Origin of the sequence: Micromonospora hortensis (genome assembly GCF_022230935.1) — a bacterium.
GTDB lineage: Bacteria > Actinomycetota > Actinomycetes > Mycobacteriales > Micromonosporaceae > Micromonospora > Micromonospora hortensis.
Window position 1 is genome coordinate 1 of the sequence record NZ_JAKKFE010000071.1, and the last position, 56,070, is coordinate 56,070.

General features: G+C 70.5%; 53 protein-coding genes and 3 pseudogenes (1 of these 56 only partly in view). 34 read left to right on the forward strand and 22 right to left on the reverse strand.

Going from position 1 to position 56,070, the window contains the following annotated elements; genetic code table 11:
- A partial coding sequence (locus tag NIE111_RS30645) for a hypothetical protein (protein ID WP_238687706.1) occupies window positions 1-259 on the reverse strand: 259 nt, incomplete at its 3' end.
- Between the two features lie 57 nt (window positions 260-316).
- On the opposite strand from NIE111_RS30645, the gene NIE111_RS30650 reads away from it, so the two are divergent.
- From NIE111_RS30650 to NIE111_RS30670, 5 genes are all read left to right on the forward strand, one after another.
- On the forward strand, window positions 317-1,753 hold the full coding sequence (locus tag NIE111_RS30650; protein WP_238687707.1) for a TldD/PmbA family protein: 1,437 nt from the start codon (window positions 317-319) through the stop codon (window positions 1,751-1,753).
- Window positions 1,750-3,156 carry a TldD/PmbA family protein gene (locus NIE111_RS30655; protein ID WP_238687708.1) on the forward strand — a complete coding sequence of 469 codons (1,407 nt, stop codon included), beginning with the start codon at window positions 1,750-1,752 and terminating at the stop codon, window positions 3,154-3,156. The genes NIE111_RS30650 and NIE111_RS30655 overlap by 4 nt, the downstream gene beginning before the upstream one ends.
- Before the next feature lie 245 nt (window positions 3,157-3,401).
- Window positions 3,402-4,208 (forward strand): succinate dehydrogenase subunit SdhC, encoded by an 807-nt coding sequence (gene sdhC, locus NIE111_RS30660; RefSeq protein ID WP_088950095.1) that lies wholly within the window; start codon window positions 3,402-3,404, stop codon window positions 4,206-4,208.
- A 12-nt stretch (window positions 4,209-4,220) separates the two neighbouring features.
- Window positions 4,221-6,149: a fumarate reductase/succinate dehydrogenase flavoprotein subunit gene (locus NIE111_RS30665; RefSeq protein ID WP_238687709.1), complete on the forward strand. Its 1,929-nt coding sequence runs from the start codon at window positions 4,221-4,223 to the stop codon at window positions 6,147-6,149.
- Window positions 6,146-7,210, forward strand: a complete 1,065-nt coding sequence (locus NIE111_RS30670) for a succinate dehydrogenase/fumarate reductase iron-sulfur subunit (protein WP_238687710.1) — start codon at window positions 6,146-6,148, stop codon at window positions 7,208-7,210. The genes NIE111_RS30665 and NIE111_RS30670 overlap by 4 nt, the downstream gene beginning before the upstream one ends.
- A 147-nt stretch (window positions 7,211-7,357) precedes the next feature.
- Here NIE111_RS30670 and NIE111_RS30675 read toward each other — a convergent pair whose 3' ends face one another.
- A complete protein-coding gene (locus tag NIE111_RS30675; RefSeq protein WP_238687711.1) occupies window positions 7,358-7,801 on the reverse strand; it encodes a (deoxy)nucleoside triphosphate pyrophosphohydrolase in 444 nt (147 codons plus the stop codon).
- 183 nt (window positions 7,802-7,984) lie between these two features.
- On the opposite strand from NIE111_RS30675, the gene NIE111_RS30680 reads away from it, so the two are divergent.
- Window positions 7,985-8,293 carry a 4a-hydroxytetrahydrobiopterin dehydratase gene (locus NIE111_RS30680; RefSeq protein ID WP_238687712.1) on the forward strand — a complete coding sequence of 103 codons (309 nt, stop codon included), beginning with the start codon at window positions 7,985-7,987 and terminating at the stop codon, window positions 8,291-8,293.
- On the opposite strand, the gene NIE111_RS30685 is transcribed toward NIE111_RS30680, so the two are convergent.
- Complete coding sequence (locus NIE111_RS30685) at window positions 8,280-8,744, reverse strand: VOC family protein (protein WP_238687713.1); 465 nt, start codon at window positions 8,742-8,744, stop codon at window positions 8,280-8,282. The genes NIE111_RS30680 and NIE111_RS30685 overlap by 14 nt on opposite strands.
- A gap of 114 nt (window positions 8,745-8,858) precedes the next feature.
- Between NIE111_RS30685 and NIE111_RS30690 the strand changes: the two genes are divergently transcribed.
- The 5 genes from NIE111_RS30690 (at window position 8,859) to NIE111_RS30710 (ending at window position 12,121) form a co-directional block, all read left to right on the forward strand.
- Window positions 8,859-9,743 carry a LysR family transcriptional regulator gene (locus tag NIE111_RS30690; protein ID WP_238687714.1) on the forward strand — a complete coding sequence of 295 codons (885 nt, stop codon included), beginning with the start codon at window positions 8,859-8,861 and terminating at the stop codon, window positions 9,741-9,743.
- Window positions 9,740-10,495, forward strand: a complete 756-nt coding sequence (locus NIE111_RS30695) for a class I SAM-dependent methyltransferase (protein ID WP_238687715.1) — start codon at window positions 9,740-9,742, stop codon at window positions 10,493-10,495. Before NIE111_RS30690 ends, NIE111_RS30695 begins: the two co-directional genes overlap by 4 nt.
- Window positions 10,496-10,505: 10 nt before the next feature.
- Window positions 10,506-10,868 (forward strand): PH domain-containing protein, encoded by a 363-nt coding sequence (locus tag NIE111_RS30700; RefSeq protein WP_030337500.1) that lies wholly within the window; start codon window positions 10,506-10,508, stop codon window positions 10,866-10,868.
- 223 nt (window positions 10,869-11,091) lie between these two features.
- Window positions 11,092-11,823 (forward strand): class I SAM-dependent methyltransferase, encoded by a 732-nt coding sequence (locus NIE111_RS30705; RefSeq protein WP_238687716.1) that lies wholly within the window; start codon window positions 11,092-11,094, stop codon window positions 11,821-11,823.
- Window positions 11,824-11,920: 97 nt separating this feature from the next.
- Complete coding sequence (locus tag NIE111_RS30710; RefSeq protein ID WP_238687717.1) at window positions 11,921-12,121, forward strand: hypothetical protein; 201 nt, start codon at window positions 11,921-11,923, stop codon at window positions 12,119-12,121.
- Window positions 12,122-12,322: 201 nt separating this feature from the next.
- Here NIE111_RS30710 and NIE111_RS30715 read toward each other — a convergent pair whose 3' ends face one another.
- From NIE111_RS30715 to NIE111_RS30725, 3 genes are read right to left on the reverse strand one after another with little or no spacing between them, the layout of a single operon-like run.
- On the reverse strand, window positions 12,323-12,766 hold the full coding sequence (locus NIE111_RS30715) for an SRPBCC family protein (protein WP_238687718.1): 444 nt from the start codon (window positions 12,764-12,766) through the stop codon (window positions 12,323-12,325).
- 2 nt (window positions 12,767-12,768) lie between these two features.
- Window positions 12,769-13,119 carry an ArsR/SmtB family transcription factor gene (locus NIE111_RS30720; RefSeq protein WP_238687719.1) on the reverse strand — a complete coding sequence of 117 codons (351 nt, stop codon included), beginning with the start codon at window positions 13,117-13,119 and terminating at the stop codon, window positions 12,769-12,771.
- A complete protein-coding gene (locus NIE111_RS30725) occupies window positions 13,116-13,574 on the reverse strand; it encodes an SRPBCC domain-containing protein (protein WP_238687720.1) in 459 nt (152 codons plus the stop codon). The genes NIE111_RS30720 and NIE111_RS30725 overlap by 4 nt, the downstream gene beginning before the upstream one ends.
- A gap of 114 nt (window positions 13,575-13,688) precedes the next feature.
- On the opposite strand from NIE111_RS30725, the gene NIE111_RS30730 reads away from it, so the two are divergent.
- Together NIE111_RS30730 and NIE111_RS30735 are read left to right on the forward strand one after the other, a co-directional pair.
- Window positions 13,689-14,063 (forward strand): VOC family protein, encoded by a 375-nt coding sequence (locus tag NIE111_RS30730; RefSeq protein ID WP_238687721.1) that lies wholly within the window; start codon window positions 13,689-13,691, stop codon window positions 14,061-14,063.
- Between the two features lie 24 nt (window positions 14,064-14,087).
- Window positions 14,088-14,930, forward strand: a complete 843-nt coding sequence (locus tag NIE111_RS30735) for a nucleotidyltransferase domain-containing protein (RefSeq protein ID WP_238687722.1) — start codon at window positions 14,088-14,090, stop codon at window positions 14,928-14,930.
- A 396-nt stretch (window positions 14,931-15,326) separates the two neighbouring features.
- Here the strand turns inward: NIE111_RS30735 and NIE111_RS30740 are convergent, their stop codons facing one another.
- Together NIE111_RS30740 and NIE111_RS30745 are read right to left on the reverse strand one after the other, a co-directional pair.
- The gene (locus tag NIE111_RS30740) at window positions 15,327-16,097 is read right to left on the reverse strand and encodes a class I SAM-dependent methyltransferase (RefSeq protein ID WP_238687723.1); all 771 of its coding nucleotides are present in this window, start codon (window positions 16,095-16,097) and stop codon (window positions 15,327-15,329) included.
- 490 nt (window positions 16,098-16,587) lie between these two features.
- A complete protein-coding gene (locus tag NIE111_RS30745; RefSeq protein WP_238687724.1) occupies window positions 16,588-17,181 on the reverse strand; it encodes an Imm21 family immunity protein in 594 nt (197 codons plus the stop codon).
- A gap of 208 nt (window positions 17,182-17,389) precedes the next feature.
- On the opposite strand from NIE111_RS30745, the pseudogene NIE111_RS30750 reads away from it, so the two are divergent.
- A pseudogene (locus tag NIE111_RS30750) lies at window positions 17,390-17,791 on the forward strand (tyrosine-type recombinase/integrase); the annotation flags it as partial.
- 20 nt (window positions 17,792-17,811) lie between these two features.
- Here the strand turns inward: NIE111_RS30750 and ychF are convergent.
- The gene (gene ychF / locus NIE111_RS30755; RefSeq protein WP_238687726.1) at window positions 17,812-18,897 is read right to left on the reverse strand and encodes a redox-regulated ATPase YchF; all 1,086 of its coding nucleotides are present in this window, start codon (window positions 18,895-18,897) and stop codon (window positions 17,812-17,814) included.
- A gap of 143 nt (window positions 18,898-19,040) precedes the next feature.
- Between ychF and NIE111_RS30760 the strand changes: the two genes are divergently transcribed.
- Complete coding sequence (locus NIE111_RS30760) at window positions 19,041-19,610, forward strand: exonuclease (RefSeq protein WP_238687727.1); 570 nt, start codon at window positions 19,041-19,043, stop codon at window positions 19,608-19,610.
- A gap of 3 nt (window positions 19,611-19,613) precedes the next feature.
- Here NIE111_RS30760 and NIE111_RS30765 read toward each other — a convergent pair whose 3' ends face one another.
- Together NIE111_RS30765 and NIE111_RS30770 are read right to left on the reverse strand one after the other, a co-directional pair.
- Entirely contained in the window at window positions 19,614-20,348 is a 735-nt protein-coding gene (locus NIE111_RS30765; protein WP_238687728.1) for a Type 1 glutamine amidotransferase-like domain-containing protein, read from the reverse strand.
- Between the two features lie 121 nt (window positions 20,349-20,469).
- Complete coding sequence (locus tag NIE111_RS30770; protein ID WP_238687729.1) at window positions 20,470-20,973, reverse strand: hypothetical protein; 504 nt, start codon at window positions 20,971-20,973, stop codon at window positions 20,470-20,472.
- A gap of 139 nt (window positions 20,974-21,112) precedes the next feature.
- Between NIE111_RS30770 and NIE111_RS30775 the strand changes: the two genes are divergently transcribed.
- From NIE111_RS30775 to valS, 9 genes and pseudogenes are all read left to right on the forward strand, one after another.
- Complete coding sequence (locus tag NIE111_RS30775; protein ID WP_238687730.1) at window positions 21,113-21,622, forward strand: SigE family RNA polymerase sigma factor; 510 nt, start codon at window positions 21,113-21,115, stop codon at window positions 21,620-21,622.
- On the forward strand, window positions 21,619-22,104 hold the full coding sequence (locus tag NIE111_RS30780) for a hypothetical protein (RefSeq protein ID WP_238687731.1): 486 nt from the start codon (window positions 21,619-21,621) through the stop codon (window positions 22,102-22,104). Before NIE111_RS30775 ends, NIE111_RS30780 begins: the two co-directional genes overlap by 4 nt.
- Before the next feature lie 197 nt (window positions 22,105-22,301).
- Window positions 22,302-23,726, forward strand: a complete 1,425-nt coding sequence (locus tag NIE111_RS30785; protein ID WP_238687732.1) for an FAD-binding oxidoreductase — start codon at window positions 22,302-22,304, stop codon at window positions 23,724-23,726.
- Window positions 23,727-23,810: 84 nt separating this feature from the next.
- A pseudogene (locus NIE111_RS30790) lies at window positions 23,811-24,833 on the forward strand (bifunctional transcriptional activator/DNA repair enzyme AdaA); the annotation flags it as partial.
- A 162-nt stretch (window positions 24,834-24,995) separates the two neighbouring features.
- Window positions 24,996-25,379 (forward strand): annotated as a pseudogene (locus NIE111_RS32365) (DNA-3-methyladenine glycosylase family protein); the annotation flags it as partial.
- Window positions 25,376-25,885 (forward strand): methylated-DNA--[protein]-cysteine S-methyltransferase, encoded by a 510-nt coding sequence (locus NIE111_RS30795; RefSeq protein WP_238687734.1) that lies wholly within the window; start codon window positions 25,376-25,378, stop codon window positions 25,883-25,885. The pseudogene NIE111_RS32365 and the gene NIE111_RS30795, both read left to right, overlap by 4 nt.
- A 37-nt stretch (window positions 25,886-25,922) precedes the next feature.
- Complete coding sequence (locus NIE111_RS30800; RefSeq protein ID WP_238687735.1) at window positions 25,923-27,779, forward strand: ABC transporter ATP-binding protein; 1,857 nt, start codon at window positions 25,923-25,925, stop codon at window positions 27,777-27,779.
- Window positions 27,776-29,659: an ABC transporter ATP-binding protein gene (locus NIE111_RS30805; RefSeq protein WP_238687736.1), complete on the forward strand. Its 1,884-nt coding sequence runs from the start codon at window positions 27,776-27,778 to the stop codon at window positions 29,657-29,659. Before NIE111_RS30800 ends, NIE111_RS30805 begins: the two co-directional genes overlap by 4 nt.
- A gap of 91 nt (window positions 29,660-29,750) precedes the next feature.
- On the forward strand, window positions 29,751-32,369 hold the full coding sequence (gene valS, locus NIE111_RS30810) for a valine--tRNA ligase (RefSeq protein ID WP_238687737.1): 2,619 nt from the start codon (window positions 29,751-29,753) through the stop codon (window positions 32,367-32,369).
- A gap of 44 nt (window positions 32,370-32,413) precedes the next feature.
- Here valS and NIE111_RS30815 read toward each other — a convergent pair whose 3' ends face one another.
- The 5 genes from NIE111_RS30815 to NIE111_RS30835 form a co-directional block, all read right to left on the reverse strand.
- The gene (locus NIE111_RS30815) at window positions 32,414-33,058 is read right to left on the reverse strand and encodes a hypothetical protein (RefSeq protein WP_238687738.1); all 645 of its coding nucleotides are present in this window, start codon (window positions 33,056-33,058) and stop codon (window positions 32,414-32,416) included.
- A 93-nt stretch (window positions 33,059-33,151) separates the two neighbouring features.
- Window positions 33,152-33,862 (reverse strand): ABC transporter permease subunit, encoded by a 711-nt coding sequence (locus NIE111_RS30820; RefSeq protein ID WP_112583758.1) that lies wholly within the window; start codon window positions 33,860-33,862, stop codon window positions 33,152-33,154.
- A 1-nt stretch (window position 33,863) separates the two neighbouring features.
- Entirely contained in the window at window positions 33,864-34,775 is a 912-nt protein-coding gene (locus tag NIE111_RS30825) for an ABC transporter ATP-binding protein (protein WP_238687739.1), read from the reverse strand.
- Entirely contained in the window at window positions 34,775-35,680 is a 906-nt protein-coding gene (locus tag NIE111_RS30830; RefSeq protein WP_238687740.1) for an ABC transporter permease, read from the reverse strand. Before NIE111_RS30830 ends, NIE111_RS30825 begins: the two co-directional genes overlap by 1 nt.
- Entirely contained in the window at window positions 35,673-36,587 is a 915-nt protein-coding gene (locus tag NIE111_RS30835; RefSeq protein WP_091406315.1) for an ABC transporter ATP-binding protein, read from the reverse strand. Before NIE111_RS30835 ends, NIE111_RS30830 begins: the two co-directional genes overlap by 8 nt.
- A 239-nt stretch (window positions 36,588-36,826) precedes the next feature.
- Between NIE111_RS30835 and NIE111_RS30840 the strand changes: the two genes are divergently transcribed.
- The 4 genes from NIE111_RS30840 to galT all read left to right on the forward strand — a co-directional run bounded on the left by NIE111_RS30840 (window position 36,827) and on the right by galT (window position 41,969).
- Window positions 36,827-38,341 carry a glycosyltransferase family 2 protein gene (locus NIE111_RS30840; RefSeq protein ID WP_238687741.1) on the forward strand — a complete coding sequence of 505 codons (1,515 nt, stop codon included), beginning with the start codon at window positions 36,827-36,829 and terminating at the stop codon, window positions 38,339-38,341.
- 88 nt (window positions 38,342-38,429) lie between these two features.
- On the forward strand, window positions 38,430-39,959 hold the full coding sequence (gene cysC / locus NIE111_RS30845; protein ID WP_238687742.1) for an adenylyl-sulfate kinase: 1,530 nt from the start codon (window positions 38,430-38,432) through the stop codon (window positions 39,957-39,959).
- A 112-nt stretch (window positions 39,960-40,071) separates the two neighbouring features.
- Window positions 40,072-40,896 (forward strand): DeoR/GlpR family DNA-binding transcription regulator, encoded by an 825-nt coding sequence (locus NIE111_RS30850; protein WP_238687743.1) that lies wholly within the window; start codon window positions 40,072-40,074, stop codon window positions 40,894-40,896.
- On the forward strand, window positions 40,893-41,969 hold the full coding sequence (gene galT, locus NIE111_RS30855; RefSeq protein ID WP_238687744.1) for a galactose-1-phosphate uridylyltransferase: 1,077 nt from the start codon (window positions 40,893-40,895) through the stop codon (window positions 41,967-41,969). The genes NIE111_RS30850 and galT overlap by 4 nt, the downstream gene beginning before the upstream one ends.
- Before the next feature lie 823 nt (window positions 41,970-42,792).
- Here the strand turns inward: galT and NIE111_RS30860 are convergent.
- Complete coding sequence (locus NIE111_RS30860; protein ID WP_124773753.1) at window positions 42,793-44,010, reverse strand: NADP-dependent isocitrate dehydrogenase; 1,218 nt, start codon at window positions 44,008-44,010, stop codon at window positions 42,793-42,795.
- A 137-nt stretch (window positions 44,011-44,147) separates the two neighbouring features.
- Between NIE111_RS30860 and NIE111_RS30865 the strand changes: the two genes are divergently transcribed.
- A complete protein-coding gene (locus NIE111_RS30865; RefSeq protein WP_238687745.1) occupies window positions 44,148-44,999 on the forward strand; it encodes an MBL fold metallo-hydrolase in 852 nt (283 codons plus the stop codon).
- Between the two features lie 316 nt (window positions 45,000-45,315).
- Here NIE111_RS30865 and NIE111_RS30870 read toward each other — a convergent pair whose 3' ends face one another.
- Entirely contained in the window at window positions 45,316-46,266 is a 951-nt protein-coding gene (locus tag NIE111_RS30870; protein WP_112583765.1) for a malate dehydrogenase, read from the reverse strand.
- Window positions 46,267-46,405: 139 nt separating this feature from the next.
- Complete coding sequence (locus tag NIE111_RS30875; protein ID WP_238687746.1) at window positions 46,406-47,266, reverse strand: bifunctional methylenetetrahydrofolate dehydrogenase/methenyltetrahydrofolate cyclohydrolase; 861 nt, start codon at window positions 47,264-47,266, stop codon at window positions 46,406-46,408.
- A 482-nt stretch (window positions 47,267-47,748) separates the two neighbouring features.
- On the opposite strand from NIE111_RS30875, the gene NIE111_RS30880 reads away from it, so the two are divergent.
- From NIE111_RS30880 to NIE111_RS30900, 5 genes are all read left to right on the forward strand, one after another.
- Entirely contained in the window at window positions 47,749-49,350 is a 1,602-nt protein-coding gene (locus NIE111_RS30880) for a peptide ABC transporter substrate-binding protein (RefSeq protein WP_238687747.1), read from the forward strand.
- Window positions 49,351-49,547: 197 nt separating this feature from the next.
- Window positions 49,548-50,486, forward strand: a complete 939-nt coding sequence (locus NIE111_RS30885) for an ABC transporter permease (RefSeq protein WP_238687748.1) — start codon at window positions 49,548-49,550, stop codon at window positions 50,484-50,486.
- A gap of 72 nt (window positions 50,487-50,558) precedes the next feature.
- Window positions 50,559-51,515 carry an ABC transporter permease gene (locus NIE111_RS30890; RefSeq protein WP_124778295.1) on the forward strand — a complete coding sequence of 319 codons (957 nt, stop codon included), beginning with the start codon at window positions 50,559-50,561 and terminating at the stop codon, window positions 51,513-51,515.
- Between the two features lie 70 nt (window positions 51,516-51,585).
- On the forward strand, window positions 51,586-52,617 hold the full coding sequence (locus NIE111_RS30895) for an ABC transporter ATP-binding protein (RefSeq protein WP_112583768.1): 1,032 nt from the start codon (window positions 51,586-51,588) through the stop codon (window positions 52,615-52,617).
- Window positions 52,598-53,635: an ABC transporter ATP-binding protein gene (locus NIE111_RS30900; protein ID WP_238687749.1), complete on the forward strand. Its 1,038-nt coding sequence runs from the start codon at window positions 52,598-52,600 to the stop codon at window positions 53,633-53,635. The genes NIE111_RS30895 and NIE111_RS30900 overlap by 20 nt, the downstream gene beginning before the upstream one ends.
- Window positions 53,636-53,733: 98 nt before the next feature.
- Here the strand turns inward: NIE111_RS30900 and purH are convergent, their stop codons facing one another.
- The 3 genes in view from purH to NIE111_RS30915 are tightly spaced (each overlapping or abutting the next) and all read right to left on the reverse strand, a layout consistent with a single transcriptional unit that may run on beyond the window.
- Window positions 53,734-55,305 carry a bifunctional phosphoribosylaminoimidazolecarboxamide formyltransferase/IMP cyclohydrolase gene (gene purH, locus NIE111_RS30905; protein ID WP_238687750.1) on the reverse strand — a complete coding sequence of 524 codons (1,572 nt, stop codon included), beginning with the start codon at window positions 55,303-55,305 and terminating at the stop codon, window positions 53,734-53,736.
- Complete coding sequence (gene purN / locus NIE111_RS30910) at window positions 55,302-55,922, reverse strand: phosphoribosylglycinamide formyltransferase (RefSeq protein WP_091406347.1); 621 nt, start codon at window positions 55,920-55,922, stop codon at window positions 55,302-55,304. Before purN ends, purH begins: the two co-directional genes overlap by 4 nt.
- Window positions 55,919-56,070 carry the 3' portion of a hypothetical protein gene (locus NIE111_RS30915; RefSeq protein WP_238687751.1) on the reverse strand. It continues 130 nt past the right edge of the window, so 152 of the gene's 282 nt are visible here — the last part of the coding sequence; its start codon lies beyond the right edge, outside the window — the gene reads right to left on this strand; it ends in the stop codon at window positions 55,919-55,921. The genes purN and NIE111_RS30915 overlap by 4 nt, the downstream gene beginning before the upstream one ends.

The following is a 56,070-nucleotide window of genomic DNA, read 5'->3' on the forward strand; positions in this document are numbered from 1 at the left end:
CCAAGATCTCCGCAACTTCCCCGATGTTGCTGCCGCCGACACGCGAGGAGACAGCAACATCTCCGATATTGCGCGGATCTTGACGACGAACACCGCCCCCGAGAGTAGGAGTGGGGTTTGGTGCGCCCGCCGCCACCAAGGTCACGCTCGAACCAGGATCTAGCGGCATCGCCGACGCGCCGATACAACTACAACCAGGATGTTGCGCGATCTTGCGGTTCCGAAACGGCGGGGCGACGGATCCGGTGCGGGCCACCATTCGGCCGGAGGATCTCGTCCCCTGACGGGTGTCGGTCGGCTGGCCTAGGGTCGGTCCATGACCGAGTTCGACGCGGCCACCGCCGCCGTCCAGGCCGCCCTCGACGCGGGCGCCCGGTACGCCGACGCCCGGGTGATGCACCGCCGCTACGAGTCGATGACCGCGCGCAACGGTGACGTGGAGGAGCTGACCCAGGACGAGAGCATCGGGCTCGGGGTCCGAGCGTTGGTCGGGGCGAGTTGGGGCTTCCATGCCGTACCCGATCTGTCGGACGCCGCCGCCCGCGACGCCGGCCGGCGCGCGACGCGGACCGCCATGGCGAGCGCGCGGGTGCCGGGCCCCTCGGTCGACCTGGTGCCAGTCCAGGCGGTCACCGCGAGTTGGACCTCCGGCTGCCAGATCGATCCACTCGGGGTGCCCCTGTCGGACAAGGGCGATCTGCTTGTCGACGCGACCCGGACAATGGCCGAGCACGGCGCTGACCTGGCCGAGGGCCTGTACCAGATCTGGGACACCGCGAAGTGGTTCGTCTCCAGCGAGGGCCACCGGATCGACCAGCGCATCCGCGAGTGCGGCGGCGGCATCTCGGCCACCTCGATCGGCGACGGCGAGACGCAGCGTCGCTCCTGGCCGAGCTACCGCGGCCAGTACGGCACCACGGGGTGGGAGCTGGTCGAGTCGCTGGATCTGGCCGCGCACGCCGCGCAGATCGCCGAGGAGTCCCGGGCGCTGCTCACCGCGCCGGTCTGCCCGGCCGGCGAGACGGATCTGATCCTCGGCGGCGAGCAGTTGGCCCTGCAGATCCACGAGTCGGTCGGGCACGCCATCGAACTGGACCGGATCCTCGGCTGGGAGGCGGCGTTCGCCGGCACGTCCTGGCTGGACCTGGCCCAACTCGGCTCGCTGCGGTACGGCTCGGAGCTGATGAACATCACCATCGACCCGACGATCCCGGGGGCGCTGGGCAGCTTCGGTTTCGACGACGAGGGCTCCCCGGCGGTCAAGCGGGACGCGGTCCGCGACGGTCGGTGGGTGGGTGTGCTCGCCGGCCGGGATTCCGCCGCCATGGCCAGCCTCGACTACGGCGGCAGCGTACGAGCCGACGGGTGGGCCCGCCTGCCGATGGTGCGGATGACGAACGTCGGCCTGGAACCCGGCCCACACACGCTGGAGGAGATCATCGCGGCCACCGACGACGGCGTGTTGATGGACCTCAACCGGTCCTGGTCGATCGACGACAAGCGGCTCAACTTCCAGTTCGGCTGCGAGGTCGGCTGGGAGATCAAGAAGGGGCGGCGGGGGCGGATGCTGCGCAACCCCACGTACACCGGGATCGGCCCGCTGTTCTGGCGTTCGATGGACATGCTCTCCAGCGAGACGGTCTCCTGGGGGACGCCCAACTGCGGCAAGGGCCAACCCGGCCAGGTCGGGCACACCGGCCACCCGGCCGCGCCGGCCCGTTTCCGCAACGTCCGTGTGGGGGTCTCGGCATGAGTGGCCAGACCGAATTGGAGCTGGCGGGGCAGGTCGTGGAGCTGGTTCGGCGTCTTGGCGGGCCGGCCGCGCAGGCCGAGGCGGTGGTGACGCGGGCGGACCTGGCGCTGACCCGGTTCGCCAACTCGGGCATCCACCAGAACGTCTCCGAGTCGACCGTCGGGGTCCGGCTGCGGGTGCACGTCGACGGACGGACGGCTGCCGGTGGCGGCAGCGTGGTCACCGCCGACGGGTTGTCCGCCCTGGTGGAGCGCACCCTGGCCGCGGCGCGGCTCTGCCCGCCCGACGCGGGTTGGCCGGGGCTGACCCCGCCCATGCCCACGCCGGCCGCCCCGCCCGTCGACGAGGCCACCGCGCACGCCGAGCCGGATCAGCGGGCCGATCGGGTGGGGGCGTTCGTGGCCGCCGCCGGGGGCCTGAGCACCGCCGGTTACTGCCGCACCGCGCACCGCTCGTCGGCGTTTGCCAACTCGGCCGGGCACTCGGCGTACGGGCGCTCGGTGGAGGCGGCGATGGACGGCATCGCCCGCCGCGATGGCGCGGACGGGGTGGCCCGGCGCAGCGCCGACCGGCTGTCCGACCTCGACGGCGCCGAGTTGGGCGCGCAGGCGGCCGCCAAGGCGCAGGCGGCGGCCGAGCCGGTCGAGCTGCCGCCGGGGCACTACGAGGTGGTGTTCGAGCCGGCCGCCGTGGCGGACCTCCTGCAGAACCTGTCCTTCTACGGCTTCAACGGCAAGCGGTACGCCGAGCGGCAGTCGTTCGCCGAGCCGGGCGCCGCCCAGTTCGACCGGGCGGTGACAGTGGTGGACGACCCGCTGGGCGGGTCCGGGTTGCCCTTCGACGCGGAGGGCACCGGCCGACGGGCGCTGACGCTGGTCGAGGCGGGCACCACCCGCGCGGTGGCGCACGATCGCCGCACCGCCGCCGAGGCGGGCGGGGAGTCCACCGGGCACGCGGTCGCGGGCGGTGCCACCTGGGGCCCGATGCCGCGCAACCTGCGGCTCACCGGCGCGGTGGCGGGTCCGGCCAGTGCGGTGGGCCGGAGCACCACCGGCGCGGCGGCCGGGGCTGTCGTCGACGCTGACACCGCCGCGTTGGTGGCCGGCGTACGCCGAGGGCTGCTGGTCACCGACCTCTGGTACACCCGGGTGCTCGACCCGAAGAGCCTCGTCGTCACCGGGTTGACCCGCAACGGCGTCTGGCTGATCGAGGACGGCACTGTCGTCCGGGCGGTCCGTGACCTGCGGTTCACCGAGTCGTACCCGCGGGCGCTCGGGCCGGGGGCGGTGCTCGGGCTGGGGGCGCGAGCGGTGCGCCAACCGGACCGGGTGGACGGTGCCTGGTGGGCGGCGCCGTCGCTGCGGCTGGCGTCCTGGCACTTCACCGGAGGAGCCTCCGGCTGATGTTCTCGACCGGGGGCGCCAAACCGGCGCGTCGAGGGCTTTTCCGCAGGCCAGACACACGGACCACTCCCTTGCGCGGACGGCTCGCGGAGATCGGCGTAACGTGTGTCACTTAGCTGCGTCGGTCGATCCGGCGTGGTCGTTGGTGTGCGCATGACGTGGCAGCGGGTGCGGGTTCGCCGGTCCGCGTGCCGACCGGAGAGAGACCAGCCCGCCCGTACGGGCCCGTCGAGGAGACGACTCGAATGACTTCAACGGCAACGAGGCCGAGGGGGGCGCGGGCGCGCGCCGCCATCGCGGCGAAGACGTTGCGTACCGACCGATGGTGGTTCGCCCCGCTGATCACCGTGATCGGGCTCAGCGCCTGGGTCGCGTACGCGACCGTCCGGGTGTTCATGCACGACTTCTACTGGGTCGCGGATTACCACTACCTGACCCCGTTCTACTCGCCCTGCGTCACGGAGCGGTGCATCGAGGGCGCTTCGCACTTCGGCCGGTTCCTGCCCGGCTGGTGGATCATCCCGGACGCCGCGCTGACCCTGCCGTTCCTGCTGCTGTTCCGGCTCACCTGCTACTACTACCGCAAGGCGTACTACCGGTCGTTCTGGCTGTCGCCGCCGGCCTGCGCCGTCCCGGACGGGCACAAGGAGTACGGCGGTGAGACCCGTTTCCCGTTGCTCGGGCAGAACCTGCACCGCTACTTCTTCTACGCCGCCGCGATCATCTCGCTGATCAACACCTGGGACGCGATCCTCGCCTTCCACTCGCCGAAGGGCTTCGGCTTCGGGCTGGGCAACATCATCCTGCTGCTCAACGTGGTGATGCTCTGGGCGTACACGATTTCCTGCCACTCCTGCCGGCACATCATCGGCGGCCGGCTCAAGCACTTCTCCAAGCACCCGGTGCGGTACAAGGCCTGGACGTTCGTCTCGGCGTTGAACGTCCGGCACATGCAGCTCGCCTGGATCACCCTCGGCACCCTGGCGCTGGCCGATTTCTACATCATGGCGCTCGCGGCCGGCTGGTTCTCCGACCTGCGGTTCATCAACTAAAGGGCCCCTGACATGACCACAACCACTCGCATCGAACGACACCACTACGACGTCGTCGTCATCGGGGCCGGCGGCGCCGGTCTGCGCGCGGCGATCGAGGCCCGGCTGGCCGGCAAGAAGACCGCGATCATCTCCAAGTCGCTGTTCGGCAAGGCGCACACGGTGATGGCCGAGGGCGGCGCGGCCGCCGCGATGGGCAATGTGAACAGCCGGGACAACTGGCAGGTGCACTTCCGCGACACCATGCGCGGCGGCAAGTTCCTCAACAACTTCCGGATGGCCGAGCTGCACGCGAAGGAGTCGCCGCAGCGGATCTGGGAGCTGGAGACGTACGGTGCGCTCTTCGACCGCACCAAGGACGGCAAGATCTCGCAGCGCAACTTCGGTGGCCACGAGTACCCGCGCCTGGCGCACGTGGGCGACCGGACCGGCCTGGAGCTGATCCGCACCCTCCAGCAGAAGATCGTCTCGCTTCAGCAGGAGGACCAGCGGGAGTTCGGCTCGTACGACGCCCGGATCAGGGTGTTCTCCGAGACGACCATCACCGAGCTGCTGCTCGACGGTGACCGGGTGGCCGGCGCGTTCGGCTACTACCGCGAGTCGGGCGAGTTCATCCTCTTCGAGGCGCCGGCGGTCGTGTTGGCCACCGGCGGCGTCGGACGCTCCTACAAGGTCACCTCGAACTCCTGGGAGTACACCGGGGACGGGCACGCGTTGGCGCTGCGCGCCGGGGCGACGCTGATCAACATGGAGTTCCTCCAGTTCCACCCGACCGGCATGGTCTGGCCGCCCTCGGTGAAGGGCATCCTGGTCACCGAGTCGGTGCGTGGTGACGGCGGCGTCCTGAAGAACTCCGACGGCAAGCGGTTCATGTTCGACTACGTCCCCGACGTCTTCCGCAAGCAGTACGCGGAGACCGAGGAGGAGGCGGACCGCTGGTACACCGACCCGGACAACAACCGACGCCCGCCGGAGCTGCTGCCCCGCGACGAGGTGGCTCGCGCCATCAACAGCGAGGTCAAGGCCGGCCGGGGTTCCCCCGCCGGTGGCGTCTTCCTGGACATCGCGAGCCGACGTTCGGCCGACGAGATCCGCCGCCGGCTGCCGTCGATGTACCACCAGTTCAAGGAGCTGGCCGACGTCGACATCACGGCCGAGCCGATGGAGGTCGGGCCGACCTGCCACTACGTGATGGGCGGCGTCGAGGTCGACCCGGATTCGGGTGCCGCCTTCGGCCACGTACGCGGGCTGTTCGCCGCCGGTGAGGTCTCCGGTGGCATGCACGGCTCCAACCGACTCGGTGGTAACTCCCTGTCCGACCTGCTGGTCTTCGGCAAGCGGGCGGGCGGGCACGCGGCCAGCTACGCCGACGGGCTGACCGCCCGGCCGAAGGTGGCGGTGAACGAGGTCGAGGCGGCCGTGGAGACCGCCCTCGCGCCGCTGCAACGGGACACCGGCGAGAACCCGTACACCCTTCAGCAGGACCTCCAGGCGGTCATGGGTGACCTGGTGGGCATCATCCGACGGGAGGGTGAGCTGGCCGACGCGCTGGTCCGGCTCGCCGAGCTGCGTGAGCGGGTGGCCAAGGTGAGCGCGGCCGGCGGCCGACGCTACAACCCGGGCTGGCACCTCGCGCTGGACCTGCGCAACATGCTGGTGGTCTCGGAGTGCACGGCGAAGGCGGCGCTGGAGCGGCAGGAGTCGCGCGGCGGGCACACCCGGGAGGACTACCCGGCGATGGAGCCGAAGTGGCGGCAGGTCAACCTGGTCTGCGCGCTGGACGGCGACACAGTGCAGCTGACCCGCAAGCCGCTGCCGAAGATGCGGCCGGAGCTGATCGGCCTCTTCGACCGGGCCGAGCTGGCCAAGTACCTCACCGACGAGGAGATCGCCGACTTCGACGCCCTCGTTGCCGACGCTGGAGAGGCGGACAACCGATGAGCGGGAAGCGTCAGTTCCGGATCTGGCGGGGCGACGAGAGCGGCGGTGACCTCCAGGACTACATGGTGGAGGTGAACGAGGGCGAGGTCGTCCTCGACGTCATCCACCGCCTGCAGGCCACCGACGCGCCCGACCTGGCCTGCCGGTGGAACTGCAAGGCCGGCAAGTGCGGCTCCTGCTCCATGGAGATCAACGGCAAGCCGCGGCTGGGTTGCATGACGCGGATGTCGACCTTCGGCGACGACGAGACCGTCACTGTCACCCCGCTGCGCACCTTCCCGATCATCCGGGACCTGGTCACCGACGTCTCGTTCAACTACGAGAAGGCTCGGGAGACCCCGGCGTTCGCTCCTCCGGCGGACGTGGCCCCGGGTGACTACCGGATGCAGCAGGTCGACGTGGAGCGCTCGCAGGAGTTCCGCAAGTGCATCGAGTGCTTCCTGTGCCAGACGGTCTGCCACGTGATCCGCGATCACGAGGAGAACAAGCAGGCGTTCTCCGGCCCGCGGTACTTCATCCGGGCGGCCGAGCTGGACATGCACCCGCTGGACGCCCGGACCGACCGCAAGGAGTACGCGCAGGCCGAACAGGGCCTCGGCTTCTGCAACATCACCAAGTGCTGTACCGAGGTCTGCCCCGAGCACATCAAGATCACTGACAACGGGATCATCCCCATGAAGGAACGGGTCGTCGACCGCAGGTACGATCCCCTTGTGTGGCTTGGTAGCAAGATCTTCCGTCGGGGCGAGACGCCCCAGACCAGCGTGACCACCGCCCGTCAGGGCTCGGCGACGCCGGGCTCCGCCCGGGGTGGGGTGCACTCGCACGCGGGTGGCTCCCACGATTCGCGGGCTGAGGCGCAGGCGCAGAGCGGCGTCAACTGGCACCGGGAGGTGCCCCACCCGACCGCTCCGGCGGTCGACGACCGGGGCAAGCTGCCGCTGACCGAACTCACCTTCGACCGGGCCGCCGCGCCGTCGCCGTTCGGCGACGACGTGACCTTCCCGCTGCCTCCGGAGCACCTCAACTTCGCCCACCCGGAGCAGGACAACAAGCACTAACCACCTGAACAGAGACGGGGGCCGTGGCGATAGCCACGGCCCCCGCCCCACGTCCGCCCCCGGCCCCCGGCCCCGACCCCCGGTCGCCCCCGTCGATCATGAAGTTATTGCCACGACACGCCGGCGGCGGTGGCAATAACTTCATGATCAACGTGAGGTGAGCAGGAGGGGGCGGAGGGCGGCCACGATGGGGGCGTCGGCGGGGAGCCAGGTGACCGAGTCCAACTCGTCGGCGGTGAGCCAGCGGAGCGCCTCGTGCTCGAGCGCCTGTGGCTGGTCGCCGCCGAGCAGGCGGGCCGCGTACACCTTGAGCACCGAGCGGCCGTGCGCCATCCGTACGTTGCGGCCGACCCGGTCACCGATCTCGACGCGTACGGCCAACTCCTCGGCGCACTCCCGGATCAACGCGTCCGTCTCGGCCTCCCCCGGCTCGACCTTTCCGCCCGGAAACTCCCACATGCCCGCTACCTCGGGTGGTGCGGAACGCGCACAGGCGAGCACTCGCCCATCCCGGATGATCGCCGCACCGACGATCACCTTCAGGTCCCGTCGTTCGGCCTGCCCGCCATCATTCGCCCGTTCGGTCCGCACGGGCGTCCAGGGTGCCAGATCAATCGGCGGTTTGGGTACCGTAGCCGTCCGCTAGGCCAATAAGACACGGAAGTGTGGGCGTGGACACCCCCTCCGAGCAGCGAGAGACTAGGAGCCACCGACAAGACACGGGATGGCGACGATTTGGCCACAAGCCGGCAACGGCGCTTGGGGGGTGCGGTGATGCGCGTGCTGTTCAGCAGCAGGGCCAAGCACGACTACCTTTCCGACGCGTTGACCTTGCTATCTGGTTGGACGCGCGAGGGCGAGCAGATCCGACGAACGCTCGTGATCGACGATACCCAACACGCCGCACTAACTGAACGGGTCAAGGTCGTCGCGGATGCGCTGCATCTGCGGCCCGAGATCAGCCGCCGGGCCGACAGCACCCAGATCCGGGTCGGGCACGGCAGCGGCGACCCGCTGACCGAGGGCGAGGTGTTGTTGGCCGCCCGCATCGAGGACGCCTACCGGGCGGTCACCGAGGCCTGACGACCGTCTCCGAATCCGATCCGGCGTCCTGCGGGTACCAGCGCAGCTCCACCGAGTTGCCGTCCGGGTCCCGCACGTAGATCGAGGTCGCCGAACCGCGCGCGCCGAACCGGCTGACCGGCCCGGTCAGCACCGTGAAGACCCCCGAATCGATCACCTGCGCCCAGTCCAGTGGTGCCACCACCAGGCAGAAGTGGTCCACGTTCGCGCCCTGCGGCTCACCGTGGACGAGGTCGATGATGCTGTCGGGGCTGATCCGCACCGACGGGAACGGGACGGTGCCCGCACGCCACTCGTCGACCCGCACCGGCGCCAGCCCGAGCCGGCCGCAGTAGAAGTCCAGGGACCGTTCCACGTCGGCGACGGTCAGCACCAGGTGGTCGAAACCGGTTACCCGCACCGCGCTCACGCCTCCTCCAGGCAGGTCGCTCAGGTAGTCGTCAACGCCCATGTCGGAGCCTTTCGCTTGGTTTTCGCTGGCCCGTTCACGATCCCCGGACGAGGGGCGTGGACCAAGACCCGATGCCGCTACGATCGTTGCCCACAGGTCAACGATGGGAACGATGTGCTGGAGCGGTACGAGGTCGAGACGTTCCTGACCCTCGCGGACGAACTGCACTTCGGCCGGACCGCCGAGCGGTTGACAGTCAGCACCGGCCGGGTCAGCCACATCGTGAAAAAGCTGGAGCGCCGGATCGGCGCACCGCTGTTCGCCCGCACCAGTCGGGTCGTCCGGCTCACCCCGATCGGCCGGCAACTCGCCGACGAGCTGGCCCCGCTGGTCGCCGAGATGGACGAGGCCGTCCGCCGCGCGACCGACGCCGCCCGGGGCGTGACCGGGACGCTACGGGTGGCGTTCCTCGGCGAGTGGACCGCGCCGGTACTGCTCCGGGCGGTGGCCCTGTTCGGTGAACGGCACCCTGACTGTCGGGTGGAGGTGCACGAGGCGCAGTTGTCCACCACCCGATCGGGGTTGCTCGACGGCTCGACAGACGTGTTGATCGCTTCGTACCCGTTCGACGGGATGGCCACCGGCACGGCGCTGCTCTCCGAGGACCGGGCGCTGGCGGTAGCGGCGGGTCACCCCCTTACCCGGGAGCGGTCGGTGTCGTTGGAGGTGCTCGCCGACCACCCGGTGGTGCAGTACCCGACGGTGACCTCGGTGGAGTTCAAGCGGGACCGCACCCCGGAGCGCACCCCGTCCGGCCGGGCGGTGCCGAAGGGGCCCGCCGGGAACACCTTCTCCGAGATGCTGTCCCTCGTCGCCCTGGGCCGGGGCGTCCTGCCGGTGGGCGAGCACACGCGGCATTACTACCCGCGCCCCGACGTGGCGTACGTGCCCATCCACGACGCGCCACCGATCGAACGAGGGCCGGTCTGGCTGCCCAGCAACACCACCACCCGGGTACGCGAGTTCGTCAGTGCCGCCACCGACGCGAACCCCCGATGAGGCACGCCGAGTTCCGCCACCACCGGCTGGTCCAGGTGTACGACGCGGAGTGCCGGTGGGGGCCGGACGACGACTTCTTCCAGGCGGTGGTCGACGAAACCCCGGCTGCCCGGGTGCTGGACCTCGGCTGCGGCACCGGCCGGCTGACAGTTGCCCTCGCCGCCGCTGGTCACACCGTCACGGGAGTGGACCCGGCCGACGCGTCACTGGCCGCCGCCCGTGCCAAGCCCTGTGGTGAGCGGGTGACCTGGCTCGCTGGCACCTCGGCGCTGCTGCCGGATCGGGCGTTCGACGTGGCGGTGCTGACCAGCCACGTCGCGCAGTTCTTCGTGGACGATGCGGAGTGGGCGCGTACCCTCGCCGACCTGGCCCGGGCACTCGTGCCCGGCGGTCGGCTGGTGTTCGACGCGCGCGACCCGGCGGACCGCCGCTGGGAGCTGTGGAACCCGGTGGATTCGCACCGGCTGGTCATGCTGCCCGACGGCGGCGAGGTCCGCGCGTGGACCGAGGTCACCGGGGTACGCGACGGAGTGGTCGACTTCACCCACCACTACCACTTCGACGACGGGGAAGAACTCCTCAGTGCGGCGAGCCTGCGTTTCCGCACCGAGGTCGAGCTGCGCACCTCTCTGACCAGGGCGGGCTTCCTTGTGGACCGCGTTCACGGGGGCTGGCGCGGCGAGCCCGTCGGCCACGGCGACGGCGAGTTCGTGGTCATCGCCCGGGTGGGCACGTTGGCACCGGTTTTCTAGCCTGGAGCACATGGCGAACATCGCGTACGACCGCAAAGAGCAGGTCCAGCAGATTGAGAGTGGCCTCCTCGAAGGCGAGCAGATCATCGCCGTCTACGACGCCGTCGGCACCGGCACCGGGTTCATCGGGCTGACCGACCGTCGCGTGATCATTCAGGACCGGTCGTTCGTCGGCAAGCGGTTCGCGATCACCAGCATCCCGTACTCGAAGATCACCAGCGTGAGTGTGGTCAGCAACAAGTCGTGGGGTGGTTCGTTCTTCTCCACCGGCGCCATCGCCATCCACGTCGGCACGCACACCTACGAGGTGGAGTTCCGTGGCGCGCAGAAGAGCCACCACGTGCACAACGTGATCCTGCACCACATCTCCTGAGCGCACGTGCCGTCGTGGGCCCGGCTGGCGTAATTGCCTTGCCGGGCCCACGGCGTCTCTGGTGTCCTGGGTCGACAGCCAGGCGGAGGGAGCAGCCATCATGCCCAACACGACGAAGTCCCCCGAACCAACAGTCATCCGACCCGAGGAATCGAGACTTCGTGAGCAGGTTTGTTCCCTTGGCGCTGCTGGGCGCCACTGATCCCAACCCCGGAGGCCGCTGATGTCGGTCTTCGACGATCCCGGCCTCTTCGGCCGGCTCTGGGCCGCCGACTACGACGCCCCAGGTAACCCCGACCCCGCGCCGGCGGTGGACTTCCTTGCCGACCTGGCCGACGGGGGTCCCGTTCTCGAACTGGCGATCGGCACCGGCCGGGTCGCGTTGCCGCTGGCCGAACGCGGCCTCGCCGTGCACGGCGTCGAGGCGTCCGAGGAGATGCTCGCGCAGCTGCTGGCGAAACCCGGCGGCGACCGGATCCCGGTGGTCGTCGCCGACATGGCGGACGTGCCGGTGGCCGGTGAGTTCCGGCTCGCGTACCTGGTCTTCAACACCCTGTTCAACCTGGTGGACGCCGAGCGGCAGGCGGACTGCTTCCGCAACGTCGCACGGGTGCTGTCGCCCGGCGGCGCGTTCGTCATCGAGACGTTCGTGCCCGACCCGCGCAGCTTCGACTCGGACGAGCAGGTGCAGGTGCGTGAGGTCACCGAGGACTCCGCGACGATCCGCCTGCACCGGTACGACAGGCCGGCGCAGCGGTTCGTCCGGCAGACGATCACGTTCGACGCGGACGGTGTGCACCTGAAGCCGTTCGCCATGCGGTACGCCTGGCCGCACCAGATCGACGAGATGGCGCAGCAGGCCGGGCTCCGGCTCACCGAGCGGTACGCCGACTGGCACCGGCGACCGTTCCAGGCCGACAGCCCGTCGCACATCTCCGTCTACCGGGCGGAGTAGCGGTTTGATCGGCTCGGGTTCCGGAAAGTCGGGGTGTCATCGCCCCGACGTCATGGAACCCGAGTCGATCTCCCGCCGCCGGAAGTGAGATGCCGCCATGAGCAAACGAGCCGTCCAGGTAGTCCTGGCCCTGTCGGTCGTCCTGATGGTCACCGGAATCATCCTCAGGGTGACCGGGGACGGCGGGGCCGACACTGCCGGCACGGTGGCGGTGTCACTGGCCTCGGTGGGTTCGATAGTGGCGAGCATCGGCTCGTCCTTCGGCGCCGCCCGCGGAAACGACGGCCCGCAACGGTGACCCGGCTTTTCACCCTCGGTTGATTCTGCTGGTAGCAGTAGGTGTTGATAAGCGGGTCTCGCGCCGGGTGAGCTGACAGCGGCGCACGCCCGACGCTGCTGCTCTGTGCGGTGGCGATAGCCGCTCTCGGCCTGGCCGCCGGGGGGATCGCGATCTCGCGGCGAGGCGCGCGATCCCCCGGAAGCCCAACCGGCACCGAGGTCAGTGCCCGTCGCTGATCTGGACGTCGTTCGGCGCCGGCCGGCCGCGCCCCGTCTCGACCAACTCCTTGAGACTCATCAGGAAGACCGCCCACTTGGTGCTGCACTCGTGCATGAGTTCGGTCGGCTCGCGCCAACCCGCGTGCGTGAAGTCGACGATCGTGAACCGGCCTCGCTGGCCGAGCCGCCAGTCGATCTCGGTGCCGATCCACTCCTCGGGCCCACCGACGACCCGCCACCGCACCCGGCCATCCGGGTCCAGCTCAAGGATCTCCAGGTCGAACCCGCCCTCGTCACCGAAGTGGACGGCCAACTGCCCGCCGACCTCACTCTTGCCGGTCGTGTCGACCGACCACCAGCCGGCGACGCCCTCGGGGGTTGCCACCGCCCGGTAGACGTCGGCAAGCGGAGCGACGACGCCGACCTGGTGCAGGATGTCCACCATCTTCAGCCTCCCTGGTTGTTGGTGCGGTGGCGTTCGATCGTCTCGGCGATGCGCTTGATCCGGCGCAGGCGGGCGTCCCAGGTGGAGCCGACCGCCGACAACTGGGCGACGGCGCGGGCGAGTTGTGCCTCGTCCACCTGGTAGTGACGCTCGCGACCGGCCGGCTCGGCGTTGATCAGCCCCACCCGGTCGAGGACCGCCAGGTGCTTCGAGACGGCCTGACGGGTGACGGGTAGCCGCCTGCTCAACGAGGTGGCCGTCCCCGGCCCGTCAGCGAGAAGAAGATCGATCATCGTACGCCGGATCGGGTCGCCGATCGCCGACCACAGCTCGTCGTCGACCGCCGTGCTCATGGGGTCGCGACCAGCCGCGCGACGTACTCGCCCAGTCGGGGCATGTAGTGGTCCCAACCGTTCTCGTGGTCGCGGTACTGCTCTTCCAGGACAGCGACCTCCCAACCCAGCTCGCGGAACCCGGTCTCGGTCATCCGGATCAGCGTCCCGGCGCCGCTGGGCACCAGGTCGAAGGTGACGAACAGCGCCTGCCCGCTCCGGTCCGGCTCGGTGAAGCACCACCGGAAGGAGAACCGCTTCGGCGGGTCGACCTCGACGACGGCGAGCGCGACGGTCTTCCTCTCGCCGGTGTCGGCGTCGCGCCAGACCAGCTCGCCGGGCGCACCGGCGACGGACTCGAACCGCGCGTCGTCGGGCCACCACTCCCGCATGTGCTGGGGCTGGCTGACCACCTCGAAGACGACCTCGGGGGACGCGTTGACGTGGATGTCGCGTTCGATCGTTCCCTGTTCCATGCCCACAACCTTTCGCAACCTTTGGTTGCACTCAACCTACGACAGCCCGCGGCAATCGCGCAACCTTTCGTTGCGTGTCGTGGTTTCGTCGTACCCGGGGTGGAGGATCGCCGCATGTCTGAGCCATCGACCCACCGACACCACGCCATCGACTACGTCGAGCTCACGGTGACCGACCTCGCCGTGGCCAAGCGGTTCTACGCCGACGCCTTCGGCTGGCAGTTCAACGACTACGGGCCGGAGTACGCCGGCATCCGCAGCCCACACGGCGACGCCGCGCCCGAGGTCGGCGGTCTACGTGTGGACAGGGACGTTCGGGCGGGCGGCCCGCTCGTGCTGCTCTACTCCAGCGACCTGGACCGATCCGTGCAGGCCGTCAAGGAGGCCGGCGGCCAGGTGGTGAACGGACCGTACGAGTTCCCCGGTGGCCGGCGGTTCCACTTCACCGACCCCAGCGGCAACGAGTTGGGCGCCTGGGCCGAGCAGTAGGACGCCGAGGTCGCCCGGGCGGGGGTGATCGTCGTCGCCAGCTCCCGGCAGAGTGTCCCCATAGCCGGGAGAGGGCTGGACGCCGAGGGCTGGATTGCGCGCGAGGGTGCGCTGAGTCGGATCCCGGCCGCGTTCGCCGGTGTTGTCGACGCGGCACGCGCTCGGATCGCCGAGTCGTTCGACGGTGCTCTGCTGCACAGCGCCTACATCTACGGCAGCATCCCGCGTGGCACCGCTGTCCTCGGCGTCTCCGATCTCGACCTGCTGCTCGCCCTGCGCACCGAGCCAACCGAGGCCGACCGGGCGGCAGCCACCCGGATCGAGCAAGACCTCGACCGGTCCTTTCCGCAGATCGACGGCGTGGGCGTCCTGCTGTTCAGTGCGCGTACGCTGCTCAGCGAGCTTGAGCAGCACGACCTCGGCTTCTTCGTCGCCTGCCTGTGCACTCCCCTGCTGGGTGACGACCTCGCCGACCAACTCCCCCGCTACAGGGCCACTCCCCTGCTCGCCCGCGAGACGAACGGTGATCTGTCCCTAGCGCTTGCGGGGTGGCGCCGCCAGGCGGCCGAAGCGACCACCGAGCAGCAACGGAAGGCCCTCAGTCGGGTCGTCGCTCGTCGCGTCGTCAGGACCGGCTTCACGCTGATCATGCCTCGGTGGGGAGGCTGGACGAGCGACCTCACCGAATCCGCCGACGCGTTTGGGCTTTACTACCCGGAACGTGCCGAGCAGATGCGCAGAGCTGCCGTCATCGGTCGCACACCCTCGCCGGACCCGGGCGTGCTGCGCGAACTCATCGACGACCTTGGGTCCTGGCTCTCCGCGGAGTACGTAACCGTCCATGGCGAGAAGACCGTCCGTCCCTGACCTGTCGGAGGTCCTCGCCACTCACCACGAGACAGCCGAACATGTCAGTGAGGACGGCCCGCTGGTGGTCGGTCAGCGGGTTCGCGAAGACCACGACGCCGACCCCGCGCTGCCAGCAGGCCTCGGCGACTTCGCGTGCCCTACCGGGGCTGAGCAACGTTCGCCGCGAGAACGGGTCGCCCATCTTGTCCGCGCCGCCGGAAGAGACACCCCGCCGCTGCACGTGCCGGCTCACGACCTGGCCACCGTGGGCTTCCACCACGCTGGCCAGCAGATTGAGCTTGCTGTCGAACTCCCTGTCCTTCGCCGAGAACAGGCCCACGAGCGCCACCTCGGCACCTGCCAACAAAGCTTTCAATGCCCCGCCCCGATGTCGGTTCACCGGGTCGCCGGCCGTCAGCGTCGCCGGGCGCGCAGCACGCCGGTCAGCATCGGCAGGGTGAACTCGCCGTGTGCCGTTTCGGGTCGGCTCCCGAGGAAAGAGCGGATCCGACCGAGGGCATCCTCTCGCTCCTCTTCCGGCATGACCAGCATCCCGGCCCGCGTCGCGAGCGTCGCGACGAGCGAGTCGGCGGTACGCCGCTGACCGTGCGGGAACTCGACCTGCTCCGCCGACCCGAACCGGGCGACCAGGCCGGTCCTCGGAACGAGCATGTCCGCCGTCGCCGCTCGCCAACTGCTCAGCGTGTCACGCGGGCCGATGGCCGCACTCCCGCTGACCCGTTCGAGCCCGGCAACCCAGTCGATCCGGTCGTCCATGATGTTCCACAGACCGGCCAGGACACCGCCGGGCGCGAGGACTCTGGCGATCTCCGCCCCGGCGACGGCCCTGTCGAACCAGTGCAGGGCGTTGCCGGCGAGCACGGCGTCGACGGACCCGTTCGGCAACGGGATGGCTTCGGCGCTACCCGGCAGGGCACGGACGGCCGGCACCGCACGGCGCAGCTCGGCGAGCATCGCCGGGTCGGGTTCGACCGCCACGACGTCCGCGCCCACCGCCACGAGCGTCGCGGACAGCTTGCCGGTGCCAGCGCCCAGGTCGAGCACGCGTAGGCCTGGGGCGGGCTCCAACGCCCACCGCACCGCTGCCTGCGCGTAATCCGGGCGGTGCTCGGCGTACGCGGTCGCCGCCGCGCCAAACGACGACCGGAGCAGCTGTTCCGTCATCCGGTCAACCTACCGCCGCTCGTCGATATCGACTGCCACCATGGCCACCGTGCAGAACTTGCGGAGCTGGTGGCGTGCCCGCTACCCCGTCTACGCACTCGGCCTCCTCGTCGGAATGGTCATGATGTGGCTGCCCTTCAAGACCTTTGAGGACAACGACGCCTGGACGGGTCCATGGCGTGCCAGCCCAGGCAGTCGTCGATGAACTCGTGCACAAGCGGCGGAACACGATGCACCTGCGCGTGGCTGGCCCCGACCGGCTAAGGGAGGGGTCAGACGCGCTCCCAGGCGGCGGCGCGTGCGGCCCGTCTCGGGCCGCCTTGAAGACGTACAGGAACTTTGCACAACATCGCCGGCAGTCCGGCTGTCGTGTCCCGGGAGATGCTTGACACTCGCGTCCCGCCTGATGCCTGACATGGTCTCAAGACGCGTCGCGGAGGCCTTCACGGTCCCTGACAAGGCGCGCATCGCGGCGGATCAGCTCAATCGATCAGCTCTGCGGTAAGGGCAAGAGTTGAACCAGGCCTACCGCGGTTTCCTCATTCGCCCAGGTGTGAACGGCGCGGACGGCCCACCGGCCAGCCGGTGTCGGAATAGGGGCTTGCTCGGGCACCGTCTCTTCACCGGGGTACGCAACCGTCAGCTCGGTTCCAGGGGTGACGGAATCTATAAGCACCGCCGGTCCGTCCGTCTCCCAGATGCCACATTGCGCCCACTCGACGGCAGGGTCGTCGAGGATGGACTTCGCGACGTTGATCAGCTCAGCCTCGGAGTCGGCCCCGAGCCAACGGACGAACGTCCGCCACTCCGGCAGATAGCAGGTTCTGGCGGGTTCGTCCGCCAAGACAAGTCCCTGCTGGCCGCTGTTACCGATAGCGATCACACCTGCCAGGCCAGCAACCTCGCAGGCGCGGTCGTAGTCATCCAGGGCGTCCCCGGTACCCGCGATCGTCCCGGCGGCCGTGCAGCCACCCCACTCGTTCAACACCGCAACCGGTACCGCGAGCAAAGGACCACCCATCGACTCGACCCACGCGGGGGAGGACTCTACCGAAGGCGATGAGGTGGACCAGGCGGCTTCCATACCGCACAGTCTCCCGCCCGACCAGCGGCGATGCCGCATCAGTCTCCGCAGAGACGGACGTACGACCACGACCGGCTACCGACGCACCGTCACCGACTGCAACCAGAACGACTGAGCAACCAAGGCCGGCTGTCGTGCATGTGTTGGGACGGATTCGTCAAGCATATGGTGGGACTAGACACGCCGCACTGAGCCGAAGACCCGCCGCTCGCGCCGAACCATCCCGCTCCCCCAGGTCGTGGCGACCGCCATCCGCGAGCACACGGCGCAGTTTCCGCCGGCTGCCGGCGGCACCATCTTCACCACCCGCTTCGCCGGCCCATACCGGCGCGACTACTACGGCTCCCTGATTTTCTCGGCCGTCGAGCGGGCCGGGCTACCGAAGGGCACCACGAGTCACTACCTACGGCACCACTACGCCTCTGTACTGCTGATGCAGGGCGTGTCGGTCATCGTGGTCGCCGAGCGGCTGGGGCACGAGAATGCGACCTTGGTCCTGTCGGCATACGGCCACCTGATGCCGGACTCGGAAGAACGCACCCGCCGCGCCGTCGATGACGCGTGGGGTTGTGCCCCCGGTGTGCCCCAGAGCGAGGGTCCAACCGCCTGACCTGCGGGAACAGGCCCGATTCAGACGTTGAAGCGGAACTCCACCACGTCGCCGTCCTGCATGACGTACTCCTTGCCCTCGATGCGGACCTTGCCCGCCGCCTTGGCCGACGCCATCGAACCGTGCTCGACCAGGTCGTGGTACGAAACCACCTCGGCCTTGATGAAGCCGCGCTGGAAGTCGCTGTGGATGACACCCGCGGCCTCCGGCGCGGTGGCGCCGACCGGGACGGTCCAGGCGCGCGCTTCCTTGGGGCCGGCCGTGAGGTACGTCTGGAGGCCGAGGGTGCGGAAACCGACCCGGACGAGTTGGTTGAGGCCGGGCTCGTTCTGCCCGATCGACTCCAGCAGCTCGCGGGCCTCGTCCTCGGGCAGGTCCACCAGCTCGGATTCGATCTTGGCGTCCATGAAGATCGCCTCTGCGGGGGCGACCAGGGCGCGCAGTTCGTCGAGGAACGTCTCGTTGGCCAGCTCGGCCTCGTCGACGTTGAAGACGTACAGGAAGGGCTTGGTGGTGAGCAGGTGCAGCTCGCGCAGGTGCTCCAGCTCGATCTTGGCGGCGGCGGCCCCGGAGTAGAGGGTGGTGCCGCCGTCGAGCACCTCGATCGCGGCCTTCGCGGCGGCGACAGCGGCGGCCCGGTCCTTGCGGAGCTTGGCCTCCTTCTCCAACCGGGGCAGCGCCTTGTCCAGGGTCTGCAGGTCGGCGAGGATCAGCTCGGTGTTGATCGTCTCGATGTCGTCGGCCGGGGAGATCTTGCCGTCGACGTGCACCACGTTCGGGTCGGAGAAGGCCCTGACCACCTGGCAGATCGCCGAGGCGTCCCGGATGTTGGCCAGGAAGGCGTTGCCCCGGCCCTGCCCCTTCGACGCGCCGCGGACCAGGCCGGCGATGTCGACGAACGACACCGGCGCCGGCAGCACCTTCTGCGAGGAGAAGATCTCGGCCAGCTTGCCCAGCCGCTCGTCGGGCAGCCCGACCACGCCGACGTTGGGCTCGATGGTGGCGAACGGGTAGTTCGCCGCCAGCACGTCGTTCTTGGTCAACGCGTTGAAAAGCGTGCTCTTGCCGACGTTGGGCAGGCCGACGATGCCGATGGTGAGACTCACGACGGGCCAGCTTACGCCGGTCCCGGCCGGGCCGGTCCACGCGGCTCCGATTCGGCGCCTCGCCGCTTGTCGATCGTCGCTCCCACCGGGTCCTGTCAGGCGTTGCTAATCTCCCGGTTCGATGTTCCGCTGCTGGAGGTGAGATGACCTCGACGTTGCCCGAGCTGTACATCGCCGTCGACGTGGAGGCGGACGGGCCGATCCCCGGGCCGTACAGCATGATCTCGCTGGGCATGGCCGTGGCCGGCCGCCCGGACCTCACCTTCTACACCGAGTTGCGTCCCATCTCCGACGAGTTCGTCCCCGCGGCGCTGGCCGTCTCCGGCCTGGACCGGGACCGGCTGCTGCGGGAGGCGCCCACCGCGCAGGAGGCGATGTCCGCCGCGGCGGCCTGGGTCGACGGGCTCCGCCGGGTCGGCCGTCCGGTCTTCCTGGCCGCCCCGGCCGTCTGGGACGGCATGTTCGTGCACTGGTACTTCGTCCGCTTCGTCGGGCGCAGCCCGTTCGGTGCGACCGGCTCCGGTGTCGATCTCCGCAGCTACTGGATGGGGTTGACCGGCAGCGAGTGGGCCGGAACCCGCCAGGGCTCGATCAAGAACGAGGTGGGCCTGCACGACATGCCGCACACGCACCACGCCGGGGAGGACGCCGCCGAGCTGGCCCAGGTCTTCGACGCGGTGCTGCGCCGCCGACAGCCGGTCGAGGAGGCGTGACGCTCAGCCGAGCCGGCGGGGGGCGATGACCGCCTCGCGGACGCTGCCGTCCGCGCCGCGGCTGACCTCGTACGCCGAGACGCCGTCGCGGTCCGCGATTGCCTCGACGAGCTGGGTGCCCCGGTAGACCAGGCCGACGCCGTCGTCGGTGCAGTGGCTGGTGGGGAGCGTGCCGTCACCGACCAGCTCGTGCATGAGCGGGCGGCGCTGGCCCTCGCTGTCGTAGTGCACCCCGTTGCCGTACGGCAGCCAGGCCAGGCCCTCGGTGAAGCCGCGCAGCCGGGGGCCGAAGCTGTCGGTGGCACCGCCGACATGCCAGCAGATCGAGCCGGCGGAGACGCCGGCCAGCACCACGCCGGCCTGCCAGCACTCGTGCAGGATCTCGTCGAGCCCGTGCACCCGCCACACCGCGACCAGGTTGGCCACGCTGCCACCGTCGACCCAGATGACGTCCTGGGCGAGCAGGTGGGCGCGGACGTCCTCGACGTTCGGCATCGGGAACAGGGCGAGGTGTGACAGCCGGAAGCGGGTGTCGGCGAACGCGCCGTAGACGGCGGTCAACGAGGTGGGCTGGTCGCCGACGGCCTGCCCGAGATAGCAGACCCGCGGCTGCGGACCGGCCTCGGCCAACTCGGCCGCCAGCTCGAAGACCGGGCTGGGACGCAGGTCGTAGGGCCCGCGGTTGCCCCGAAAGAAGCCCATGCTGGTGGCGATGATGGTCGGTGCGCTGGCGGGCATCGGAGCGTCCTTCCGTCGACTGCGGTGCGGCGTCCATCCTGCCGCAGCCGGTCTTCCGCCCGCTCGGTGCGGGGCCCGACCGCCACTCGCTGGTGGCGGTCGGGCCCGGCCAACATCATGATCAACTCGACGGGTCGGGCCGCCGCTGGCGGGGCACCTCTACCTCGGGCCAATGGCCCAGGGCCCGACGGTCGGCCGGGGGCAGTTGCCCGGCGGCGGCGCGGGGCAGGGTGAACCGGTCGGCGGCGGCCGGCCCGACCGAGACCGACTCGCGCAGCATCCAACGCACCTCGTCGGCCGTCCAGCCCAGCCCCGGCCGCGCGGCGATCTCACGGATCAGCCGCCGGCCAACACTCGTGTCGTCGTCGTAGAAGCGCATGCACCAGTGGTGCGTCCACATCCCGAGCGCCCGCAGGCCCGCGTCGTCCAGGGAGCCGGCCAACCGGCCGCAGGCCGTGTCGGGAAAGCTCTGCTCGGGGTCGCCCGCCCGGTCCCGTTCGATGGCGCCCACGGCCGCCGGCGCGACGGCCCGCATCCGGCGGTAGAAGGACTGCGCCACCGCGCGGGGCAGCGGCGGGAACGCACCCGGTGTCGACGCCGCCGCCCAACCCGCCACGCTCGTCATCCGCCGCACCCCTTCTTCAGTTGGTGGCCGGACGCTACCCGGCACGACCGACACTTTCGGGCCGAAAAACCCCACCGATCGTGGATAGCGACGATGACCTGGGACGTCTGTATCTGTGACAACGAAACGGGGGTGGTGGGTGGACGAGGACGAGCGCGCACGGCTGGCCGAGTTCGTCGGCAGCCGGACTCCGGCGCTGATGCGGGTCGCGTACCTGCTGACCGGGGATCGCAACGCCGCCGAGGACCTGTTCCAGTCGGCGTTGGCGCGGACCATCCCGAAGTGGGGAACCATTCGGCACGCCGATCCCGAGGGCTATCTGCGGGTGGTGATGTACCGCGAGCAGATCAGCTGGTGGCGGCGACTCCGCCGGTGGCGGGAGACACCGCTCAATCCGGGCGACGAACCGGTCGGCGGCGACCCGAGCGGCGGCACCGACGTGCGGTTGGCGATGCGGGCCGCGCTGCGTCACCTGCCACCGACACAGCGGGCGGTGGTGGTCCTCCGCTACTACGAGGACCTGCCCGAAGCCCGGGTGGCCGAGTTGCTGGGCTGCTCGGTGGGGACCGTACGCAGCCGTACCCATCGAGCGGTGAAGCGACTGCGTGACCTGCTGCCGGACGTCGACAGGCTGGAGGTACGGCGATGACCGAACCCTTCGAGCACCTCATCCGCTCCACCCTCACCGACCTGGCCGAGGAGGCACCGATCGTGCATGACCAGTTGAGCCGAGCGGAACGGCTGGTGCGCAACAGACGTCGCGCCACTGTGACGGTGGGGGCGGTGAGCACCCTGGCGGCGATCCTGATCGCCACCCCGATCGCCCTGGCCGCGACCGGCTCGGACGAGCCTCCCCCTGCCGTGCCCAGCCCGGCTGGCCCGGCGGCCGTACCCAGCCCGTCCCCGCCCAGCATGGTGCCGACGGTCGTACCGAGCCCCGGGGGCGCGCCCGGGGACCCGTCGATCACGCCGGGTCCGCCCGGCGTACCGGGCCAACCGACTGTCAAGCCGAGCCCGTCGGGCCCGCCCGGTGTTCCGGACCGGCCGACTGTCACGCCAACCCCGTCGACTCCGCCCGCCCCGGGCGGTGTGCCGGGCCGGCCGACTGTCGTGCCGAGCCCGGCGCGTTGAGCGGAACCGCCCCGGCCTGACCGGTCAACCCAGGAGATTCCGGTCACCTTCGCGCGGCGCTCCCCGTACCGGCGAGCGTCGCGCGTCGCAGCGGCCGGCGGGCACCGGTCCGCCGAATTTGTCGAGGCCGACATGCCCGCTCATTCTTGGGCCATGACCGATCCCGGACACCCGAGGTGCGAGCTGCGGGGCCAACGATGAGCACCGCCATGGCCCGGGTGCCCGACTCCCTGCGGGGGCAGATCGTCACCCCCGGCGACCGCCGGTACGCGCAGCTGCGCTCGACGTACACCAGGTCGGCGTCTCCGGCAGCGGTCCTGCTGCCGAAGACCACCGCGCAGGTGGTCGACGCGCTGCGCTACGCGCGGGAGCAGCGGCTGCCCATCGCGGTCCGCAGCGGCGGGCACGGGCTGTCCGGAACCTCGTCCAACAACGGTGGGGTGGTCATCGACCTCTCCATGCTCAACCGGGTTCAGGTGATCGACGAGCGGGCCGGGCTGGTCCGGGTCGAGGCCGGTGCGCGCTGGGCGAACGTGGCGAAGGCGCTGGCCCCGTACGGGCTGGTGATCAGCTCGGGTGACTACGGCGGTGTCGGCGTCGGCGGCCTGGCCACCGGCGGTGGTGTCGGCTGGCTGGTCCGCGCCCACGGCCTCACCATCGACCGGGTCCGCGCCGTCGAGGTGGTGCTGGCGGACGGGACGCTGGTACGCGCGGACGCCGACCACGAGCCGGAGCTGTTCTGGCTGGTCCGCGGGGCCGGGGCCGGCACGGGCATCGTGGTGGCATTCGAGATCGAGGCGGCCGAGCAGCGCAACGTGGGTGTCGCGCAGCTGGTCGTCGAGGCGCATCCGGACGGCCGCACCGTCCGGGAGTGGACGAGCTACCTCGCGCAGGCGCCACGGGAGTTGTCAGCGGCCGCCGTGGTGTACGCGGAGGGTCGATCGGTCCTCATGTCCATCACCGCGGTGGTCGCCGCCGAGAGCCTGCGTCGGGCCCGACCGGCGGTGGAACCGCTGCTCGCCATCGGCAAGGTGCTCGAACACCGGACCGACCTGCTGCCCTACCCGACGCTGGTGCCGACAGCGCACCTCAACCCCAACGTCGGGCAGCAGCGTGGCACGACCACGAACGGTCTGTTCACCGCGCTGGACGACGCCGGGGCGCGGGCCGTGACGCGAGCGGTGACCGGGCCGGGGCGGGCGGTGATCCAGCTCCGCTCGTTGGGTGGGGCGGTCAACGACGTCGCCTCCGACGCGACCGCGTACCCGCATCGTCACCAGGACACGCTGATCGTGGCCTCGGTGTTTCCGCCGCAGGCCGACGCCGCCTTGAACGCCGCCTGGCGGGCCGCCGGGGCACGCGCCGACGGCGCGTACGTCAACTTCGAGAGCCGGCCGGACCCGGCCGCGTTCGCCCGGATCTACCCGGGCGAGACCGGAGCGCGGGTCCGGCGGCTGTGGAAGCGGTACGACCCGGACGGGGTGTTCCGATCGGCCCTGCTGACCGGCCAGGCCAACCGCGCCGGTCAGGGCAACCGGTCCAACGGCGCCGGCCAGGTCGACCGAACCGGTCAGGGCTCCCGCGCCGGCCGGTCCGGTCAGCCGCACCGACGCCGCCGCTGACGCCGGAGCCGATCCCGCGCCCACGCACACCCAGGTCCGATTCCCGCCAGCCGACGACCGGTCGAGCGGGGCATCATCGGTGACATGGAGATGGACTTCGAGCGGTGTTACCGGGCCGTGGACAGCCGTGACCAGCGGTTCGACGGCTGGTTCTACACCGGTGTGACGTCCACCGGGATCTACTGCCGGCCGTCCTGCCCGGCGATCACACCGAAGCGGCAGAACGTCCGGTTCTTTCCGTCCGCCGCCGCCGCACAGGGCGCCGGGCTGCGTGCCTGCCGCCGCTGCCGGCCGGACGCCGCGCCCGGCTCACCGCTCTGGGACGTCCGCGCGGACGTGGTCGGTCGGGCGATGCGGCTCATCGCCGACGGGGTGGTCGACCGGGACGGCGTACCGGGGTTGGCCTCCCGGCTGGGCTACACCGAGCGGCACCTGCACCGGATGCTGAGCGCCGAGATGGGTGCCGGGCCGCTCGCGCTGGCCCGGGCCCAACGCGCCCAGACCGCCCGGATTCTGATCGAGACGACCGACCTGGCGATGGCCGAGATCGCGTTCGCCGCCGGCTTCGGCAGCGTGCGGCAGTTCAACGACACGCTTCGCGAGGTGTACGCGAGCGCCCCGTCCGACCTGCGCACGGCCCGTGGTCGCCAGCAGGCGCCGACCGGGGCGGGGACCATCGCGCTCCGGCTGGCGTACCGCCCGCCGCTGCACGCCCGGGCGCTGCTGGACTTCCTCGCGGTGCGGGCGTTGCCCGGCGTGGAGGCGGTCCGCGACGGGACGTACCACAGGGGTCTGCGGTTGCCGCACGGCACCGGCCAGGTGGCCCTGACCCCGGTGGACGGGCACGTGGCGGCGACGTTGCGCCTCGCCGACCTGCGCGACCTGGCACCGGCGGTGGCCCGCTGCCGCCGGTTGCTCGACCTGGACGCGGACCCGGCGGCCATCGACGCCACGTTGGCCACCGATCCGGCGCTGGCCCCGGCAGTCGCCGCCGAACCCGGCATCCGCGTCCCCCGCGCCGTCGACGGCTTCGAGCAGGCCGTCCGCGCCATCATCGGCCAACAGGTCTCGGTCACGTCCGCAAGAACAACCCTCACCCGCCTCCTCACCACCCACGCCCACGCCCACACCCACGCCCACGCCCACGCCCACGCCCACGCCCACGCCCACGCCCATGCCCATGTTGATCATGAAGTTGTTGCCACTGACGACGGCGTGTCGGGACAACAACTTCATGATCAACGGGGTGGGGCGCCGGGTGGGGCGCCGGGTGGGCTGCGGGGGTTCTTGAGCGCGGAGGAGCTCTTGGGGCTGCCGGACTCGGGGTTCGGGATGCCGGTGGGGCGGCGGGAGGCTCTGCGGGGGTTGGCTCGCGCCGTTGTGGACGGGTCTGTCGACCTCGCCGCTGGAGTGGATCGGGAGGAAGCCGTTCGGCGGCTGCTCGCGCTGCCCGGCATCGGCCCGTGGACCGCCAACTACCTGGCCATGCGCGCCTTCGGCGACCCCGACATCCTGCTCAGCTCCGACCTCGCGGTCCGGCGCGGCGCCGCCGCGCTCGGCCTGCCCGACACCCCACCAACCCTCGACAGGTACGCCGAGCGCTGGCGGCCCTGGCGGTCCTACGCCACGATCAGACTCTGGAGAGCGGCATGAACATCGACAGCACCGTACTGAGCACACCGGCCGGCCCACTGAGCATCCTCGCCGGCCCCGACGGTGACGTACGGGCGGCCGGCTTCACACCGGACCCGGCGGCGCTGCTGCCCCTGGTCCACCCGGCCCTGCGGGCACCGCTACGGGAGCGGGCAGACCTCGGCCCGGTCAGCGCGGCGGTCCACTCCTACCTGGACGGTGACCTCGCCGCCATCGACACCGTGCCGGTCCGTCAACGCACCGGTGGAGAGTTCATGGCGCACGCCTGGCAGGTGCTGCGCGAGGTGCCGCCGGGCACCCCGGTCACCTACACGGGGTACGCCGCGCTGGCCGGTCGACCACCGGCGGTCCGAGCCGCAGCGGCAGCCTGCGCCCGGAACGCGGCGGCTCTCTTCGTGCCCTGCCACCGGGTTCTTCGCACCGACGGCACGCTCGGTGGCTACCGCTGGGGGCTGGACGTGAAGAAGTGGCTTCTCGGTCATGAGCGACGCTTGACAACAAGCTGACAGGAGCATCGACACTCATTGACGCTACCGTCTGGTAGTGCCTGTGGAGAGCGACGGCGACCCGGCCGCCCGGGCCGCCGCGGGCACCCACCCCGTGCACAACCTCTGGCGGCTGCGCCCCTACCTGCGCCCGTACGCCGCCGAGTTCGCCTGGCTGCTCGTCGCGGGCCTCGCCGGCACCGCGGCCGGGATCGCCGTGCCACTGGTCGTGCAGCGGGTAGTGGACGGGCCGGTGGCCCGACACGAACCGGCCGGGCTACTCCAGCTCGGTGGCTTGGCGCTGCTGCTCGGCGTGGTCGAGGCGGTGCTCATCTTCATCCGCCGGTGGGTGCAGTCGTCCTCGGCGGTGGGCATGGAGGCGGCACTGCGCGCCGACGTCTACGCCCACCTGCAACGGCTGCCGACCGGCTTCCACGACCGCTGGCAGTCCGGTCAGTTGCTCTCCCGGATCACCAGCGACCTGTCGGTGATCCGCCGGTTCCTCTCCTTCGGCGTGTTCTTCCTGGTGCTCAACCTGACCACGTACGTGGTCGTGGTGGCGCTGCTGATCAACCTGCATCCGGCGCTCGGGGTGCTGGTCGCGGCCAGCGCGGTGCCGCTGCTGCTGATCAGCCGCCGCTTCGGCAGGCACTACCACGCCGCGTCCCGCCGGATGCAGGATCAGCAGGGCGACGTGGCGACGCTGGTCGAGGAGACCGCGCAGGGCCTGCGCACCATGAAGGCGTACGGGCGGGGGCCCGAACTGGCCGCTCGCTTCGCCGGTGCGGCCCGGCGCCTGCACGACACCGGCGTCGGCAAGGGGCGGCTGCTGGCGAACACCTCGGCGCTGCTCGACCTGGTGCCCAACGTGACACTGGGCGTGGTGCTCGCGGCAGGGGCGGCCGCCGCCGCGCAGGGCACGCTCACCATCGGTGAACTGGTCGCGTTCGTCAGCCTCCAACTGATGCTCATCTGGCCGGTGCAGTCGCTGGGTTGGATCATCGCCAACGGTCAGGAGGCGGCCACCGCCGCCGACCGGATCCAGGAAGTGCTGGACACTCCACCTCAGATCGTCGACTCTCCCGACGCGGTCGCGCTGTCACGCGGCGCGGTGCACGGTCGGCTGCGCTTCGAGCGGGTCGCGTTCAGCTACCCGGGTGCCACCAGTGGGGTCCTGCGCGAGATCGATCTGACCATCGAGCCGGGCGAGACGTTGGCCCTGGTCGGCGCCACCGGCTCCGGCAAGAGCACGTTGCTCTCCCTGGTGCCCCGGCTGCACGACGTGACCACCGGCCGGATCACGCTGGACGGGCACGACCTGCGCGAGCTGCGGCTGGCCTCGCTGCGCCGGTTGGTCGGGGTGGCGTTCGAGGAGCCGACGCTCTTCTCCATGTCGGTACGGGAGAACCTCACACTGGGTCGCCCGGACGCCGGCGACGACGAGATCCGCGCGGCCCTCGCGCTGGCCCAGGCCGACTTCGCGTACGACCTGCCCTGGGGGTTGGCGACCCGGGTGGGCGAGCAGGGGTTGTCCCTCTCCGGCGGGCAACGGCAACGGCTCGCGTTGGCGCGGGCCGTGCTCGGCAGACCGGCGGTGCTGGTGCTGGACGACCCGCTCTCCGCTCTCGACGTGCACACCGAGGCCCTTGTCGAAGCGGCGCTACGGCGGGTCCTGCGCGACAGCACCGCACTGCTGGTGGTGCACCGGCCGTCGACGATCGCGTTGGCCGACCGGGTCGCCCTGCTGGAGGACGGCCGGATCACCGCGACCGGCCGGCACTCCGACCTGCTGGCCACCGTTCCGGCGTACCGGGCGCTGCTCGCCGCCGAGCCGCCCGCCGGGCATCCACCCCCGGCTGGAGCCAGCGGCCCGAGTTCGTCCCCTTCGGACGGGTGGGGGCTGGTGCGCTCGTGAGGGTGCCGGAGCAGGCCGACCCACCTCCCCCCGAGGAGGAGCCCGAGCTCACCCGCTGGCGCGGGACCGCCACCGACCCGGAGGCCGACCGCAGTCGAGCCGAGGACACCAGCCCGGAGGCGGTGGCCCGGCTACGCCGGCTCAGCCGCACCCTGCTGGGCGACCTGCTCCGCCCGCATCGGAGGCGTCTCACCGCGGCGGTCGCCCTGCTGCTGGCCCAGAACGCCGCCGCGATGGCCGGCCCGTACCTGGTCATGATCGGTATCGACCGGGCCATCCCGCCGTTGCGTGCCGGCGACGCCGGCCCGCTGGTCACCGTCGCCGGGGCGTTCGCGGTGGCCGCCGTGACCGAGTACGCGGCCCGCCGCGGCTTCCTCACCCTCTCCGCCCGGATCGGCCAGGCCGTCCTGCTCGACCTGCGGCAGCGGGTGTTCGGGCACTTCCTGCGGCTGTCGGTGGGCTTCCACGAGCGGTACACGTCCGGCCGGATGGTCTCCCGGCTCACCAGTGACCTGGACTCGATCGCCGAGCTGGTCGACGGTGGGATCGACAGCCTGGTGCTGGCCGGTCTATCCATCCTGTCGGTGGCTGCCATCCTGCTCTGGCTGGACCTGCCGCTGGCGGCAGTGACGCTGTTCGCCTTCCCCTTCCTGTTCTGGCTCTCCCGCTGGTTCGCCCGGTCGTCGGCCAGCGCGTACCGACGGACCCGGGACGCCGTCGCGCTGGTCATCGTGCACTTCGTCGAGTCGATGCGGGGCATCCGTGCGGTGCAGGCGTTCCGCCGGGAGCCTCGCAACCAACGGATCTTCGTGGCGCTCGGCGACGACTACCGGCGGAGCAGCCTGCACGCGTTCCGGCTGATCGCCACGTACTCGCCCGCGATCAAGCTGATCGGCAACGTCACAGTGGCGGTGGTGCTCTGCTACGGCGGTTGGCGGGTGCTCGGCGGGCAGACCGAGATCGGTGTGCTCGCCGCGTTCCTGCTCTACCTGCGCCGATTCTTCGAGCCGATGCAGGAGCTGAGCCAGTTCTACAACTCGTTGCAGTCGGCCACCGCCGCACTGGAGAAGCTGGCCGGGGTGCTCGACGAACGACCGGGCGTCGCCGAACCGGCCCGGCCCACACCGCTGCCGACCGGTCCCGGCCGTGGTGAGTTGATCTTCCGCGCGGTCGGCTTCGGCTACCGGGCCGACACCCCGATTCTCTGCCGGCTGGAGTTGACAGTGCCGGCCGGGCAGACGGTGGCGTTGATCGGCCCCACCGGGGCGGGCAAGTCGACGATCGCGAAGCTGGTCGCCCGGTTCCACGACCCCGACACCGGCACGGTCCGGCTGGACGGGGTCGACCTGCGCGACGTGCGCGACGCCGACCTGCGCCGCGCGGTGGTGCTGGTGACGCAGGAGAACCACCTGTTCACTGGGACCGTCGCGGAGAACATCAGGTTCGGTTGCCCGGGGGCCGACGACGCCGCCGTCCAGGCCGCCGCGCGGGCGATCGGCGCGCACGACTTCATCGCGGCGCTACCCGAGGGGTACGCCACCCAGGTGCACCGGCGCGGCGGCCGGCTCTCCGCCGGGCAACGGCAGCTGGTCGCGTTCGCCCGCGCGTTCCTGGCCGACCCGACAGTGCTCATCCTGGACGAGGCGACGTCGTCGCTGGACGTGCCGACGGAACGTCTGGTGCAGCGGGCACTCGGCACCATCCTGCGCGACCGCACCGCGCTGGTGATCGCCCATCGGCTTTCCACTGTGGAAACCGCCGACCGGGTGCTCGTCCTCGACGGCGGAAAAGTCGTCGAGGACGGCCCACCCGCCGTGCTCGCCGAGGCAGATGGCCGGTACGCCGCCCTGCACCGCCAGTGGCGTGACTCGCTGATCTAGTCGGGCCACCCCGTCCCGGCCACGACCGCCGGCCGGTGTGTTCGGCAGCAACTACGTCGCCCCGCACCCGGTAGGTGCCTACGATCGCATGATGACCGATACGGCGAGGACGGCCCGCGCCAGCGTTCCCGAGCGTCCGACCCTGGACGGGCTCGAGGAGAGCTGGGCACGCCGCTGGCAGGAGGACGGCACGTACACGTTCGACCGCTCGAAGCAGCGGAGCGACGTGTTCTCGATCGACACCCCGCCGCCGACCGTATCGGGCGAGTTGCACATGGGGCACGTCTTCTCGTACACGCACACCGACACCACTGCGCGGTACCAGCGGATGCGCGGCAGGGCCGTCTTCTACCCGATGGGCTGGGACGACAACGGCCTGCCCACCGAGCGTCGGGCGCAGAACGTGTACGGGGTGCGCTGCGATCCGGCGCTGCCGTACGACCCGGTGTGGCGGCCACCGGCGGCTCCGGTCGACGACGCCGCCCGCCGCGACCCCACCCCGATCTCCCGGCGCAACTTCATCGAGCTGTGCGAACGGTTGACTGTCACCGACGAGCAGGCCTTCGAGGCGCTGTGGCGACGGCTCGGACTGTCGGTGGACTGGTCCCTGACGTACACGACCATCGGCCGGATCGCCCGGACCACCAGCCAACGGGCGTTCGTCCGCAACCTGCGCCGCGGCGAGGCGTACCAGTCGGAGGCCCCGACCCTCTGGGACGTCGGCTTCGCCACCGCCGTCGCCCAGGCGGAGTTGGAGGACCGGGAGCGCCCCGGCGCCTACCACCGGCTGCGATTCACAGCGGCCGACGGTCGGGAGGTGCTCATCGACACCACCCGGCCCGAGCTGCTACCGGCTTGTGTGGCGCTGGTCTGTCACCCCGACGACGAGCGGTACGCCGACCTGGTGGGCGGCACCGTGCGCAGCCCGCTGTTCGACGTCGAGGTGCCGGTGTACGCCCATCCCCTCGCCGAACCCGGCAAGGGCACCGGTGTCGCGATGGTCTGCACCTTCGGTGACCTGACCGACGTGACCTGGTGGCGTGAGCTGGGGCTGGACACCCGGGTGGTGATCGGCCGGGACGGTCGGTTGCTCCCCGAGCCACCGCACGGGGTGCCGGCGCAGCCGTACGCGGCGCTGGCCGGGCAGAGCGTCAACGGCGCCCGCCGGGAGATCGTCGGGATGTTGGCCGACGCCGGTGACCTGATCGGCGAGCCGCGCCCGATCACCCACCCGGTCAAGTTCTACGAACGCGGCGACCGGCCACTGGAGATCGTCTCGACGCGACAGTGGTATCTGCGCAACGGCGGCCGGGACGAGGCGCTGCGAACCACGCTGCTGGGCAGGGGCGAGCAGTTGCACTGGGTGCCGGCGCACATGAAACACCGCTACGACAACTGGGTGGGCGGCCTCAACGGGGACTGGCTGGTCAGCCGTCAACGCTTCTTCGGCGTGCCGGTGCCGGTGTGGTACCGGCTCGACGACACTGGCGAGCCGGACTGGTCCCACCCTCTCACGCCGGACGAGTCCGCGCTGCCGGTCGACCCATCCAGCGATCCGGCGCCCGGTTACGACGAGTCGCAACGCGGCCGACCGGGCGGTTTCATCGGCGATCCGGACGTGCTGGACACCTGGGCCACGTCCTCGGTGACCCCGCAGATCGTCGGTGGCTGGGAGACCGACCCGGACCTGTTCGCCCGGGTCTTCCCGATGGACCTCCGCCCGCAGGGGCAGGAGATCATCCGGACCTGGCTCTTCGACAGCGTCGTCCGGTCGCACTTCGAGCACGGGGTGCTGCCCTGGCGGGACACAGTGCTCTCGGGCTGGATCCTCGACCCGGACCACAAGAAGATGGCCAAGTCCAAGGGGAACGTGGTCACCCCACTGGCCCTGTTGGAGCAGCACGGCTCGGACGCGGTGCGCTACTGGGCGGCCAGCGGCAAGCCCGGCATGGACCTGGCCTTCGACCCGGCGCAGATCAAGGTCGGCCGGCGGCTGGCCACCAAACTGCTCAACGCGTCCAAGTTCGCGCTCGGGCTGGGCGCGGCGGACGCGTTGCGCGCCCCGTACGACAACTCCAGTTCGGCGCGTCTGACGCCGCGCCGCGACCTGGAGCTGTCGGCCACCACCCCACTGGACCGGGCCATGCTCGCCGAGCTGGCCACCGTGGTCACCGCCGCGGGCACCGCCTTCGACTCGTACGACCACACGGCGGCCCTGCAGGTCACCGAGGCGTTCTTCTGGCGGTTCTGCGACGACTACATCGAGCTGGTCAAGGAGCGGGCCTACGGCACCGGCGCGGCGGCGGACTCCGCACGGGCGGCGCTGGCCTCGGCGCTGTCGGTGCAGCTGCGGTTGTTCGCCCCGGTGCTGCCGTACGTGACCGAGGAGATCTGGTCGTGGTGGCGGTACGGCTCGGTGCACCAGGCGCCGTGGCCCACCACCCACGAGGTGGCCCGGACCATCGATGGCTCGGGTGAGCCGGCGCTGCTGCGGCTCGCCGGTGACGCGTTGAGCCAGGTGCGACGGGCCAAGTCGGAGCGGAAGTTGTCGATGAAGGCGGAGGTGCCGTTGGCGGAGGCACTCGGCCCGGCGGCGCTGCTGGAGCAGCTCACGCTGGTCGCCGACGACCTACGGGCGGCGGGCCGGATCGGCAAACTCGACCTGCTCCCGGACCGTACCCCGGAGTTGGTCATCGCCTGCGCCTTCTGACCGGGGTCCGCCGCCGCCCGCTCGGGCGGCGGCGGACCGGCCGGTCACCAGCCGCGCAGGAAACGCAGCCCGAGCAGGAACGCGATCACGGCGGGCCCCACCAACAGGGTGATCGCCTGGAGCCGGTACGGCATCCGGTGCCGGGTCAGCTCGCCCGCGTTACCGAGCACGATGGCCCCCGCCAGCATCAGGAACGCGCCCCACCAACCCGTCTCCAGGTGGATCAGCTCCACCCGGATCAGTTGCAGGGTCAGGCCGAGCAGCGCCCCGGTCAACGCGAGCAGCGCCACCGCCCGGTGCAGGCCCCGGGCCAGCGGGTGGGCGGCGCGCCAGCCGTACGTGCCGAACACCGCCAGGCAGGGCAGCACCACCATGAGCGGCCAACCCCGCCCCATCACGCCGAACATCAGCAGTGCGCCCACAGCGAAGACCATCGTGCCGACACAGGCCAGCATGTACCCGGCGAAGGCCCGGCCGCCGCCGCGAGCGAGCAACGGCCCACCGCTGGCCGCGATCAACGCGGCCGGGATCAGGATGAACACCGCCCACCAGTGGAACTGACCGCTACCCTGAGCCGCCGTGGCGACGGTGGCACAGGCCAGCCCGGCGACGGCCAGACTGGTCAGCCACGGCCGGCTGCTCCGGGAGTATGGCTCAGCCAACGACGTCCGCTCCGCTTCGACGCTCACGCCCACCAGCCTGGCCCGAGGTGGCCCGACCGGTCCATCCGGCCAGCCCTACCGCCGCGCGGGGGCTGGCCGGAACAGCGTCCCGCACGGCTGTCAGCTCGTCTCGCCAGCCACGCTGAACGAACGCAGGCGGTCGATGGCGAGCACTGTGAAGCCGACGCTGACCAGCGCGGTCATCACCGACGCCACCGGCACCGACACGCTGGTCTCCAGCAGCCCCGTGGGGGCGATCCGGTCGGCGAGGGCGATCACGTACTGCTGGATGGAGAGCACCTTGGTGCCGCTGACGAAGTTGCCCAACAGCCCCTCCCAGATCAGCACGTAGACCAGCCCGAGCAGCACCGGCCGCCTGGTGACCAGGCTGAGCGCGAGGAACAACGCCGAGTACGCCAGCGCGCCGAGCGCCGCCGCGACCGCCAGCGCCAGTCCGAGGCGTACCGAATCGGCGAGCACGCCCGCGACGTAGAGCGGCACCGCCACGGTGACCGCGGTGACCCCGGCGGCCACCGCGAGCTTCGGCAGCACGATCTGCCAGCGCGGCAGCGGCTTGGTCAGGATGTGCACCACGGTGCCGTCGTCGATCTCGGCGCCCAACACGCCGGTGCCGATGATCAGCGCGACCACCGGCAGCACCACGGCCAGCCCGAGGCCGACAAGCACCGGCGGGCCCCACTGGCCCGGGTCCACCCCGAGCGACCGGCAGAGCACGGCCAGCCCGAGCAGCACCAACGGCAGCGGTAGCAGCAGCAGGAACCGACGTCGGCCGAACAACCCGCGCGCGGTGATCCAGGTAACTGTCGACATGTCAGGCCTCCACCAGGTAGGAGAAGACGCTCTCCAGGGACTCGTCGGACGGCACCAGCTGGCGTACCCGAATGCCTTTGTTCAGCGCGATCCGGGGTAGCGCCCGGGTGAACGCGCCGTAGTCACCGGCCCGCACGGTCAGGCCGGTCGGGTCCAGTTCGACCCCACTGACCGACGCCTCGGCGATCAGCGCGACGGCCAGCGCCCGGTCGTCGGTGGAGCGCACCGCGAACACGTGCGGGCGGTTGGTCATCAACCGGCGGATGGTCCGGAAGTCGCCAGAGGCTGCCAAGCGGCCGGCCACCATCACCTGCACCGTCCCGGAGACCTGTTCGACCTCCTCCAGGATGTGCGAGCTGAACAGGATCGTCCGGCCGGCATCACCCAGAGTGTGCAACAGCTGCATCATGTGCAGCCGCTGACGCGGATCCATGCCGTTGAACGGCTCGTCGAGCAGCAACACCTGCGGGTCGTGCACCAGCGCGGCGGCCACCCGGGCGCGCTGGCGCATGCCCTTGGAGTACGTGCCGATCCGGCGGTCCTGCGCCGACTCCAACTCCACCAGATCGATCGCCCGCCGGGCCGCCGCCGCCGGATCGGGCAGCCGGTGCAGCTTCGCGCTGGCCAGCACGAACTCGTACGCGGTGAGGAAACCCTGCACCGCCTCCCGCTCGCTGACCAGCCCCAGCCGCCGGTAGACGTCGGGGTTGCGCCAGGTCGGCTCCTCGTCGAGGGTGACGGTGCCGCGCGACGGAGCGAGGAACCCGGCCATCATGTGCAGCAGCGTGGTCTTGCCGGCGCCGTTCGGGCCGAGCAGCCCGGTCACACCCGGGCCGAGGGCCATGCTGATGTCGTTGACAGCGACCACGTTGCCGTACCACCGGGACACCCCGGTCAGGCTCAGCGTGCTCATCAGGAGGCGACCTTCCGGTAGCGGGCCAGCAGGAGGGCGGTCGCGCCGGCGACCAGCAGCACCGCGGCCAGGGCGTAGACCGGGCCGAACCCGCCGATCATCATCTCGCCCGGATCGCCCTCGACCAACAGGTCGCCCAGCGACCAGATGCCCACCCCCTGCACAAGCGTGGATGGTGAGGCGAGCCCGGCCAGCTCGTTGGCGGCGCGCGACGGCAGGATGCTCAGCACGCCCACGATCGGGGTGGTCATCAGGAAGACAGCGACCACGCCGCCGGCGGCGAAGGCGCGCTTACCGGTCAGCGACGCGACCAGCAGGCCGATCGAGGCGAAGACCACAGCCCACAGCCCGGCGTAGAGCAGCCCGGGCAGCAGGTCGAGCAGCTCGTTCCAGACCCCGCGCATGCCCTGCTTGGTGGTGAACGCGGCACCCAGGAACATCAGCAGCTGCGGCCCGCCGAGCAGCAGCCAGAGCGCGGTGACCAGCGCCAGCAGCTTGGCCAACGCGTAGTCGGTGCGCGGCAGCGGCCGGGAGAAGTACAGCGGCAGCACACCGCTGCGCAGATCCCGGGAGACCAGCTCCGGGGCGACGACCGCGACGAAGAAGATGACCAGCCAGCTCATCGCGTCGGCGAACTGGGCGTACGTGGCGACCGGCTCGCCGATCTGGCTGCGTACCGCGGCCAGGGCCACCGCGACCAGGGTGACGATGCCGACCACCAGCCACGGGAAGATCTTGGCCTTGGCGCTGCGCCCGAAACCGAACGCGGTGCGCAGACCGTGCAGGTAGAGCGCGCCGAAGACCTGTCGGCGGCCGAGCCTCGGGCCCTCGTAGCGTTGGTAGCCGATGTCGTGGATGACGCCCGTCGGCGTGGGGCGCACTGCGGCGGTGGACGGCTCAGGCATGAGTGAGCTCCCTCGTGGCGAAGAGTTCGGCCACCCGGTGCCGGCGCTGGTCCAGTCGGTGCAGTGGCAGGTCCAGTTCGGCGACCGCACCGAGGATCAGGTCGTAGGTGCCGTCGTCGGCGAGCGGCACGAGGAGTAGCCGCCCGTCCCGGGCGACAGGCAGTTTCAGTTCGGCGAGTCGGGCGGCGAGTTCCTCGGTGCCCTCGCTGACCTCCACGGCGAGCACGTCAGTGGCCGAGGTCATCGCGGAGATGTTGTCGGCGCGCAGCAACCGGCCGCCGTCGATGGCGATCAGCGTGTCGCAGATCCGCTCCACCTCGCCGAGCAGGTGCGAACAGACCAGCACGGAGATGCCGAACTCGGTGCCGATCCGGTGTACCAGGGCCAGCATGGCGTCGCGTCCGGCCGGGTCCAGGCCGTTGGTCGGCTCGTCCAGCAACAGCAGGTCGGGGTCGTGCACCAGCGCCTGGGCCAGCTTGACGCGCTGCTTCATGCCGGTCGAGTAGCCACCGACCGGGCGATAGCGCTCCTCGTAGAGCCCCACGTGCCGCAGCGCCTCCGAGGCCCGCTCACGAGCCGCGGTGCGGGGAAGGCCGCTCATGCGACCAAGGTGGGTGACCAGCTCGGCGGCGGACAGGTCCGGTGGGAGGCAGTCGTGTTCCGGCATGTAGCCGACACGGTTGCGGACAGCCGCCGGGTCTGCGGTCGGGTCGATGCCGAGCACCGAGACCTGACCGCTGGTTGGTGCGATCAGGCCGAGCAGAATCTTGATCAACGTGGATTTGCCGGCGCCGTTCGCGCCCACCAGGCCGATGATCCCGGGCTCGACGGCGACGGTGAGGTCGGCCAACGCGGTGACCCGACCTCCGTACGTCTTGGTGAGCGACTGGGTCGCGATCAGTGTCACGGGCCCAGCGTAGGGAGTCGATGCCCAGCAGGGACACCGGCACGCCCCCGGCACTCCCCTGATCCTTTCCCGGCCGGACCCCTAAGGTCCCCGGCGGAGGCTCCCGCGACGTTTGCGCCGGTCCCGCGTTCGGCCCGACCCCGCCTTGGAAAAGACCCGTCCAAGGTGACACCATTCACCTCCCGTTCACCAGGCAGCGACAGGCCCGGTGATCGACCGACGACGCGGGAGGGATCCTGATGGCCGAGGTGGGCGTCCCCAAGGTGAGCGTCGTGGTGCCGGCGTACAACTCCGGCCGACACATCGAGAAGCTCGCTGCCTCGCTGCTGCGCCAGTCACTGCCCGCCGACGAGTTCGAAGCCATCTTCGTCGACGACGGCTCGACCGACGACACCGCGAAGCGCCTGGACCGGCTGGCCGCCGAGCACCCACACATCAGGGTGCTGCACATCGAGAACTCCGGCTGGCCGTCGCGTCCGCGCAACCTCGGCATCGACCACGCCCGCGGCGAGTACGTCTTCTTCGCCGACGACGACGACTGGTTCGCCGACGAGGCACTGGAGCGGCTCTACGCCTGCGCGACGGCGAACGACGCCGACATCGTGGTGGGGAAGATGGCCGGGTACGGACGCCCCGTGCCGCGGGAACTGTTCCGCAAGAACCGCTTCAACGCCACCCTGGCGAACGCGCCACTGATCGACAGCCTGACCTGTCACAAGCTGTTCCGGCGCGCGTTCCTCAACGAGCACGGTCTGCGGTTTCCGGAGGGCGGCAAGCGTCGGCTGGAGGACCACGCGATGGTCGCGCGGGCCTACTTCCTGTCCCGACACACATCGGTGCTGTCCGACTACATCTGCTACCACCACGTCCAGAGGACCGACGCGCGCAACGTCACCGCGAGCCCGCTGGAGCCGTCGAGCTACTACCGCGCCGTGCGGGACGCGTTGGACATCGTCGACGCGCACACCGAGCCCGGTCCGCTGCGGGACCGCTTGCACCGACGCTGGCTGCGCAACGAGATGCTCAGCCGACTGCGCGGCAAGCGGCTGCTGGAGGCCCCCGAGGCGTGGCTGGAGGAGGTCGCGCTGGAAATCCAGAAGATCATTCAGGACCGCTTCGCCCCTGGCGTCGCCGCCGGGTTGCCGCCCCTGCTACGGGCCGTGGCATACCTGGCGGAGCGGGGCCGCGTCGCGGACCTGCGCAAGCTGGCCCACTGGGAGGCGGGCATCGCCGCGCACGGCACGATCGACGAACTCCAGCACGCGGACCACGCCGTCACGGTGACCCTCGCCGCCGAGCTGCGCTCGGAGAACCAGCCGGTCGGCTTCCGCGCCGACGATGGTCGCGACGTGCTGGTGCTCCCGATGGACGAGATCGCCGCCGAGGTGCTTGACGCCACCGCGCAGGTGCGCAAGGCCCGCCTGGACCTGGTGGCCCGCCACAGGGAGACCGGCGCCGAGATCTTTCTTCCGAACACCTTCCAGACCGAGCGGATCACCGGTGGGACCGGAGCGGACACCGTCCACCTGGTGCACCGGGCCACCGCCACTATCGACTTCGCCGCCCTCAACGGCGGCCGGACCAGGGGCAGCTGGCAGCTCAAGGCCCGGATCAGCAACGTGGGCTGGACCGAGGACGCACGACTGCCGCTGGTGTTCATCTGCCGGGCCGACGGCTCGCGACCCCGGATCCGCGACGAGCGGAAGGTGTGGAACCGGGTGCGGTCGGCGGTAGGCCGACGGATCAAGCGCTGATCCGCCCGCTGGGGTCTTGGAGTGGCGCCCTCGACCGATCGGCGGTCGGCTGCGAAACTGTGTGCCGGTCAGCGAGTGGGGGGTGTGGATGAGCAACGGCTGGGTGCTGCCCGACGAGGTGCTACGGGACGCACCGGCGTACACGCCACGTCCCGGTGAGCTCGCGGATCTGGAGCTGCTGCTGACCGGCGCGTACGCCCCTCTGACCGGTTTCATGACCCGCGCCGACCTGGTGTCGGTCAGCCGACGCGCTCGGCTGGCCGACGGCACACCGTGGCAGGTCGCTGTCGTTCTCCAGGTGCCGGCCGCCCTGGCGCAGAGCTTCGATCCGCGCGACCCGGCCCGCCGGGCGCTCGTGCTGACCGACGGGGAGGGCGCCCCGGCGGCCGCCCTGGACGTGGCCGACGTCTGGCCGGTCCGCGAGGGTGTGGCGGGAGTGGGCGGCCAGGTTCGACGGCTGGGCGACGGTGGGCACGGTCCGTTCCAGCGACTGCGGCGTAACCCGGAGGAGGTCCGTGCGCTGCTGCCCCCGGGCCGGGTGCTCGGGGTGATCGCCGATCGGCCGCTGCATCGTCCACAGCTCGCCCAGATCGCTCACGCCGCCCGCACCCTCGCCGCCCATCTACTCGTGATGATCCCGGTCGGCGAGGGCGGCGCAGACGGGCTCCCGCCGGAGGCGCTGGTCCGTACGATCTTCGCCGCGCGGGACCGGATGCCACCCGCCACCCTGGTCGCGGTGCCGCTGTCGCACCGACGCGAGGAGATCAGCGACGCGTTGCTGCGCGCCCGGGTCTCGGCCGCGTACGGGGTCACCCACCTGCTCTCCACCGGGGAGATGCTCTCCGGCGCCGGGCTGCGTGTGCTGGTGCCGCGCGAACTCGCCTACGACAACCGGGACGGGCAGTGGCGTTGGCGGGAGGACATCCCGCCGCGCAACCGCCGGCTCGCGCTGACCCAGCCGGAGATCGACGATCTGCTCGACCGGGGCTTCCCGCTGCCGGAGTGGCACACCCCGCCCGCTGTGGCGCGGGAGTTGGCCCGGGCCCGGCCGCCGCGTCGGCAGCGAGGGCTGGTGGTCTTCCTGACCGGCCTCTCCGGCTCCGGCAAGTCGACGATCGCCCGAGGGCTGGCGGACGCGTTGCGGGAGAGTGGCGACCGCACGGTGACCCTGCTCGACGGGGACGTGGTGCGTCGGGAACTCTCCGCCGGGCTGGGCTTCAGCAAGACCGACAGGGATCTCAACGTCCGGCGGATCGGCTGGGTGGCCGCCGAGATCGCCCGGCACCGTGGGATGGGCATCTGCTGTCCGATCGCCCCGTACGCGGCGGCCCGGGCCACCGCCCGGGAGATGGCCCTCGCCGCCGGATCGGGTTTCGTGCTGGTGCACGTGGCCACCCCGCTGGAGGTGTGCGAGCAGCGGGATCGCAAGGGCCTGTACGCGCGGGCGCGCGCCGGCCTGCTCACCGGAATGACCGGCATCGACGACCCGTACGAGGAGCCGACCGACGCCGATCTGGTGCTCGACACCACCGACCTGAGTGTGGCGGACGCGGTGCAGGCAGTGCTGCACCATCTGACCGAGACCGGCTGGGTGGAGCTGAAGATCGCCACCGCCTGAGACGTCGCCGTACCCGTTCCTTCCACCGCTGAGCGGCACGCGCTAGTGTTCATCTTTGTTGGAACACGTTTGACCGCGTGAGGGTACGTGGACGTCCGGGGAGGCACGGCGGATGCTCGCTCAGCAGCGGCAGGCGGCCATCCTGGAGCGGGTCCGCTCGGCCGGCGGCGTCCGGGTCAGCGAGTTGGCAGGCGAGTTCGGCGTTTCCGACATGACCATCCGGCGTGACCTCGATGCGCTGCACGAGCGCGGCCTGCTGGCCAAGGTGCACGGCGGCGCGACCACGACCGGGCCAAGCTCGACCGACGAGCCAGGCTTCCGCGCCAAGTCGGTCCGCCAACTGCCGGAGAAGGCCGCCATCGCCGACCGGGCGGCCCAGCTGGTCCGGCCGGGAGCGGCGGTCGCTCTCTCCGCCGGCACCACCACCGCCGAGCTGGCCCGCCGGCTGGTGGACGTGCCCGAGCTGACAGTCGTCACCAACTCGCTGCCGGTGGCCGAGATCATGCACGCCGGCGGCCGCCCGGACCAGACGGTGGTGCTCACCGGCGGCGTACGCACACCGTCGGACGCGCTGGTCGGCCCGCTCGCGGTCGGGGCCGTCCGGTCACTGCACCTGGATCTGCTCTTCCTGGGCGTACACGGCATCACCGAACGGGCCGGCTTCACCACCCCGAACCTGATGGAGGCGGAGACCGATCGCGCCCTCGTGGCGGCGGCGGACCAGCTGGTGGTCCTCGCCGACCACACCAAGTGGGGCACTGTCGGCATCTCCTCGATCGTCGGGTTGACGGCGGCCCACGTACTGGTCAGCGACGACCGGTTGCCTCCACCCGCACGACGGGTACTCGGCGAACACGTGGGCGAACTGATCATGGTCAAGGCGACAGGGGCGGGCCGCGCGACGCGCACGCCGACAACCGAGGGGACGGCGCCGTGAAGCGCACCGCGATCGACCTGGCCGACGGCCGGGAGCTGATCTACTTCGACGAGCGCGACGACGCGGTTCGCGACCAGCCGGACCGTCGGGACCTGCCACCCCCTCCTCCCGCGTCGCAGCTGCGCTACGACCCGTTGACCGACGAGTGGGTGGCGGTCGCCGTGCACCGGCAGACCCGCACCTTCCTCCCGCCAGCGAACGAGTGCCCTCTCGACCCGTCGGTGGGCGACCGGCTGACCGAGATTCCCGCACCCGACTACGACGTGGTGGTCTTCGAGAACCGGTTCCCGTCGCTGAGCGGTCGGGTGGCCGAGGAGCCCGGGGAGATCACCCCGTTCACACCGGTCCGGCCGGGCCTCGGCCGCTGCGAGGTGGTCTGCTTCACGTCGGACCACAACGCCTCCTTCGCCAGCCTGTCCCCGCGCCGGGTCCGCACCGTGCTGGATGCCCTCGCCGACCGCACCGAGGTGCTCGGCGCACTGCCCGGCGTCGAGCAGATCTTCTGCTTCGAGAACCGGGGCGTGGAAATCGGTGTCACGCTGCACCATCCGCACGGCCAGATCTACGCGTACCCCTTCGTGACGCCGCGCACCCGCGCGCTGCTGGCCGCGGCACGCCGGCACGCCGAGCGGACCGGCGGGGGCAACCTGTACGCGGACGTGCTGGCCGCCGAGCGCGCCACCGGCGACCGGGTGGTCACGGAGAACGAGCACTGGACGGCGTTCGTCCCGGCGGCCGCCCGCTGGCCGTTCGAGGTGCACGTCGCGCCGCACCGCGTGGTGCCGGACATCCCGGCGCTCAGCGACAGCGAGCGGGACGCCTTCGGGCCGCTCTACCTGGATCTCCTGCGCCGCTTCGACGGCCTGTTCGACATGCCGATGCCGTACATCTCGGCCTGGCACCAGGCTCCCGTGCGGATCGACCGCGAGCTGGGCCACCTGCACCTACAGCTGTTCAGCATCCGGCGGGCCGCTGACAAGCTGAAGTACCTGGCGGGCTCCGAGTCCGGGATGGGCGTCTTCATCAACGACATCGCCCCGGAACGCGCCGCCGACCTGCTGCGCGCCGCCTGAACGCCCCCGGCCGCCAACCTCGGCCCGCTCCGGGCTCCGGGCTCCGGGCTTGCGGGCGTTCGGGCTCGCGGGCGTTCGGGCTCGCGGGCGTTCGGGCTCGCGGGCGTTCGGGCTCGCGGGCGTTCGGGCTTGCGGGCGTTCCGCACGGCCGTGAGCGCGGCCCGACCTCCCACCCCAAACGGCAGGAAGCGTGATGTCTGAGAGTCATCGTGATGACTCACAGACATCACGCTCTCTGGAGTGTCCGCCGGCCGGCACCGTCGTGCTCTGCCACCAAACCTGGCCTCGGGGAACGGTCTCGGCGGTCGAGGCCAATCCCCGCTCGGCCGCCGCGGGGGACACGGGCCATGGCGGCGTCGCGCAGGGCTAAGACGGCATCAGCCCTGCTGTGCGCGTGCCCTGAGCTTGGCGTGGCACGGCTCGCGCGTGGCCTGAGCTTGGCCCGGCCTGAGCTCGACCCGGCCTGAGCTCGACCCGGCCTGAGCTCGGCCCGGCCTGAGCTTGGCGTGGCAAGGCTCGGACGTGGCCAGAGCTTGGCGCGGCCTGAGCTTGGTGGGAAACAGGGCGCGGGGGGCCCGGGACAGGGCCCCCCGCAGGGAAGGGACGGCTGGCTGTGCACGGCACAGCCGGGAAGGCTGGCTGATCGGCGCACGGGTGCCGCGGGTCGACCGTGGTCAACCTTCCTGGACGCGACTGGCATCTCGTCCATCCTGGTCAACGAGGCGCGCCGGTAGCAGTGACGCCGATCGGCGCGGCGGCGCCGGACACGCCGAAGCCCGCCGGCAGGAATGCCGGCGGGCTCCGATGACGCGGTACGCCTGAATCAGGCGGCGATCTTGCGGGCCAGGTTCTCGTCGAGCGCGTTCATGAACTCGTCGGTGGTCAGCCACGGGGCGTCGCGCGAGATGAGCAGCGCGAGGTCCTTGGTCATCTGGCCACCCTCGACGGTGTCGACGATGACCTGCTCCAGGGTGTTGGCGAACTCGGTGACCGCCGGGGTGCCGTCCAGCTTGCCCCGGTGGGCCAGGCCCCGGGTCCAGGCGTAGATCGACGCGATCGGGTTGGTCGAGGTCTTCTCGCCCTTCTGGTACTGCCGGTAGTGCCGGGTGACGGTGCCATGCGCGGCCTCGGCCTCGACGGTCCGGCCGTCCGGGGAGAGCAGGACGGAGGTCATCAGACCCAGCGAGCCGAAGCCCTGCGCCACGGTGTCGGACTGCACGTCACCGTCGTAGTTCTTGCAGGCCCAGACGTAGCCGCCCTCCCACTTGAGCGCGGCGGCGACCATGTCGTCGATGAGCCGGTGCTCGTAGGTGATGCCAGCAGCGGCGAACTCGGCCTTGAACTCGGTCTCGAACACCTCGGCGAAGATGTCCTTGAACCGGCCGTCGTACGCCTTGAGGATGGTGTTCTTGGTGGACAGGTAGACCGGGTAGTTGCGGTCCAGTCCGTACCGGAACGACGCCCGGGCGAAGTCCCGGATCGACTCGTCGTAGTTGTACATGCCCATGGCGATGCCGCCGCCGGGGAAGTTGGCGACCTCCATCTCCATCGGCGCGCCGCCGTCGGCCGGGGTGTAGGTGATGGTCACCGTGCCCGGGCCGGGGACGACGAAGTCGGTGGCCTTGTACTGGTCACCGTGGGCGTGCCGGCCGATGATGATCGGCTTGGTCCAGCCGGGGACCAGCCGCGGCACGTTGGACATGATGATCGGCTCGCGGAAGACGACACCGCCGAGGATGTTGCGGATGGTGCCGTTGGGCGACCGCCACATCTTCTTCAGGCCGAACTCCTCGACCCGGGCCTCGTCCGGGGTGATGGTCGCGCACTTGACGCCGACGCCGTGCTCCTTGATGGCATTGGCGGCGTCGATCGTGACCTGGTCGTCGGTCTCGTCACGGTGCTGGATCGACAGGTCGTAGTAGTGCAGGTCGACGTCGAGGTAGGGCAGGATCAGCTGCTCCCGGATCTGCTTCCAGATGATCCGGGTCATCTCGTCGCCGTCGAGTTCTACGACCGGGTTGTTTACCTTGATCTTCGCCATCGGCCGGCGCTCCTCTCGGGGGACACGTGCTCAAGCAGTACGAGCGTACTGCAATTGGGCCGGCAGCCCCCAGCCGGCCTCGACCGGCCGGCGGAACCGGGCTGCGCGGAACAGGAATGCCCTGGAATCATCGTCCGATGCCACTGAACCGCACCCTCGGGTCTATCACGGTCACCGCACTCACCGACGGTGAGGGTGCCTTCTTCCAGCCCCGGGCGGACGCGTTTGCGCAGGCCACAGCGGCGCACTGGGCGGAGGCCGACCGGCGCGACCCCGGCTCCGTGACCGCCGACGGGCAGTGGTGGCTGCCGTTCCGCAGCTTCGCGATCCGCGCCGGCGACGGGCCGGTCACGCTGGTCGACGCCGGAATCGGCCCAGTCGACGCACCCGCCGCGAGCTGGGCGCCCGTGCCAGGGCGGATGCCCGCCGAGTTGACCGCCGCGGGCATCGACCCCGCCGATGTCGACACCGTCGTCCTGACCCACCTGCACAGCGACCACATCGGCTGGGCGGTCACTGGCACGCCGGGGCGGCCGTACTTCCCGAACGCGAGCTACCTGGTGCAACGCGCCGAAATCGACGCGGCGGAGACGCTCAACCCCGGGCTGCCGGCCGGGCTCGTCGCACCCCTGCGCGCCGCCGGCCAGCTCCGGGTGGTCGACGGCGAGACCGCCCTCACCCCAGCGGTACGTCTGCTGCCCACCCCGGGCCACACCCCCGGTCACCAGTCGGTGCTCCTGACGTCGGCCGACGAGCGGATGCTGCTCACCGGGGACCTGCTGGTGCACATGGTGCAACTCGTCGACGCCGACCTGGCGTACGCCCACGAGGAAGACCCGGACCTCGCCCGCGCCTCCCGACTGAACGCCCTGCGCGCCCACTCCCCCACCGTCCTGGCCACCCCCCACCTCGGCACCCCCTTCACGCCCCACCCCAGCCCGGTTGATCACCAGTCGGCCAGTCAAGATCCCGCTCGATCCTGGATGTAGGGGCAACCCCAGCCCAGAAGACCACTACAACCAGGATCGAGCGCGATCTCGACCGAAGATCCGCGCCACATCAGCAAAAGCGCTGCCTCCGGAGCCCCTCACCTGGTTGATCAAGAGGTTTGCGTCACCACAATCGCGATTCCTGACGTAAACCTCTTGATCAACCAGGGCGGGGGCGGGCCGGGTGGGTGGGGGTGGGTGGGTGGGGCCGGGTGGGGTGGTCAGGCCCGGCCGGGTGGGGCGGGGTGGGGCTGGACGGCGAAGGGCGCCCCGGCGAAGCCGGCGCGCCCTTCGGTGGTGCTGTGGTTCGGGGGAACTACATGCTGGAGATGTCGCCCTGCTTGGCGCGGACGGCTTCGGCGGCCTCCAGGAGGCTGGCCCGCTCGTCGGCGTCCAGGTCGGTCTCGACGACCCGCTTGACGCCCTCGGCGCCGATCTCGGCCTCGACCCCCAGGTAGACACCGGAGATGCCGTACTCGCCGTCGACCCACGCGCAGACCGGCATGACCTCGCCGGAGTCCTCAGCGACGGCCTTCGCCATCCGGGCCGCGGCGGCGGACGGGGCGTAGTAGGCCGACCCGGTCTTGAGCAGCGCGACCACCTCGGCGCCACCGTTGCGGGTCTTGACGACCAGCTCCTCGATCTGCTCGGCCGGCATGGCGTCGCGCAGCGGCTTGCCGTTGACGGTGCTCTTCGACGGCACCGGCACCATGGTGTCGCCGTGCGAGCCCAGGGTCAGCGTGCGTACCGAGGCCACCGGCACGTTCAGCGCCTCGGCGACGAAGTTGCTGAACCGGGCGGTGTCGAGCATGCCGGCCTGGCCGAGCACCCGGTTCTTCGGGAACTGGGTGGCGAGCTGGGCCAGCGCGGTCATCTCGTCCAGCGGGTTGGAGACCACGATGACGACGGCGTTCGGGGCGTACTTGGCGACGTTCTCGGCGACCTGGCGGACGATCTTGGCGTTGGTCTCCAGAAGGTCCATCCGGCTCATGCCGGGCTTGCGCGGCAGACCAGCGGTGATCACGACGACGTCGGAGCCCTCGATGCTCTCGTAGCCCTCACCGTTGGGGCCGGTGGTCACGCCGACCACCTTGGTCTCGAAGCCCTCGATGGCCCGGGACTGGTTGAGGTCGAGCGCGAGGCCCGCGGGCTTGCCCTCCACGATGTCGGTGATCACTACGGTGTCGAAGACGTCGTACTCGGCCAGGCGCTGTGCGGTGGTGGAGCCGTAGAAGCCAGCCCCGACGACAGTGACCTTCTTACCCATGGTCGTCCCACTCCCTGATACCAGTCGGTTTTCCGGACCGTATCAGTCATCCTGGCACCGATCAGGCCAGGGGCGGCGGCCATCGCCGGGATGGGGCGAACGTCACCGCCGTCCTGGTTCGGCGCGGCCGAGGCGCGGGTCAGCCGCGCTCGGCGCGCTCGACGACGTTGGTGAGCAGCATGGCCCGGGTCATCGGGCCCACGCCGCCGGGCATGGGGACCAGCGCGCCGGCCGTCTCGGCTACCTCCGGGTCCACGTCGCCGGTGTAGCGGCCCTTGCCGTCCGCGCCGATCACGCGGGTGATGCCGACGTCCACCACCACAGCGCCAGGGTTGATCATGTCGGCGGTCAGCAGACCCGGTACGCCGGCCGCGACGATGACGATGTCGGCGGCCCGGGTGTGCGAGGCGAGGTCGAGGGTGCCGGTGTGGCAGAGGGTGACAGTGGCGTTCTCGCTGCGCCTGGTGAGCAGCAGGCCGAGCGGTCGGCCAACCGTGTTGCCGCGACCGACGACCGCGACGGTGGCCCCGCACAGCGCCACGTCGTGCCGGCGGAGCAGCTCGACGATGCCGCGCGGCGTGCACGGCAGCGGCCCGTCGTAGCCGAGCACGAGCCGACCCAGGTTGACCGGGTGCAGGCCGTCGGCGTCCTTGTCCGGGTCGATCAACTCCAGCACCCGCTGGGTGTCGAGGTGGGCCGGCAGCGGCAGTTGAACGATGTAGCCGTGGCACGCCGGGTCGGCGTTCAACTCGGCCAGGACGTCGTCGACCTGCTGTTGGGTGGCGTCGGCCGGCAGTTCGCGGCGGATCGAGGCGATGCCCACCTCGGCGCAGTCGCGGTGCTTGCCGTTGACGTACGCCTGGCTGCCCGGGTCCGCCCCGACGAGGACCGTGCCGAGCCCGGGGATGATCCCGCGTTCCGCGAGTGCCTTCACCCGGATGCGCAGCTCGTCCTTGATCTCCGCTGCGGTTGCCTTGCCGTCCAGAAGCGTCGCCGTCACGACCAGATCGTCTCACGACCACCGCCTGCGGATCAGACGACCCAGCTCGGGCCGTCCGCCGCCCACCGCGTGTGAGGGGCCATCGGGCCGACCCGGCCACGATGGGGTGACCGCCCCGGGAGTAACCGTGTGTGAGGTGTCGCTAGTCACTTTCGGTGACAATCTGTGGATTCGATCACTGTCGAACCAGACAGACCTCACCGTCGTCATCGAGACGGGACGCCAGGCTCAGGCGGCGCCGCAGCGGCCGGGCGGCGCCATACGGGTCGTGAACCGGCGCGATTTCCGCAGGTCAACGTCGATAGGCCCGGTTTGGATTAGCAGATTCTTTCGCCCCCGACAAGGGAGGCACCCCCGGACCGTTACCCACCCGCAACCGGGTCGTTGTCGAAGGCCAGTCGCCGACCTACCGTTACCGCTTGTTGCGCAGCGTAACCCAGCGTCGGGCCTGACTGCGCAGCGTGAGGAGATGAGGAGGCTCAATGCGAGTTCGTAGACTCGCCGCCTGGACCGCCCTCCCGCTCGCGGTGACGCTGGGCCTCGCGGCCTGCGGCAGCGGCGGAGACGGTGGATCCGGTGGCAGCGACAGTTCGGTGGTCAGCATTCAGATCGCCGAGCCGAAGCACCTGGTTCCCACAAACACCACCGAGACGTCCGGGTCGCAGGTGATCGCCGGCCTGTTCAGCCCGCTCGTCGACTACGACGCCCAGAACAAGCCGTACGAGGTCGCCGCTCAGTCGATCACCTCGTCCGACAACAAGGTCTGGACGATCAAGATCAAGGACGGCTTCACCTTCCACAACGGTGAGAAGGTCACGTCCCAGAACTACATCAACGCCTGGAACTACGGCGCGTACGCCCCGAACGGTCAGGACACCAACCCCTTCTTCGAGAAGGTCGCTGGTTACGCCGACCTGCAGGGCAAGGCGCCGAAGGCCAAGGAGATGTCCGGTCTGAAGAAGGTCGACGACCTCACCTTCACCGCGACGCTCTCCGAGCCGTACATCGACTTCAAGACGACGCTGGGCTACAACGCGTTCTTCCCGATGCCGGATGCCGCGTTCTCGGCTCCGGGCGTGCTCAAGGACTCCTACGAGCAGGCGCCGATCGGGCAGGGCCCCTTCAAGATGAAGGGCACCTGGCAGCACGACAGCAAGATCGACGTCGAGCGCTACGACGCGTACCCGGGCGAGAAGCCCAAGGTCAAGAACATCGAGTTCCGGATCTACCAGCAGCTCACCGCTGCCTACGCGGACGTCCTGGCGGACAACCTGGACGTGCTGCCCACGATCCCGACCGAGAGCCTGAGCACCGCGCCGAGCGACCTGGGTGACCGGTACAAGACCAGCCCGATGTCGTCGTTCCAGTTCCTCGCGTTCCCGACGTTCGACAAGGACTACAGCAGCCCGGACGTGCGCAAGGCCATCTCGATGGCGATCGACCGTGACGAGATCACCAAGTCGGTCTTCAAGGGTTCGCAGACGTCGGCGCGCTCCTTCGTCGCGCCGGTCCTGCCGGGCTACCGGGAGGACACCGCGGGCAAGGCCGCCGAGTTCAACCCGACCGAGGCCAAGAAGCTCTACCAGGCCGCCGGCGGTCCGTCGAAGATCGTCATCTCGTACAACGGCGATGGCGGGCACAAGGACTGGGTCGACGCCACTGTCAACCAGCTCAAGACCAACCTGGGCGTGGACGCGGTCGGCTCGGTCGAGCCGAAGTTCGCCGACCTGCTGACCAAGGTCGAGAAGAAGACGCCGGTGGGTGCGTTCCGGATGGGTTGGGTCATGGACTACCCGACCATGGAGGACTACCTCGGCCCGCTGTACAGCACGAACGGCTCGTCGAACTACTACGGCTACAGCAACCCGGAGTTCGACAAGCTGGTCAAGGAGGGTTCCGCCGCCAAGACGCAGGACGAGGCGATCGCCAAGTACCAGCAGGCGGAGGACATCCTGGCCAAGGACATGCCGGTGATCCCGCTCCGCTTCGGCGAGAACGTGTTCGGCCACTCGTCCAAGGTCAAGAACGTGGAGATGGACCTGTTCCAGCGGGTCAACCTCGTCAAGATCGAAGCAGCCAGCTGAGCTGACCATGGTGCGGGCCACCCGGGCGACGAAGCCCGGGTGGCCCGGACCGCACCACCGGGGCCGGGCCGCAGCAGCGGACCCGGCGTCGGTGGTGCCGGCTCCCCCGGGCCGGACGGCACGTCTCGGATATTTCGGGTACGACCAGAGATGCCGTCCTGCGACCCTTTCGCACATTTCCGGAGAGACTGCTAAGCATGTTCCGCTACATCCTGCGGCGCCTACTGCAGATGGTCCTGGCGTTCTTCGGGACCACCCTGATCGTCTACGCGCTGACATTCGCCGGACAGGGCGACCCGATCCAGGCGCTCGCCGGCGAGCGGCCGGTGACGCCAGCCCAACGGGCCTACCTGACCGAGAAGTACAACCTGGATCAGACGGGCGTCGGCGGCTTCTTCTACCGCTACTTCGACTACGTGAAGGACCTGCTCCAGGGCAACCTGGGCGAGTCGCTCACCGGTCGGAGCATCGGTGACATCCTCCAGCAGGCCTGGCCGGTCACCGTGCGCCTCGCGCTCATCGCGCTCGCCGTGGCGATCATCTTCGGCGTCACCGCCGGGGTGCTCGCCGGCATCCGCCGGGCCAGCATCTTCGACAACTCGACGCTGGTGCTGACCCTGCTGGTGCTGGGCATCCCGACCATCGTGCTGGCGCCGCTGGCGCAGTACTTCCTGGGCGTCAAGTGGCAGCTCTTCCCGCCCACCGCCGGCTCCGACCCGAGTTTCTACGCGCTCCTGCTGCCGGGCATCGTTCTCGGCTCGCTGTCGCTGGCGACCGCCCTACGGCTCACCCGGGCCTCGGTGGCGGAGAACCTGCGCGCGGACTACGTCCGGACCGCCCGGTCCAAGGGCCTGGTCAAGCGGCGCATCGTCGTCGTCCACGTGCTGCGCAACTCGCTGATCCCGGTGGTCACCTTCCTCGGTGTGGAACTGGGCAACCTGATGAGCGGCGCGATCATCACCGAGGGCGTCTTCAACATCCCCGGCGTGGGCTTCAACCTCTTCCGCGGCATCCGCACCGAGGACGGCCCCCTGGTGGTGGGCATCGTCAGCGTGCTCGTCGTGGTCTACCTGGTCTCGAACCTGGTGGTGGACGTCCTGTACGCCGTACTCGACCCGAGGATCCGCTATGAGTGAGCGCAGCGAACGAATCATCAGCGCAGCGTGCCTGGGCTCTCATGCCGGCGCCGAGCGCAGCGAGGTGGCGGCATGAGTGACTTTGAAACTGTGGCGGCCACCGAGAACCAGGCCGCGCGACGTGGCCCCTCGGGGGAGCCGGGCACGCCCAACCAGGTCGGCGCCGCGAACAAGCCCCGCAGCCTGGCCGGTGACGCCTGGCGGGACCTGCGCCGCAACCCGATCTTCTGGATCTCGCTGGCGCTGGTCGTCATCTTCACCCTGATGGCGCTGCTCCCCGGGGTCTTCACGGCCAACAACCCGAACGACTGCCTGCTCTCCCGGCAGCACGCCGGGCCGTCGGGCGGGGCCATCTTCGGGTACGACTTCCAGGGCTGCGACACGTACTCCCGGGCGGTCTACGGCACCCGGGCCTCGCTGCTGGTCGGTGCGCTCGCCGCGTTGGGCACGGGAATCATCGCGCTGGTGATCGGCATGTTGGCCGGTTACTTCGGCCGCTGGGTCGACGCTGTGCTCTCCCGGGTGATCGACGTGGTGCTCGGCATCCCGCTGCTGCTGGCCGCGATCGTGCTGCTCAAGCGCGTGTCCAGTGACAGCCAGTGGGCCCGGATCGGCGCTGTCGTCTTCGTTCTGGCTCTCCTCGGCTGGACCACCGCCGCCCGCGTGGTCCGGTCCTCGGTGATCACCGCGAAGGAGCAGGACTACGTCGCGGCGGCCCGGATGCTCGGCGCCGGCAACAGCCGGATCATGTGGCGGCACATCCTGCCGAACTCGCTGGCCCCGGCCATCGTCGTACTGACCATCGCGCTCGGCTCGTTCATCGCGGCCGAGGCGACGCTCTCCTTCCTCGGCATCGGCCTGAAGGCGCCCACCATCTCGTGGGGGCAGGACATCGACACCGGCCGGATCCACATGCGGGAGGCGGCCACCCCGTTGATCGTCCCGTCGGCCTTCCTGGCGCTGACCGTGCTGGCGTTCATCATGCTCGGCGACGCGATCCGTGACGCCTTCGACCCGAAGCTGCGGTGAGAACATCCGTGCGAGCGCGAGGAGTGAGCGGAGCGAGCCCCGCAGTCGCGAGCGAAAGGCAAGCACAGTTATGACTGTCAATCCAACTCCCGCCTCTGCCACACCCGAGGGCGGTCACCTGCTGGAGTTGCGGGACCTGCACGTCGAGTTCCGCACCAACGAGGGCGTCGCCCGGGTGATCAACGGTGTGTCGTACCACCTGGACGCCGGCGAGACCCTTGCCGTGCTCGGCGAATCCGGCTCGGGTAAGTCGGTCACCGCCCAGGCGATCATGGGCATCCTCGACACCCCGCCCGCGTTCGTCCGCTCCGGCCAGATCCTCTACCAGGGTGAGGACCTGCTGACCCGCTCCGAGGAGCAGCGCCGGCAGGTACGCGGCAAGGAGATCGCGATGATCTTCCAGGACGCGCTCTCCGCCCTCAACCCGGTCTTCCCGGTCGGCTGGCAGATCGGTGAGACGCTTCGCCAGCGCGCCGGCATGTCCCGGGCCGACGCTCGACGTCGTGCCGTCGAACTGATGGATCTGGTCAAGATCCCGGGTGCCGCCAAGCGGATCGGCGACTACCCACACCAGTTCTCCGGCGGCATGCGACAGCGCGTCATGATCGCCATGGCGTTGGCACTGGACCCGAAGGTCCTGATCGCCGACGAGCCCACCACGGCCCTCGACGTGACAGTGCAGGCCCAGATTATGGACCTGCTGGCCGACCTGCGCCGGGAACTCAACATGGCGATGATCCTGATCACCCACGACCTGGGTGTGGTCGCCGGTGTCGCGGACCGGATCGCTGTCATGTACGCCGGCCGGATCGTCGAGCACGCCGACGTCCGCTCGCTCTACAAGGCGCCCGCGCACCCGTACACCAAGGGGTTGTTGGAGTCGATCCCGCGCCTGGACGTTCGCGGCCAGGAACTGTCGACGATCAAGGGGTTGCCGCCGAACCTGATGCGCATCCCGTCCGGCTGCCCGTTCCACCCACGGTGCCCGTACGTCCAGCAGGTCTGCGTGGACGAGGTGCCACACGACCTGGTCCTCGGCGATGGCCGGACCAGCGCTTGCCACTTCGCGCAGGAGGTCCGTGATGACAGCGTCGCCCGCTAACCCCACAAAGGTCCGCGGCGAGACCATCCTCTCCGTCGACAACCTGGTGAAGCACTTCCCGATCACTCAGGGCGTGCTCTTCCAGCGGCAGATCGGGGCGGTCAAGGCCGTCGACGGGGTGAGCTTCGAGCTGCGCCGGGGCGAGACGCTCGGCGTGGTCGGCGAGTCCGGCTGCGGCAAGTCCACCCTCGCCCGGTTGCTGATGCGGTTGGAGACGCCCACCTCCGGACGCGCGACGCTTGAGGGCAAGGACCTGTTCAAGGCTTCCGGGGGTGAGCTGCGCCGGCTGCGCCGCAACATGCAGATGGTGATGCAGGACCCGTACACGTCCCTGAACCCGCGGATGACCGTCGGCGACATCATCGGCGAGCCGTTCGAGATCCACCCGGACGCCGCGCCGAAGGGCAGCAAGGCCAAGCGGGTCCAGGAGCTGTTGGACCTGGTCGGGCTCAACCCGGAGCACATCAACAGGTACCCGCACCAGTTCTCCGGCGGTCAGCGTCAGCGCATCGGCATCGCCCGCGCCCTCGCGCTGAAGCCCGAGGTGATCGTCTGCGACGAGCCGGTGTCGGCGCTCGACGTCTCCATCCAGGCCCAGGTGATCAACCTGCTCAAGCAGCTACAGGGCGAGCTGGGGCTGTCGTACATCTTCATCGCGCACGACCTGTCGGTGGTGCGGCACATCGCCGACCGCGTCGCGGTGATGTACCTCGGCCGGATCGTCGAGATCGGCACCGAGGACGAGATCTACGAGCGGGCCACCCACCCGTACACCCAGGCTCTGCTCTCTGCCGTGCCGGTGCCGGACCCGGAGGCCCGCGACCAGCGCAACATGATCCGGCTGGTCGGCGACGTGCCCAGCCCGGCCGACCCGCCGAGCGGGTGCCATTTCCGGACCCGCTGCTGGAAGGCCCAGGACATCTGCGCCACCGAGGACCCGGCGACCGTTCCCCGGGCAGCGGACCCCCACCCGTCCGCCTGCCACTTCGCCGAACTCCGCCCCACCACCCCGGCCTAACCGACCCACCCCCTGCGGTTGATCATGAAGTTATTGCCCTGACACGCCGACGTGCAGGGCAATAACTTCATGATCGACGGGGTCTGGCCCCCGGGGGGTTAGTGGAAGAAGTGGCGGGTACCGGTTAGGTACATCGTTACGTTGGCCTTCTTGGCCGCTTCGATGACCTCTTCGTCGCGGATGGAGCCGCCGGGCTGGACGATGGCGCGGACGCCGGCGTCGATGAGGATCTGCGGGCCGTCGGCGAACGGGAAGAACGCGTCCGAGGCGGCGACCGAGCCGCGGACCCGGTCGGCGCCGGCGCGGCTGACCGCGAGCTGCGCCGAGTCGACCCGGTTGACCTGACCCATGCCCACGCCGACGGTGGCGCCGTCCTTGGCGAGCAGGATCGCGTTGCTCTTCACGGCGCGGACCGCCCGCCAGGCGAACGCGAGGTCCCGCAGCAGCTCCTCGTCGGCGGCCTCGCCGGTCGCCAGCTGCCAGTTGGCCGGGTCGTCGCCGGGGGCGTTGACCCGGTCGGCGACCTGGGCCAACACGCCACCGGTCACCTGCCGCAACTCCACCAGCGCCGGCTTCCAGGCCGGTGCCCGCAGCAGCCGGATGTTCTTCTTGCCCTGCAACACCTCGACCGCGCCCTCGTCGAAGCCGGGGGCGACCACCACCTCGGTGAAGATCTCGGCGACCTGCCGGGCCAGCTCGACCGAGACCGACCGGTTGACAGCGATGACACCGCCGTACGCCGACACCGGGTCGCAGGCGTGCGCCCTGCGGTGGGCCTCGGCGACGTCCGCGCCGACCGCGATGCCGCACGGGTTGGCGTGCTTGATGATCGCCACCGCCGGCTGGTCGGCGAAGTCGTTGGCGGCCCGCCAGGCGGCGTCGGCGTCGACGTAGTTGTTGTACGACATCTCCTTGCCGTGCAGCTGCTCGGCCTGGGCCAGCCCGGCCGGGGCGTCGGGGTCGGTGTAGAGCGCGGCGGGCTGGTGCGGGTTCTCGCCGTAGCGCAGCGCTGTCGACTTGCGCAGCGCCAACCCCGCGAACTGCGGCCACGAGTCGTCGGCGGGCGCCAGCTCCTGGGCGCACCACTGGGCAACCGCGACGTCGTACTCGGCGATGTCGGCGAACGCCCGGGCGGCCAGCGCGCGACGCTGGGCCATCGTGAAGCCACCCTCGCTGAGCGCACCGATCAGCGCCGGGTAGCCGGCCGGGTCGGTGAGCACGGCAACCGAGGCGTGGTTCTTGGCGGCGGCCCGCACCATGGCCGGGCCACCGATGTCGATCTGCTCCACGCACTCCTCGACGCCGGCGCCGGAGGCGACGGTCGCCTGGAACGGGTAGAGGTTGGAGACCAGCAGGTCGAACGCCGCCACGCCCAGCTCGTCGAGCTGTGCCACGTGCGTGTCCTTGCGCAGGTCCGCGAGGAGACCCGCGTGCACCTTCGGGTGCAGGGTCTTGACCCGGCCGTCGAGCACCTCGGGGAACCCGGTCACCGTCTCCACCGGCGTCACCGGCACCCCGGCGGCGGCGATGGTGCCCGCCGTGCTGCCGGTGGACACGATCTCCACACCGGCCGCGTGCAGGGCCTGAGCCAGCTCGACCAGCCCGGTCTTGTCGTAGACGCTGACCAGCGCCCGCCTGATCGGGCGGCGCCCGTCCTGAGTGGGACTCACGGAACCGTGACCTTCCTTCCGGTGATGGTCCAGCCTTCGCGGACCAGCCGACCGACCTGCTCGACGAGCTGGCGTCGCTCGGCTTCCTTGATGCGCTCGGTGAGCGTGTCGACGTCGTCGTCGTCCAGCACCGGCACCGCTACCTGCGCGACGATCGGCCCGGTGTCCATGCCGGCGTCGACGAAGAAGAGGGTGGCTCCGGTGAGCTTCACGCCGTAGGCGAGGGCGTCACGCGGGCCGTGGATGCCGGGAAACGCCGGCAGCAGCGTGTTGTGGGTGTTCAGGTAGCGGTCGCCGAAGGCGGCGAGGAAGTGCGGGCCGACCAGCTTGAGGAAACCGGCGGAGATGACCAGGTCGGGTTGGTGCTTCGCGACGTGCGCGGTGAGCGCGCGGTCCCAGTCCTCCCGGGTGTCGTGGTCGCGGACCCGTTCGACGAAGGTCGGCACCCCCGCCGCGTCGGCCCGGTCCAGGCCCGCGATGCCGTCGCGGTCCGCGCCGACCGCGACGACCTGTGCGCCGTACGCGGGGTCGGCGGCGGCATCCAGCAGCGACTGAAGGTTGCTCCCGGAGCCGGAGATGAGGACGACGATGCGGGCGACAGGCGCGGGCTCGGTCACCGGGCCACCCTATCGGGCAGGTCAGGGACGCCCTTCGACTGGGCGGTGCGCCGATCTTCGACGGTGCCGACGTGCGTCGACCCGGTACGCTGCCGCTCGCTCGGGCCGAACGCCGCGCCGGCCCACACACCGCCCCTGATCCGGCACA

Bases quoted from the DNA above. Each gene is read 5' to 3' on its own strand.
- NIE111_RS30685 (WP_238687713.1), bottom strand. From the start codon at position 8,744: ATGGGCGTTGACGACTACCTGAGCGACCTGCCTGGAGGAGGCGTGAGC.
- NIE111_RS30720 (WP_238687719.1), bottom strand. From the start codon at position 13,119: ATGAGCACGGCGGTCGACGACGAGCTGTGGTCGGCGATCGGCGACCCG.
- NIE111_RS30890 (WP_124778295.1), top strand. From the start codon at position 50,559: ATGAGTGACTTTGAAACTGTGGCGGCCACCGAGAACCAGGCCGCGCGA.
- NIE111_RS30840 (WP_238687741.1), top strand. From the start codon at position 36,827: ATGGCCGAGGTGGGCGTCCCCAAGGTGAGCGTCGTGGTGCCGGCGTAC.
- NIE111_RS30760 (WP_238687727.1), top strand. From the start codon at position 19,041: ATGACCTCGACGTTGCCCGAGCTGTACATCGCCGTCGACGTGGAGGCG.
- NIE111_RS30695 (WP_238687715.1), top strand. From the start codon at position 9,740: ATGAGGCACGCCGAGTTCCGCCACCACCGGCTGGTCCAGGTGTACGAC.
- NIE111_RS30725 (WP_238687720.1), bottom strand. From the start codon at position 13,574: ATGGAACAGGGAACGATCGAACGCGACATCCACGTCAACGCGTCCCCC.
- NIE111_RS30745 (WP_238687724.1), bottom strand. From the start codon at position 17,181: ATGGAAGCCGCCTGGTCCACCTCATCGCCTTCGGTAGAGTCCTCCCCC.
- NIE111_RS30850 (WP_238687743.1), top strand. From the start codon at position 40,072: ATGCTCGCTCAGCAGCGGCAGGCGGCCATCCTGGAGCGGGTCCGCTCG.
- NIE111_RS30780 (WP_238687731.1), top strand. From the start codon at position 21,619: ATGACCGAACCCTTCGAGCACCTCATCCGCTCCACCCTCACCGACCTG.
- NIE111_RS30680 (WP_238687712.1), top strand. From the start codon at position 7,985: ATGCGCGTGCTGTTCAGCAGCAGGGCCAAGCACGACTACCTTTCCGAC.
- NIE111_RS30895 (WP_112583768.1), top strand. From the start codon at position 51,586: ATGACTGTCAATCCAACTCCCGCCTCTGCCACACCCGAGGGCGGTCAC.
- valS (WP_238687737.1), top strand. From the start codon at position 29,751: ATGACCGATACGGCGAGGACGGCCCGCGCCAGCGTTCCCGAGCGTCCG.
- NIE111_RS30860 (WP_124773753.1), bottom strand. From the start codon at position 44,010: ATGGCGAAGATCAAGGTAAACAACCCGGTCGTAGAACTCGACGGCGAC.
- NIE111_RS30900 (WP_238687749.1), top strand. From the start codon at position 52,598: ATGACAGCGTCGCCCGCTAACCCCACAAAGGTCCGCGGCGAGACCATC.
- NIE111_RS30665 (WP_238687709.1), top strand. From the start codon at position 4,221: ATGACCACAACCACTCGCATCGAACGACACCACTACGACGTCGTCGTC.
- NIE111_RS30765 (WP_238687728.1), bottom strand. From the start codon at position 20,348: ATGCCCGCCAGCGCACCGACCATCATCGCCACCAGCATGGGCTTCTTT.
- NIE111_RS30820 (WP_112583758.1), bottom strand. From the start codon at position 33,862: ATGTCGACAGTTACCTGGATCACCGCGCGCGGGTTGTTCGGCCGACGT.
- NIE111_RS30705 (WP_238687716.1), top strand. From the start codon at position 11,092: ATGTCGGTCTTCGACGATCCCGGCCTCTTCGGCCGGCTCTGGGCCGCC.
- NIE111_RS30770 (WP_238687729.1), bottom strand. From the start codon at position 20,973: ATGACGAGCGTGGCGGGTTGGGCGGCGGCGTCGACACCGGGTGCGTTC.
- cysC (WP_238687742.1), top strand. From the start codon at position 38,430: ATGAGCAACGGCTGGGTGCTGCCCGACGAGGTGCTACGGGACGCACCG.
- NIE111_RS30655 (WP_238687708.1), top strand. From the start codon at position 1,750: ATGAGTGGCCAGACCGAATTGGAGCTGGCGGGGCAGGTCGTGGAGCTG.
- NIE111_RS30825 (WP_238687739.1), bottom strand. From the start codon at position 34,775: ATGAGCACGCTGAGCCTGACCGGGGTGTCCCGGTGGTACGGCAACGTG.
- NIE111_RS30870 (WP_112583765.1), bottom strand. From the start codon at position 46,266: ATGGGTAAGAAGGTCACTGTCGTCGGGGCTGGCTTCTACGGCTCCACC.
- NIE111_RS30885 (WP_238687748.1), top strand. From the start codon at position 49,548: ATGTTCCGCTACATCCTGCGGCGCCTACTGCAGATGGTCCTGGCGTTC.
- NIE111_RS30830 (WP_238687740.1), bottom strand. From the start codon at position 35,680: ATGCCTGAGCCGTCCACCGCCGCAGTGCGCCCCACGCCGACGGGCGTC.
- NIE111_RS30670 (WP_238687710.1), top strand. From the start codon at position 6,146: ATGAGCGGGAAGCGTCAGTTCCGGATCTGGCGGGGCGACGAGAGCGGC.
- NIE111_RS30730 (WP_238687721.1), top strand. From the start codon at position 13,689: ATGTCTGAGCCATCGACCCACCGACACCACGCCATCGACTACGTCGAG.
- NIE111_RS30710 (WP_238687717.1), top strand. From the start codon at position 11,921: ATGAGCAAACGAGCCGTCCAGGTAGTCCTGGCCCTGTCGGTCGTCCTG.
- NIE111_RS30865 (WP_238687745.1), top strand. From the start codon at position 44,148: ATGCCACTGAACCGCACCCTCGGGTCTATCACGGTCACCGCACTCACC.
- NIE111_RS30740 (WP_238687723.1), bottom strand. From the start codon at position 16,097: ATGACGGAACAGCTGCTCCGGTCGTCGTTTGGCGCGGCGGCGACCGCG.
- NIE111_RS30795 (WP_238687734.1), top strand. From the start codon at position 25,376: ATGAACATCGACAGCACCGTACTGAGCACACCGGCCGGCCCACTGAGC.
- NIE111_RS30880 (WP_238687747.1), top strand. From the start codon at position 47,749: ATGCGAGTTCGTAGACTCGCCGCCTGGACCGCCCTCCCGCTCGCGGTG.
- NIE111_RS30715 (WP_238687718.1), bottom strand. From the start codon at position 12,766: ATGGTGGACATCCTGCACCAGGTCGGCGTCGTCGCTCCGCTTGCCGAC.
- NIE111_RS30650 (WP_238687707.1), top strand. From the start codon at position 317: ATGACCGAGTTCGACGCGGCCACCGCCGCCGTCCAGGCCGCCCTCGAC.
- sdhC (WP_088950095.1), top strand. From the start codon at position 3,402: ATGACTTCAACGGCAACGAGGCCGAGGGGGGCGCGGGCGCGCGCCGCC.
- NIE111_RS30785 (WP_238687732.1), top strand. From the start codon at position 22,302: ATGAGCACCGCCATGGCCCGGGTGCCCGACTCCCTGCGGGGGCAGATC.
- NIE111_RS30700 (WP_030337500.1), top strand. From the start codon at position 10,506: ATGGCGAACATCGCGTACGACCGCAAAGAGCAGGTCCAGCAGATTGAG.